Raw genomic sequence first — 56468 nt, forward strand, 5'->3', positions numbered from 1 at the left:
CAGCGGCAGCCAGAACGTAGCCCAACTGCAGACGGCGCTCGGCAATGCGATGAAGACGAGCTGATGCCGGCCGAGTTGCGGGCCGTGGCCGGGTCGGAGGTCTGAGCCATGCACGGAAGAATCCGCACCTGGGGCCCGGGCGCCCTGGTGCTGCTGCCGACGGTGCTGCTGCTCGGGTACTTCGTCTACGGGCTGATCGCCTGGACGTTCAACACCTCGCTGACCGACCGGCACACCGCCCGCAGGGGCGGCTCGGCCAACTATGTCGGGTTCGAGAACTACGCGAACCTGTTCGGCGAGGAGCGGTTCCTCAACTCGCTGAAGAACCTCGGCGTGCTCACGGTGGCGTTCATCGTGGGCACGCTGATCTTCGGCGTGCTCTGGGCGCTGCTGCTGGAGAAGGGGGTCACCGGCGAGGGCGTGTTCCGGTCCATCTTCCTGTTCCCGATGGCGGTCTCGATGATCGCCTCCGGCGTCGTCTGGGGCTGGCTGCTGAACCCGTCCCAGGGCGAGGACGCGCGCGGCCTGAACCGGCTGTTCTCGATCCTCCAGCTCGATTTCCTGGAGAATCCGTGGTGGACCGCGGGGAGCAGATGGACGACCATGATGGCCATCGCGCTGCCCGCGGTCTGGCAGCTGTCCGGCTACATCATGGCGCTGTTTCTGGCCGGTTTCCGGGGCATCCCGCCGGAGCTGCGGGAAGCCGCCCGCGTCGACGGCGCGAGCGAGTTCAAGCTCTACCGGCACGTGCTGTTCCCGCAGCTGTCGCCGATCGCCTTGTCGGCGCTGATCATCCTCGGTCACATGTCGCTGAAGCTGTTCGACCTGATCTACGCGATCACCGGGCCGAACCAGTTCCGCACCGAGGTGCCTTCCATCTACATGTGGAACACCTTGCTCCGCGGTGACATGGCCAAGGCGGCCGCGATCGCCATCGTGATGCTCGCGGTGGTCGCCGTACTCGTCATCCCGTACGTCGCGTACACCGTCAAGCAGGAGAGTGAAGAATGACCGCCGCAGAGGCCGCGACCGGACAGGCCGCCGCGGCAATCCGCCGGAAGCCGCAGCGTTCGGTCATCTCCGACGGTTCGACCCGCCGCAGCCGGACGATTCGCTACCTCCTGCTGCTGTTTTTCCTGCTGTTCGTCCTGACGCCGGTGTACGTCGTCGTGATCGGCAGCTTCAAGACGTCCGGCGACACCACCGCCGCCGCGCAGTGGTCGTTGCCGGAGACGTGGACGCTGGAGCCGTGGCGGAAGGCCTGGGACACGCTGCAGCCGTACATGGTCCGGTCGCTCTCGCTGGCGATCCCGGCCGCGATCATCTCGTCGGTGATCGGGTCCGCGAACGGGTTCGTGCTGGCCCGCTGGCGGTTCCCGGGTGCGAACCTGGTGTTCGCGTTCATCCTGTTCGGGATGTTCATCCCCTACCAGGCCGTGATGCTGCCGCTGCGGACCACGTTCACCGAGCTGGACGTCACCCGCGGCGTGCCGACGCTGATCATCGCGCACGTCATCTACGGCATCCCGATCTGCACGCTGATCTTCCGGAACTACTACGCCACCATCGTGCCGAACGAGATCATCGAGTCGGCCCGGGTGGACGGTGCCGGGCTGGTCCAGACCTACGCCCGGATCATCCTGCCGATCTCGATCTCCGGGTTCGTGGTGACGCTGATCTGGCAGTTCACCTCGGTGTGGAACGACTTCCTGTTCGCGCTGTTCCTCACGCAGCAGCAGAACGGCCCGATCACGCTGGGCCTGGCTGCGCTGGCCGGCGGGCAGAAGGTCGACTACGCGGCCAGCATGGCGGGCGCGCTGATCGCGTCGTTCCCGACCCTGCTGGTCTACATCCTGCTCGGCCGCTGGTTCATCGGCGGTTTGATGGCAGGCGCCCTCAAGGGCTGAGGTACGGCGACCGCGGCCCGTGCTACTCGATGCACGGGCCGCAGTCGTACGGTGACGGCGTGTCGACATAGTTATCCACAGGACGCGCGCAGGGGCCTGCGGCGGACTGGGGCTGGGCGGTAATGTCGCGGACGTGACCAAGTCACCACGAGGCCGGAACGGACGACCAAGCCACCTGCGGCTGGTCGGTTCCACCCCGGCACCGCCCCCAGGACCCACAGCGGGTGTCGACATCGACACCACGCCGAGTGTCGCCGTGCTGGAAACCCTGCTGGAAACGCTGTCCCTCGACCTGGCCGCCGCGCCGCGCGCGTTGCACCCGGTGATCGCGGAGGCCTCGGTGGCGCGGTCCGCCGCCATGCTCGCCGACCAGCTGTGGCCGGCCGGGCGGCCGGACGAGATCGGTGAGGTGGAGCGGTTCTTCTGGGCCGACGCCGCCCGCGTGCTCGGTGAGCGCCGCGACCCGGAATCCTTTGTCCTGTTGACGAGTCTGGCCCGCACGGTCGGTCCGGCCGGGCGGCTGCCGCTGCAGCGCGCCCACCTGTCCCGGCTGCGGACCGAGCCCTGGGTGTCCGAGTGGGTGACCCGGATCGCCGGGTTCCGGCTGACCAGCGCGATCGTCTCCGAGGACATCACCGGCGACGGGCTCAGCGTCGTGCTGGACTACGACGACGAGCAGCACCCGCACACCGTGGTGGTGTTCATCGACAACAACCTCGGCGCGATCGTCAAGGACGTGTTCGTCGGCCCGCCGGTGGACCGGGTGCTCGAGGCCTACCAGCGCGGTGGCCGGGTGACGATCCGGACGGTCCGGCCGCCGACCGCGGCCGGCATCATCCTGCAGGCGCTCGGCGAGACCAACGACTACGACGACCCGCCGGTGACCGAGGACTTCGAGTTCTTCTCCGGTCTGCTGGTGAACCGGCTGACCCAGTTGCCGGAGCGCCCGATCCGCCCGCCGATCCGGCCGTTGCTGTCGCCGAAGCAGCGCGAGCAGCTGGTCGACGAGTTCCTCGTGTCCTCGTACGCCGTGGGCCTGCCCGACGACGCCGCGGACATCGCGCGGCTGTGGATCGACCACGCGGTGGACCACACGGTCGGCGGTCCGCTGCGGGTCAGCGCCGTACTGGTGGAGCTGTTCCTGGCGCACTGGCTGCCGCGCAAGGTGCTTGCCGACAGCACCTACTTCGAGGCGGTGCCGGTGGTGGTGAAGGCGTGGCTGGAGTTCGCGGGGGACCGCACCCAGCTGGCGCTGGACGCCATCGACGAGGCCGTCGACGCGGTGGATGTGTGGACGCCGGCTTTGGAGGCCGCGGCGATGATCGACCCGATCGGTTCCACGCCGGGCGAGCGGGTCTTCCTCGACGACTCCTCCAACGACCTCGAGGACGCTTACCGGGCGCTGTCCGGCCTCGGCACCCCGCCCCAACCGGACCTGCGCGGCCTCGACAAGTCCCAGGCCGCGACGCTGTCCGTCCTCGCCCCGCACGCCTGGCTGATGGCCGGCGAAACCCTCGGTACGACGTACGCCCCCGACGCCTTCGACATCGCCGAACGCCTCGTCCGCGACGCCCCCGACCTGCTCGCCAAAGCCCGCCTCTCCACCTGGCCCCGAGCCATCGTCTGGCTCCTCGCCCACCGCCACCGCCTGGTAGGCCCCGGCGAACCCCTCACCCCCTCCACCCTCGCCACCGACCTCTCCTCGTCCCCCGCCACCCTCCGCAAAACCGCCAAACTCCTCACCGACACCCTGATCCTCCCGCGCTGACCCCGGCCCCGGGCCCGATTGAAACCCGGCGGACAATGGGGGCATGCATGTGCGTGCGCCGGAGCTCAAGGGTCGTGGGTGGTTGAACACGGGTGGGCGGGAGTTGTCGCTCTCGGACTTCCGGGGACGCTTCCTGTTGCTCGATTTTTGGGCGTTTTGTTGTGTCAACTGTCTGCATGTGCTGGACGAGTTGCGGCCGTTGGAGGAGAAGTACGGGGATGCGTTGGTGATTGTGGGGGTGCATTCGCCGAAGTTCGCGCATGAGGGGGAGGAGGCGGCGGTTCGGGCCGCGGTGGAGCGGTACGAGGTGGGGCATCCGGTGCTGGACGACCCGGAGCTGATCACCTGGCAGAACTACACCGCGCGGGCCTGGCCGACACTGGTGCTGGTGGATCCGAACGGCTACATCGTCGCGCAGTACTCCGGTGAGGGCCACGCGCACGCGTTGGACGCCCAACTGGCTGAGCTGATCGCCGAGCACGAGCAGGCGGGCACGCTGACACGTGGCAAGTCGCCGTACGTCGCTCCGGCGCCCGAGCCCACCGACCTCCGCTTCCCGGCGAAGGTGATTGCTCTGGACAACGGGTTCCTGGTCGCCGACGCCGGCAACCACAGCATCGTCGAGCTCGCCGCCGACGCGACCACAGTGGTACGCCGGTTCGGCGCCGGCCACCGTGGATTCGCCGACGGCCCCGCCGACCAGGCGACCTTCTCCGAGCCGAACGGCCTCACCCGCCTGCCGGCCGACGTCGCCGCCGAACTCGGGTACGACGTAGTCGTCGCCGACACCGTGAACCACGCGCTCCGCGGCCTCGACCTGGAGACCGGCCACGTCACCACCCTGGTCGGCACCGGCAAGCAGTGGATGGACGGCGACAGCACCGGCGTCCTGAGCTCACCGTGGGATGTCGCCTGGTGGCAGGACAAGGTGTGGATCGCGATGGCCGGCGTACACCAGCTCTGGACCTTCGACCCGTTCACCAGGGTCACCGAAGTCGCCGCCGGCACCACCAACGAAGGCCTGAAGGACGGCGCGCTCGACCAGGCCTGGTTCGCGCAGACCAGCGGCCTTGCCGTCGACGGCGATCGGCTCTGGCTGGCCGACTCGGAGATCTCCGCGCTGCGCTGGATCGACACCGAGGTGCACACGGCCGTCGGCACCGGCCTGTTCGACTTCGGCCTGCGCGACGGCAAGGCAAGTGAGGCCCTGCTGCAGCACCCGCTCGGCGTCACCGTCCTTCCCGACGGCTCGATCGCGATCGCCGACACCTACAACGGCGCCGTACGGCGGTACGACCCGCGCACCGAGGTGGTCGACACGATGGCGACCGGCCTGGCCGAGCCCAGCGGTGCTGTTGTCGTGGGCAACGAACTCCTGGTGGTCGAGTCCGCCGCGCACCGGCTGACCCGGATCCCGCTCGGCGCCTCGGCGACCGCGGACGAGTTCAGCACCCGGACACAGCGTCCACCGATGGACGTCGCGGCCGGCGAGGTGACGCTCGAGGTCGTGTTCACGCCGCCGCCCGGGCAGAAGCTGGATGACCGCTACGGCCCGTCGACCCGGCTGCTGGTGTCGTCGACCCCGGAGAGCCTGCTACGGGAAGGCGCCGGCGACTCGACGGACCTGACCCGCAAGCTCGTGATCGACGAGCGGGTCGGCGACGGGGTGCTGCACGTCGCCGTACAAGCCGCATCGTGTGACGACTCCGCGGAGGTCGAGTTCCCCGCGTGTCACATGCACCGGCAGGACTGGGGAGTCCCGGTCCGCGTGACCCCGGACGGCGCCACGCGGCTCGAACTGGTGCTGTCGGGAGCGACTACTCCTTGATGTCGCGGTGGTGCTCCTCGACCACCCGGTACTCCTCCTCGATCGCCGGATCGATCGCGTCGGTCTCGACCCGGCGGCGCCGGTTGGTGATGTAGAAGGAGAGCACGATCCCGGCCAGTCCGGCGAGGATCAGGATGTAGCCCACCACGGTCAGGTTGACAGCGTCCCACGAGTCCTGGACGGCGAAGGCGAAGATGCCGCCCACCACCATCAGAAAGATCCCCACACCGATGCTCATCCGAGCCTCCTAGTGAAGTGTTCCTCACCTTCGAAACTACTCTGATCGCACGGTGTAATCCATCCACGACGCATGTCTGTTACACCACGAACGACAACTCGGTACCCCGGCGTAAACGCCTGAAAGGCCTGTCTGCTGATCCCCCGCCTACTGCGCGGGATCAGCAGACAGGCCTAGTTGGTCTTGAGCTCGATGTCGCCGCTGGTCGTGGTGGCGGTGATGGTGTGGGAGCCGTTCGGGTCGTCGCCGAGGCTGTTGTCGACGTCGCCGCTGCGGGTCTCGGTGCTGACGTTCCAGCCGCCCGCCGGCGCGATCACCTCGATGTCGCTGCTGGTGCCCTTCGCGCGGACGTCGTTCGCCTCGGCCAGCTGGAGCTCGAGGTCGCCGGACGTGGTCTCGGCGGTGACCGGACCGCCCTTCAGCCCGGACGCCTCGATGTCGCCCGACGTGGCGGTCACGTCCAGCTTCCCGGCCAGGTCCTTGACGACCACGTCGCCCGAGGTCAGGTCAAGCTTCACGTCGCCGGTGACGGCGCTGATCTCGATCGTCCCGGACCGTGACTGCGCGTCCACCCCGCTGACCCCGGTGATCGAGACGTCGCCGCTGCCGTTCTCGCCGGTGACCTTCGTCCCGCGCGGAACGGTGACCACGAAGTCGGCACTGCACTGCCAGCCGCAGTCGCCGTCGAGCTTCAGGACGCCGTCGTCGACCGAGTAGGCGTCACCGTGCTTCCACAGCCAGAAGTGGCGCTTCTCCTGGACGGTGGTCTTGTCGTCGTCGGAGACCTTGATGGTGACGTCGGAGCTCTTCGCGGCCAGCTGGACCGTGGTGATCCGGTCGCCGAGCTCGTGGTCGTCGGTCGAGTCCCGGTCCCCGAACTGCCAGAACGCCAACGCCGCCCCGGCCACCAGAAGCACCGCCCCGAGCTGCTTGGTCTCCGCCATCATCCGCCCCTTCGTGTCCCATCCTGTCCGCTCGACACTAGGCGCGGGGCAGGTGGCGCAGGATCCGGCAGATCCCCCGAGGCGTCCCTGAACCAGACCTCAGGGACGCCGGAGGTCAGACCGGTACTCGCCCCGGGACACCGCGGCCGCGAGGTCGTCGTGGATGCTTCCGAAGAAGGTCCGCGCCCACAGGTCGTCGCCGTGCCAGTAGGGACCGTCGTCACCGGGCAGCGAGTCCGGCGCCTTGCCCTGCTTCAGCGCTCGCCGGCACTCGCCGCACAGGGGCAGCGTCAACGTAGTCCCGTTGGCCTCCACCTGCGTTGGCCGCCCCGCCGACCTCCCGTGCAGCGGGTTGAACGCACACAGCTCCGGTACGGCGTCCTGCCTCCGCCCAGCCGCCACCGCCACGGCCGCGTCGTACTCCCGCCGCGCCTTGTCCAGCAGCACCATCGCACCGACCACGTCGACGAGATCCTCCGACGAGTCGAGCACCTTCCCAGCGGCCTGATGCGCGTCGAGCGCTGCCTGCTGATGCCTCAGCCCGTCGCCCGTAGCCGCCGGCAACGCGGCCAGCTCCGACCCCAGCCTGGTCAGCTCCAGCCCGGTCTCGCGAGTCAGCCGACGCCGTCTCTCCAACGCAACGGTCGCAGCCACATGCGGCGGAATGCTGAACGGCTTCTCCCGCCTCGGCCGGTCGACGCCCGGCCGGCGAAGGCCGATGATCAGCCCGAGCCCGACCAGCGCGGCGATCCCGAGCCCGACGATGAGCGCGATCAACCCGGCCGACGACTCTTCCTCAGAGTCGTCCGAGTCCGCCGGACGAGTGCTCGACGTGGGGTTGGCCGCCGGCAGTTCCGGAGCGGCCAGCAGGGCGTACATCCGCGACAGAACCTCGGCCGGGCCCGCGTCGTACTCGGTGTCGTCGAGCGCCCGCTCCCGGGCCGCCTGCAGCTTGTCCTCGTCCACCTGCGGCAGCGAGTGCACCTCGTACCACGGGAAGTGGCCGCCGCCGTCGACCACGACGTACAGCCCGGGCTTGCCGAGGGCATCGATCACCAGGGTGAGCACATTGCGCTCCTCACCCCGGAACGGGTCGCTCGCCGACAGCGGCAGCACGATCGAGTAGACCGGATACCCGAGCGCCTTCGCCTTGGCGCGCACGTCGGCCAACTGGTTCGCCGGCAGCGCCGACCTGTACACCGAGTCGACGTACAGCGGATCCTTGGCCAGCGCCGTCGCGATCTCGCGGGCGCGCTCGGCCGGCGTCTGCGCCTGCGCTGGTACAGCGGTCAGCGACACGAGCAGCGTCAGCAGAACAGTCAGGGCGAGCCGCGTCTTCACTGAGTACCTCCACGTCGTCGGGCGACCAGGGCCGCCACTCCGAGCACGACCGCGGCGAGCGACGCGCCGCCCATCAGGCCGAGCACGCCGCCGCCGACCCCGTTGCCGATCGCCTTCCCGACCGTGAACGGCTCGTCGGACGAGGTCGTCTCCGGCCTCGGCGGAGTCGGCTCGGTCCGGGCCGGTTTCGCGTCGTACCGGTCGTCCACCTTGACGTCCTCGAGGTACTCCGCGAGCTGGCCGGGCACCGACTGCCTCGCTTCCGCCCAGGTGCTCTCCGGCGCCCACGCCGCGATCTCGTGCTCCACGCCGTGCGTCGTGTCACCGTCCATCACGACGTACAAGCCGGGCTTGCCGTTCGCGGCCGCGAGCCAGCCGGCCAGCAACGCGGTGTCGCCTCGCTCCTCGAACCATTCACCGGTCGGTACGACGGCCACGTAGACGGGAAGTGGAGCCGCGTTGATCTCGCGGAGCAGCTCGGCGGACTGGGTCTCGCCGACCACGGCCGCGTAGTCCGGGTCGACGTACAGCGGCGACGTCGCCCAGGCGGCCTTGGCGGCAGTGACCCGCGGATCGGCCGGAGCCGCCGCCCGCGCAACCCCGGGCACCAGGAACATAGTTGCCACAAGCAACAGGAGAAGCCGCTTCACCGGACCTCGTCCTGCAGCTCGGCCACCCGTTCGGGCAGGTCGTCGGAGAGCGCGCCGAAGCCGGTCGCCACCATCAGGTTGTCCTCCGGATCCAGCGTCCAGTACGGCACCTGCTCACGCCCGATCAGGCCGGACCGCTTCCACACCTGCAGCCCGTACGGCGTCTGGCCCTTGCCGAGGGTCCGCGCACACTGCTTGCAGGCCGACACCTCGATGCCGTCCGACCAGGCGACCATCGCCGTCCCGGACCGGTGGGTCGGATCGAAGAAGCAGGGCCGCTGCACACCGCCGCCGCTGGCGCCCCGCTGGGCCTGCCAGGCGAGGACCCACGCGCCGGTCATGGTGAGCAGGTCGTCCGGATCCTCGGCGCGCAGCTTGCGGGCCGCGTCCAGGCGGCGGTAGGCGTCGTCCCGCTGGTCGAGCAGCCGCACCGACTTCCGGCGCCGCTTGTCCAGCCGGTCGAGCGCCACCTGCGCCCGCTCGATCCAGTCGTCCGCCCGGCTGCGCATGTCCGGCACCGCGATCGGCGGCGGCTCGGCGGAGAAGCGCTTCTTGGGCCGGGCCTTCCGCCACAAGGCGATCCAGAGCGTCACCGCGAATCCGGCCAGCACCCCGATGCCCAGGCCGACGAACGCGGACTGGTCCTCGCGGTCCGTGGTCGACGGCCCGCTCCGGACCGACGGCGGGTCCAGGTCGCCGGCCGGGATCGCCGGCAGCGGCCGTCCGTCGTACGCCGTGGCCGCGTGCTGGATCGTCCGCACGATCTGCGGCGCCGGCTGATCGTTGACGATGTCGTAGTACTGCTCGTCGTCGAACCGGACGCTGGTGAGGTTGCGCCCCTTCAGCCCGGCCGGCCGGAACAGCTCCTCCGTCACGGACCAGTAGTCGTCGGCGACCACGGCCACGACGTACAGCCCCGGCTGCCCGACCCGCGCCTGCAGCAGCGTCGGCAGGTCGCTCCGGCTCTCCCGGGTGTACGGCGACTGTGGCACCAGCGCGACGTACACCGGGAAGTCGACGGTCCCGGTCTCGGCGCGGATCCGGTCCAGCCCGGGGATCGGGCGCAGCCGCTCGTCGACGTAGACCTTGTCGGTCCGCCAGGCGGCCGCGACCCGGTCCGGCAGCTGCGGCGTCGCGGCCTGCGCAGGCAGCACCGGAAGGAACGCCAGCACGGCGATCAGGAGGGCGAGGCGGCGCAGACGGGCGAACATCCGGACAAGAGTACGAAATGGCACGGCCCTGGCTCGGACAGGGGAAGCCGAGCCAGGGTCGCTGGGTGCCACGGGCAGAAACGTTCCTCTATGCAGCGCTTCTTCACCAGGGCAGATCGCGGGGCAACCCGGGGCAGATCGATCTGCCCCGGATCTTCCCGGCCTCCGGCTCGATCCGCGCAAGTGATCGAGCCGGAGGAGCCGGGAAACTCAGAAGGCGGACTCCGGCAGGTCCATCACGTCGAGGTCGGTGAGCTCGGCCTTGACCCGCTCGGCGCGGACCGACGGCATCGTGGTCCGGACGAACCACTGGGCCGCGGCCACCTTGCCGGTGTAGAAGTCCTGCTCGGCCGGGGACAGCTTGCCGCCGAGCTTGTTCAGCGCGACCTCGGCCTGCCGCAGCATCAGCCAGGAGCAGACCACGTCACCCAGCACGTACAGCAGCCGCGAGGTGTTCAGGCCGACCTTGTAGATGTTGCGCGGGTCGCCGTTCTCCGCCTGCGGGTTGCTCGCCATCAGCGCCTGGCCCATCACCCCGAGGATCTTCTGGGTGTCCTCCAGGCCCTTCGCCAGCAGCCCGCGCTCCTCCTTCAGCCGGCCGTTGCCGGCCTCGGAGGCGACGAAGCCCTGGATCTGCTCGGCCAGATGGCCGAGCGCCTTGCCCTGGTCCTTGATGATCTTGCGGAAGAACAGGTCCTGGCCCTGGATGGCGGTGGTGCCCTCGTACAGGGTGTCGATCTTGGCGTCCCGGACGTACTGCTCGATCGGGTAGTCCTGCAGGAAGCCGGAGCCGCCGAAGGTCTGCAGCGACTCGGTGCCGAGCAGCGTCCACGACTTCTCCGAGCCGTAGCCCTTGACCAGCGGCAGCAGCAGGTCGTTTACACCCTCGGCGACGACGTCGTGCTCACCCGCGTACCGGGCCTGCTCGGCGCGGTCCTGGTACGTCGCCGTGAACAGCACCAGCGCCCGCAGCGCCTCGGCGTACGCCTTCTGCGTCAGCAGCGAGCGGCGGACGTCCGGGTGGTGGGTGATGGTGACCCGCGGCGCGTCCTTGGCCGGCTGGGTCAGGTCGGCGCCCTGGACCCGCTCCTTGGCGTACTCGAGCGCGTTCAGGTACCCGGTGGACAGGGTCGCGATCGCCTTGGTGCCGACCATCATCCGCGCGTACTCGATCACCTGGAACATCTGCGCGATGCCGTCGTGCACCTCGCCGAGCAGCCAGCCCTTGGCCGGGATCCCGTCGCCGAAGGTGACCTCGCAGGTGGTGGACACCTTGATGCCCATCTTCTTCTCGACGTTCGTGACGAAGGCGCCGTTGCGCTCCCCGGTCAGCTCGCCGGTCTCCAGGTCGAAGTGGTGCTTCGGCACGACGAACAGGCTCAGGCCCTTCGTCCCCGGGCCGCCGACGCCCTCGATGCCCTGCGGCCGGGCCAGCACCAGGTGCACGATGTTCTCGGTCAGGTCGTGCTCACCGGAGGTGATGAACCGCTTGACGCCCTCGATGTGCCAGCTGCCGTCGTCCTGCAGGGTGGCCTTGGTTCGGCCGGCGCCCACGTCGGAACCGGCGTCCGGCTCGGTCAGCACCATGGTGGCGCCCCAGCCGCGCTCGATGATGTGGTGCGCGATCTTCTTGTCGCGATCGACGCCGTTGCGCCAGAGCACGTGCGCGAAGTTGGGGCCGGCGGCGTACATGTGCACCGCCGGGTTGGCGCCCAGCACCAGCTCGGCGGCGGCCCAGCGCAGCGACGGCGGGGTCGGCTGGCCGCCCAGCTCGGCCGGCAGCTCCAGCTTGAACCACTCGGCGTCCATGTAGGCGTGGTAGCTCTTCTTGAACGCCTCCGGCATCCGCACCTCGTGCGCCTCCGCGTCGAAGACCGGCGGGTTGCGGTCGGCCTCGGCGAACGACTCGGCCAGCTCGTGCTTGGCCAGCCGGTCGATCTCGGCCAGCACCTCACGGGCGGTGTCGACGTCCATCTCGGCGTACGGGCCCTGCCCGAGCACCTCGTCCCGGCCCAGAACCTCGAGCAGGTTGAACTCGATGTCCCGCAGATTCGACTTGTAGTGGCTCACAGGGGTCCCCTACCTCTTAGCAGCATTATACTCACGAGTAACTTAAGTATATACCCGCGGGTAACGAAGACAAAGGACTTTGTCCGGGACGTGATCCAGGAGACTTGTCCCGTGAAGCTGAGGCTGGTCTACGAGACGCACTCGACGACGCTCGACAACGAGCAGGGAATCGCCACCGGCTGGCTGCCCGGCGAGCTCTCCGCGGCCGGGCGCAGGGAGGCGGCCGAGCTGGGTGCGCGCCGCAAGGACGTCGACGTCGTGTTCAGCTCGGACCTGCGCCGGGCCGTGCAGACGGTCGAGGCGTCCGGCCTGACGGTGCCGCACTTCCAGGACTGGCGCCTGCGCGAGTGCAACTACGGCTCGCTGAACGGCGCGCCGCGGGGCGCGCTCGAGCCGCGGATGAATCGGGTGCACACCCCGTTTCCGGGTGGGCAGAGCTACTGGGAGGTGATGGAGCTGACCCGGTCCTTCCTCGAGGACCTCAAGCGCTGGTACGACGGCCAGGTCGTGCTGATCGTCGCGCACTCCGCGAACCGCTGGTCGCTCGACCACCTGCTCGGCAGCCGGGCGTCACTCGAAGACCTGGTCGCCACTCCGTTCGAGTGGCGACCAGGCTGGGAGTACGTGCTCTAAGGGGTGTAGATGGCGGAGCTGCCGTAGAGCTTGTTGGTGAACGCCGAGATGTAGCTCGCGGGGGTCGTCGAGGTGAGGTTGTAGGTGAGGAAGACGCCGTACCTCTCGTCGACCGTGCGCTGGGCGAGGCTTGCCGCCGTGGCCGAGCTGGTCGCGGTGATCGACACCGCGGCGGGGGAGAGCCGGGCCTTGTCGCTCGGGCCGCTCGGGACCATCCAGGTGCCGTACCACGGGTTCCAGGCGTAGTCGAAGGTGTTCGCGATGCTCACGCCGTTGTAGCTCAGCCGGTCGGAGGCCGGGCCGATGTCGTACAGCGTGATGAGCTTGTTCGGGAGCTTCTGGCGCAGCGCCTGGACCAGGTAGACGAACGAGAAGTCGTTCGGCTGGCCGGTGCCGTTGGTGCCGTACTCGACGTACTCGTCGTCGAAGTCGATGCCGTCGAGGCCGTACTGGTTCACCGCGTCGGCAAGCTCCTGGGCGAACGCGTCGGCGGCCTGCTGGGAAGGGAAGTTCGCGAAGCCGGCGCCCTGGTGGTTGCCGAGGATCGACAGCAGGACCTTGATGCCCTTCTGCTGCAGCGGCCGGACCTGGGTCGCCACGTTGTCGAGCACGTTCTGGACGTTCTCGTTGAAGTGCAGGTAGGCGTTGGTGCCGTCGTAGTTGATGTTGGCCGCGAAGATGACCGCGACGTCGAACACCTGGGCGCCGCCCTTGCTGAGCGTGTACTTGGCGGCGTTCGTCATGCTCTCGTTGTTGACCTCGATGTAGACCACCGAGATCGGTCCGGTCTTCGCGCGCGGCCGTGGCCTGGCGTAGGCGGTGCCGGCGGCCGGTACGGCGACTCCGGCGGCGGTGGTCGCGGCCAGGGCTGACAACAGGGTCCTTCTGCGCATGAGCGGTGCACTCATCGATCGACTCCTCGTGATCGGGGCGGGATCCGCTATATCGGTTAAGTCGCTCTCGCCGCCTGGTGGAATGTCCAGGCGGCGAGAGGAGATAAACCGGTATAGCAGGCAAGATCATCGATCGGCGGGAACCCGCTGTCAAGAGCTCGTCAGCGCAGCGTGACCACCTCGGTCAGACCACTCGCCTCGACCCGCACCTCGGCCTTGTCCCCGGCGGGCACCAGGACCGCGTTCGTCCGCGGTGTGCTCCAGGCGCCGCCGTCGTGCCGGTAGGAGAGTTTCGCGTCCTTGCGGGCGACCGCCCAGCCCTGGCCGGCGGGCAGCCTGATCGACACCGGCAGCGCGGAGGTCCCGTCCGGGACGCCGCCGGGGACGATGGTGCGCTTGCCGGTCCTGGGCTCGAGTACGGCGTACACGCGCGTCGGGTCTCTGTCGATCTGCTGCTCGCCCATGTACACCGCCGAGCCGTTCTCGGTCACGCCGTGCGCGGTCCAGAACGAGTGTCTGAGGGCGTAGTAGTTCTTGTCCGTGACGGCGTCGAGGGCGCTCTCGAACCGGTTCGTCGCGACCGTGCTGAGCGTGTCCGCGCCGGCGGTCATCGGCCAGGTCTCCAGGTCGGTGAAGTCGGGCCCCGGCTGCGCCACCGGTTCGCCGCGAGGTTGGCGAGCGTCTTGCGGGCGTAGGCCTCGGGTGCGCTGTGGATCCGCCGCCAGCGCACGTACACCCGCTCGTACGTCTCCTGGACGAGGTCCTCGGCCGCCGCGCGGTCGCCGGTGAGCAGTACGGCGGTCCGGAGCAGCCGCGTCGAGCTGCCGGACGAAATCGTCGAAATCGTCACCGCGGGTGACCATCCGCCCCTCCTCGGTCATCTGGTCTGGCACTACGTAGACACCGGCGGCACCCGGAAGGTTGCAGGCGGGTCGCGCGACTGGGAAGTTATAGACGAAGATGAGTAGGGGGGTGGGAAAAACTTACGGGGGCCCTTGTCCTAGGAGGACCCGATGAGCGCAGCACCCGGTCAGACGATGGCCGGCCCGCGGACCCGACGGTCCTTGGTCGCCGGCACGGTCGGCAACTTCGTCGAGTGGTACGAGTTCGGCGCCTACGGCTTCTTCGCGACCGTGATCGCGGCGAACTTCTTCAGCAGCACGTCGACCAGCGACGCCGAGAGCCTGATCAAGACCTACGCCTCGTTCGCGCTGGCCTTCTTCTTCCGGCCGATCGGCGCCGCCGTGTTCGGCCGGGTCGGCGACCGGATCGGCCGGCGTCCGACGCTGATCCTGGTGCTGCTGCTGATGACGCTGTCGACCACGCTGATCGGCCTGCTGCCGACGTACGCGACCGTCGGCGCCGCGGCGCCCTGGTTGCTGACGCTGGTCCGGGCCCTGCAGGGGTTGTCGGCCGGTGGTGAGTTCGGTGGCGCGGTGTCGATCATGACCGAGTTCGCGCCCAAGACGAAGCGCGGCCTGTACGGCGCTTGGCAGTCGTTCACCGTCGCGCTCGGACTGCTCGCCGGTGCGGGGCTGGCGGCGGTCCTGGCGACCGTGCTCAGCAAGGAGGCGCTGACCGACTGGGGCTGGCGGGTGCCGTTCCTGCTCGCGTTGCCGCTCGGCCTGGTCGCGTTGTGGCTGCGGCTCCGGCTCGACGAGACGCCGAACTTCTCCCGGGTCCAGCGGGAGGAGCCGCGTCCGGCCGGCACCGGTGAGGTCACGAAGGCGATCGCGCTCGGCATCGGCCGGCTGATGGGCTGGTCGGCCGCCGGATACACGTTCCTCGTGGTGATGCCGTCGTACCTGCAGGCCACGCTGAACGCGACGTTCCAGCAGGCGCTGGTCGCGACCGTGCTGGCGAACGCCGGGTTCGCCGCGGCGATCCTGCCCGCCGGCTGGCTCAGCGATCGGATCGGTCGGCGGCCGGTCATGGTGGCCGGCGCGGCGCTGGTCGTCGTGCTCGCGTTCCCGCTGATGAACCTGCTGCAGGACAAGGAGTCGGCGACCGCAGCCAAGGGCGCGGCCGTGTTCGTCGCCGGTCTGGTGGTCGGGCTGATGGCCGGTCCGGGGCCGGCGATGCTGGCGGAGATGTTCCCGACCCGGGCCCGCTACACCGGCCTCGGGCTGGCGTACTCGCTGTCCAACGCGGTGTTCTCCGGGTCGGCCGGGCTGATCATCACCGAGTTGATCAAGCGGACCAAGAACATCGACATCCCCGCGTACTACGTGGCCGTGACCTGCGCGGTGAGCGTGGTCGCGTTGCTCACGTTGCGCGGTGACGACCATCGACGGGAGTTGCGGGACTGACATGCGAGTCATCGGCCTGATGTCCGGGACGTCGTACGACGCGATCGACGCGGCCGCCGCGGACCTGCGGCTGGACGGGGACCGGTTGGTGCTCACGCCGCTCGGTCTGCTCAGCCAGCCGTATCCCGCGGAGTTGCGGGCCGCGATCGCCGAGTCGTTGCCACCGGCAAGTACGTCGATGGAGCAGGTGTGCCGGCTGGACACCGGGATCGGGCAGGCGTTCGCGGAGGTCGCTCGGCAGGCGGTGGAGCAGCTGTGCGGCGGGTCCACGGACCTGATCGTGTCGCACGGCCAGACGGTGTTCCACTGGGTCGACGGCGATGCGGTGCGGGGCACGCTGCAGTTGGGCCAGCCGGCGTGGATCGCGGAGGCGACTGGGACCACGGTCGTGTCGGACCTGCGGGCCCGCGACGTCGCCGCCGGTGGGCAGGGTGCGCCGCTGGTGAGCATCATCGACGTGCTCTGGTTGCGTGGGCGGACCGGCGTACCGATCGCGCTGAACCTCGGCGGGATCGCGAACATCACCGTGGTGCACGGCGAGCCGGTCGCGTTCGACACCGGGCCGGCCAACGCGCTGATCGACGCGGTCGTGACCGAGCTGACCGGCCGGCCGTTCGACGCGGACGGCGCGATGGCCGGGCGCGGGCGGGTGCACGAGGAGCTGCTCAAGCGGTTGCTGGCCGAGCCGTACTACGCCCGGTCGGCGCCGAAGAGCACGGGCAAGGAGCTGTTCAACCTCGCCTACGTGGCTCGGGCGCTCGACGGTCTGTCGTCGGAGCTCCCGGCGGACGACCTGGTCGCGACGCTGACGCTTCTGACCGCGCGGACCGTCGCGGACGCCGTACGGCGGTATGGCGGGACCGAGGTGGTCGCGTCCGGGGGAGGGATCCAGAACCCGGTGCTGATGCACATGCTGGCGTCGGAGCTCGGGCCGGTGGCGGTGCGCAGCACCGACGAGCTGGGGTTGCCGTCGGCGGCGAAGGAGGCTTACGCGTTCGCCGTACTGGGGTTCCTGACCGTGAACGGGCTGGGCGGGACGGTCCCGAGCTGCACGGGGGCGCGGCATGCGAGCGTGCTGGGGTCGATCACTCCGGGAGCGCGCGGCCTGCCGGTTGTCGCCGGAGACGCGCGACCCCCGGTGAGTCTCACGATCGAGTGACTCACACTGGTCTCGTGACGAGGCTCTTCGTGGTGACGGGTGCGCCCGGTTCCGGGAAGTCGACGGTGGTGCCGGAACTGGTGCGGTTGAGTCCAGGGAACATGGTCGTGATGGACATGGACGAGTTGCTGGACGATCACGGACGGTTGCTCGGGATCGACATCGCGAGTCCGACCGCGGCGCCGATCTGGCCGGCGTACAACGCGCTGTGGCTGCGGATCACCGAGCTGATCCGCCGGTCCGGGATCCCGGTGCTGCTGCTCACACCGGGGCTGCCGACGGAGCTGCCGGAGGGCCGGTGGCTGCATCTGGACTGCCCGGACGCCGTACGGCGGAAACGGCTGGCCAAGCGTGGCTGGCCGGAGGCGCAGATCGAGGAGGCGCTCGCGGACGCGGCGGAGATGCGCAAGCTCGTGCCGCGCTCGGTCCGCGGCGACGTGTCACCGGAGCGGTCGGCGAAGGGCATCCTGGACTGGATCCGCGGCGAGCGGCTGGGGAAGACGCTGGGGTTGTGGGGACGGCTGCGGAGTTGACCTTCGAGTTGGTACAGGGCTGAGGGTCACGGCATGAGGTTGACGATCAGTGAGTTCTCCCGGCTGGTGGGCCTGGCGCCGAGCGCGCTGCGCTTCTACGACGACTGCGACGTGCTCCCGCCCGCAGCCGTCGACGAAACCAATGGCTACCGCTACTACACCCCGTCCCAAGCTCCCCGGGCCCGCCTCCTCCGCAGCCTCCGCGAAATAGGCCTCCCGCTCCCCGAAGTCCGCACCGCCCTGGACGCCGATCCCGCTGCTCTGGCTGCCCAGATCCAAACCCACCTGCGCACCGTCGAAGCCAAGACCACCGCCACCCGAACCGCAGCCGACCACCTCCTCGCCACCCTCCTCTCCACCCGAACCACCGCCACCCTCGGCGGCCCCGAACTGGCCAGCGCCCTCCGCCAGGTAACCCCCACCGCAGCCACCCCCACCCCCACCCCCGGGCCGGAGGCGGAGTTGGGTGCGTTGTTGGAGTGTGTGTTGATCGAGCTGGCGCCCGACGAGGTGAGCTTCGTGGCGACCGATCGGTATCGGTTGGCGGTGCGGACGGTTCAGCCTGTCGAGTTCAGCGGGGCATCGGCGCGGGTGCTGGTGCCGGCGACGGAGCTGGCCGGGTTGACCCGGTGGGTTGCCGCGAGCGAGGTCGTGCGGCTCGAGACCCGAGCGGACGGAGCCGTGCTCACGCGGGACCGGGAAGCGCGCGGGCTCACGGTGGTCTCCGGCGAGTATCCGGCGTACCAAGGGATTCTCGACGGGTTGACGCCGCCGACGTGCCGGGTCGTCGTGGATCGGGCCGAGCTGCGTACGGCGCTGGAGGGGCGCGATGTTGTTGCCTTTGACATCGACCCGGTGGAGTTGCGGATCGACGGTGAGGTCAAGCTCGACGTGATCGGCTCCGGGTCGGCGCGGATCGGGTTCACCGCGGGCCTGCTCGCGGCCGCGTTGGAGGCGAGCGTCGGGCCGGACGTGCTGCTCGAGATCGGGGCCTCGGACCGGCCGGTCGTCGTACGCTCGGCCGACCAAGGCACGTTCACCACCCTGGTGATGCCTGCCCGGCTGGACGGGTGAACCGGTCGTACTACGGCTGGCTGGCAGGGTCCACACTCTCGGCGTTCGGCGACAGCGCGCTGTTCTTCGCGCTCGGCTGGGCGGCGACCGGGATCGCCCCGCACGTCGCGGGGCTGGTGCTGACCGCGTTCACCCTGCCGCGCGCCGTACTCCTGCTGCTCGGCGGCGTCCTCGGCGACCGCTGGGGTCCCCGCCGCGTCCTCAGTTGCTGCTCGGCCATCGTCGGCGCCTGCTGCTTCGGCCTGGCCGCTTCCGTAGCGCTCGCCGGCACCTCAGCCACCCTGCTGATCCTGACCGCAGCCGTCATCGGCACCGTCGACGCCTTCGCCCTACCGGCGGCCGGCGCCCTACCGCGCCTCTTCGTCACCGACGACGAACTGCCGAAGGCGATGGCCATGAGTACGTCGGCCAACCAGATCGTCAGGCTCGCCGGCGGGCCCGTCGGCGGACTGTTCGTCGCCTCCCTCGGCCTGGCCGGCGCCCTCACGATCGACGCCGCGACCTTCGCCCTACTCTTCTGCGTCCTGCTCGCGATCAAACCGCCGTACGACGTGCAGCGGCCACCGGACCGCAAGTCGGTGGCCCGCGACGCCCTCGACGGAATCCGCGTCGCCTGGTCGGACCCGACCCTGCGAACCATCCTGCTCGTGGTCGCCGTCGTCGCCGCCTTCGTCCTGCCGGTCACCTCGCTCTGCATCCCGCTACTGGCACGAGCTCACGCCTGGTCCGCCACCCAAACCGGCCTGATCGTCGCCGCCACCGTTACCGGCGGCCTCCTCATCACCCTCCTGGTGGCCCGCCGCGGCACCTCCGCTCGCCCCAACCTCACCGCCGGCCTCGGCTGCCTCCTCGCCGCCGCCGGCATCGCCGCCCTAGCTCTCTCCCCGTCCCCCTGGCCCGCCATCGCCGCGGCTCTCCTCCAGGGTCTAGGCGTAGGCCTCTTCACCTCCCACCTCGCCCCCGTCTTCGTCCGCGCCACTCCCCGGTCCCACCTGACCCGACTCCAGTCCCTGCTGTCCTTGGCCCAGACCATCCCGCTGATCGCCTCGACCAACGTCCTGGCGGCCCTGAACATCCACCACGCCCTGACCCTCAGCGCCGCCACCACCGCCGTAGCCGGCCTGATCCTCATCCGCCTTCGGGCAGAAGCGCGAACATCTATTGACAACACGTTGTCGTCATGACAGCATGTTGTCTATGACGAAGACAGCTTATGTGGGTGTTTACGAGACGTGGGCGGACTGGGAGATCGGGCATCTTCTGGTGGAGCTGCGGACCGGGCGGTTCACCGGGGAGCAGTGGGAGATCGTGACGGTGGGGGAGACGACGGAGTCGGTCACCACGATGGGTGGGTTGCGGGTTGTGCCGGACGTGGTGGTGGGTGACGTCGAGCCTTCCGATGGCGATCTGCTGGTGCTGGCCGGGTCGGCTTTGTGGGATGAGGGGCAGGGGGACGTGTTCGCGAAGTTGGCGCGGCGATTCCTCGAGGCGGGGGTTCCGGTGGCGGCGATCTGTGGAGCGACGGCCGGGCTGGCGCGTGAGGGTCTGCTCGACGAGCGCAAGCACACGAGCGCCGTGAAGGAGTACCTGCTGGCCGCCGGCTACCGAGGTGGTGACAACTACGTGGACGAGCGGGCGGTCGTCGACGGCGACCTGATCACGGCTGGTCCGGACTCGCCGGTGCAGTTCGCGCGGGCAGCGCTCGACCGGCTGGGCCTGGCGGACGAGAAGAAGCTGGACGCGTACGAAGGCGTCTTCCACCGCGCCGACCCGTCGTCGTACCCGGCTCTGGTCGGCTGATGACTGTTCCGCCACGCGAGGACTGGCCGACGCCGGATCCGCAGTCGGAAGGTGGTGCGCTGTTGACCGACGTCATCCTCGCCACCTTCCGGCTGAACGCGCGGCTGATGGAAGCCGCCCAGGACCTCGCCGCGCACGGCGGGCTGACCGCCGCGTGGTGGCAGGTCCTCGGCGGCGTCCTGGACGAGCCGCGATCCGTCGCCGAGGTCGGCCGGATCATGGGCGTCAGCCGGCAGGGCGTCCAGCGCATCGCCGACCTGCTGGTCGAGCGCGGCCTGGCCGAGTACCGCCCGAACCCGGCCCACCGCCGCGCCAAGCTGCTCGCCTGCACCGAGGCCGGCTACTGGGCGATCCGGCAGATCTCGATCGCCCAGCACCCCTGGGCCGACAAGCTCGGCGCCACGGTCGACCTCGACGAGCTCCGTACGACGCTCGCCACCATGCAGACCCTGATCACCAAGCTGGAAGAAGCTTGACCGCCAGGCTCCGCCCGTACGTGTGACGCGTGGTGAAGGTCAGCCGCGTCCCGGTCACCGTCCGAACCACCTGAACGCCGGGAACCGGGGAGGCGGCCCGCAGGTACTGCGCCCACAGGTTCACCGTGATCGTGTCGCGCGCCGTGGTCGGGTCGGACGCGGCGACCGTGATCGTGGGGTCCGAGTGTCGCTGCAGCAGCACCGACGCCGGCCCGTCGATGGTCAGCCCGGGCAGGTTGTGCCGACCGGGGCCGAAGGTGTTCGCGCCGGTCAATCGCAGCCCGAGATGCGTGATCGCCTGCACCCGTGGAGTGTTCGACAGCACGACCAGACGTCCGTGCTGGTACGAGCGCAGCCCGGATTCCGTTGCATTCGGCACCAAAGCGTAGGCCAGTGACCGTTTGGATCCGGCCGGCTGCGCGACCGTCAGCCCGAAGACCTGCTTGGTCACCGCGGTGTCCGGGTTCGACGTCCGCACCACTCGCCGGCTCCGCGTCACCTGCTCCAGACCCACCGACACCTGGCTCGGCTGCAGGAAGTAGTACCCGATCGACGTTCCGCCGTTCGCGTACCGCAGCCACCGCGGGTCCGTTGTCCCCGTCCCGCTCCAGGCTGTTCCATCCCGCCGTACGCCGGTGATCGTCACGGCATCCCCTGGAGCCGCAATACGGGTGTCGAGCGTCGTCGTCACCGCGCGGGTGTCGTCGGTGACACCGGCGGCCAGAACGACGATCTCGTCGTCGAGCATGAACCACGACTTGGTCGCCTCGGCGTTGCGGTAGACCACGAAGTCCTCGGGCAGTTCGTCCCGCGACGCGTAGGCGAAGTCGCTCGACTGCACCCACCCGACCGCGCTGTAGGCGTCGAGGGTCGCGCCGCCGGAGTGCGCGTTCGTCCCGACCGGGAAGTACACGTACTTGTTCTGCGACTCGCTCGACGGCGTGAAGTTCAGCGGGTGGTCCGGGTTGTCGTAGTACGGCGTCCCGTAGAGCTCCGGGATCGTCTTGCGCACCTCGACCGGCGCAGTCACCCCACCGAGCGCGTACGGCGAGACCGTCGTGAAGTAGTCGATGCCGAACGACTGGGTCTGGTCCTGGCCGGCCAGGTACAAGTAGTGCGCGCCGTCGCCCTGGAACCACGGCAGCAGGTTCTCGCCGCTCATGTACTCGTACTTGCTGATCCGGTCCGAGTTCCGGGCCAGCGCGAACGCGTACCCGGGCCGCCGGTGCACGGTCCGGTCCATCGCGTTGAACGCCGTGCTGCTCGCCGCCGGGTTGAGGTCGGCCGGCACGACCGCCGGGTCCCCCTTGAGGTCCGCGAACCGGGCGATGCTGACCGGCGAGACGAAGCTCACCGGGTTGATCGTCGGTTGCGCGGTGAACTTCGCGAACGCCTTGAGCCGGGCCGCGTCCTCGCCGGTCGCGTAGTCGGCCAGGTCGACGATCGCCTCCACCACGACCGCCACGTCGGAGTACCCGGTGGCGGTCCGGGAGACCGCGCGGCCCTTGACGATCTCCATCATCCAGCCCTCGAAGATGAGCGGCGCGAACCCGTGCTCGACCCACCCCTGCACCACGCCGACCAGGTCGTCGCCCTGGGCGTACTCGGTGCCGGCCAGCACCTTGATGGTCTGCACGACCCGGCTGAGCAGGCCCTTCCCATAGGAGCCGGTGTACGCGACCGACGAGTGCTGGATGAACGAGCCGTCCGCGTAGTAGCCGTCGGTCACGCCGTGCTGGAGGTTGTACGGGTCGATCGTCGCGAACACGGTGAACTGGTCCTGCAGCGCCTTCCGGATCCGGGCGTCGTCACCCATCAGCGCGCCCTGGAGGACCCGGTTGGCGGTGATGTCGACAAGGTTCGCGCCGGTGTGGAACCGCGAGTCGAGGTCGACGTCGCCGTCCTTGCCGTTGCGCAGGTAGGCGTCCATCGAGGGGACGTACCGCGCGACCAGCGCAGCCGGAGCGTCGAGCAGGGCAAGCGTCTTCGAAACGTGCGTGGAGATGCCGATCTCCCACGTGAACCAGTTGCCGTAGTACCCCTTCGACTGGTCGCCGTAGTAGTTCTCGTGTAGCCAGACCAGCTTCTCGGCGACCCGCGCGCGCACCTGCTCGTTGCCCTGCAGGTCGGACGCCGGGCCGGGGCGCTTGGTCGCGAGCGCGATCTCGTAGAGGTGCTGGTACGACGCATTCAGATTCGGATCGCTGGTCCCGAGCGGGAGGCCGGCGAAGAGCTCGTTCGCCTGCGCTCCGTCCATCGCGGCCAGCCAGGTCCGCGCGGTCGCGTCGAGGTTGGCGAGCTTGGCCGCGACCTCGGGCCGGGCGTTCGACTCCGGCGTACCGGCGTAGATCGCGACCGCGTTGGCGAGCAGCTGGCTCGCGTCGGCCTCCATGGCAGCCATCGTCGCGCCCGCGGTGGCGCGGGCGGCCGGGGCAGGGTTGACGGCGGTCAGCAGCGCGGTGGCGGGCACGAACGACAGCAGGCGGCGACGGGTGATGTCCACTGATACTCCCGGGCGGATGGGAAAAACCTCACCCCGGGAGTCAATCAGCCGGAACTATCCTTCGGCAAGCGCTTGCATGCTGATGATTCAGGAACCTCCGGCGCCCACCAGCTGGCCGTCGATGGAGAGGATGCGGATCGGGGTGCCCGCGGACTTGGTGGGGATGACCAGGGCGGCCTGGTAGAGGTAGTCCTGGTGGATGGTCTGGGTGTACTTGACCATGCTGCTGAAGGCGGTCGCCTCGCCGCTGGTCCAGTAGGCGTTCGAGCCGGGCTCGACGCGCTGCAGGTACTGCTCGGTGAGGGACAGGAAGACCAGGGCCTCGCCGGTCGAGGTGATGAAGGTGAGCGGCTCACCGGACGCCGCGAAGGTGTCGGTGACGCTCGCGATGTAGCTCTCGTTCGTGTCCGCCACCTTCGACTTCGCGCGCCGCTCGAGGAGGGAGGTCGTCCCCGGAGACGGGGTGAACAGCTTCGACTTCCCGCCGGTCGAGAGGTACGACGCGAGCGCGGCGCCGACCGTGGACAGCTGGGCGGCGAGCTTGTCGAGGTCGGCCTGGGCCGGCGTCCGCAGGCCCTCCATCGACGGGAGCTTCACCGACTTGAGCGGGTAGACCGAGTTCGTCAGCAGCCACGGCGCGCCCGCGCTCTGCCGCTGCCAGACGCCGAGCTGGCGGCTGCCGGGGGCGGTCGAGACGCCGGAGCTGACCACGAACCGCATCGGGTACGACCCGAACTCGGGCGCGCCGATCTGCGGCTCGGTGTACGTGAACGGCTTGTTCTTGTCCTTGCCGGACGGGTCGAGCTTGCGGCCGATCAGGTAGCCGGCCCGGGTCTGGGCCAGCGTCGGGTTCGCCTCGATCGTCTCGGCGAGCTTGGCGTCGCGGGCCTGGTTCGCCTGGTTGTTGACCTGGTTGTACTTCGCGACCACGGCCTGCGCGTCGGCGAGCGTGACGGCCGGGCGGGTCGCCGGCGCGGCGGCGCTGTTCTTGGCCGGCAGCAGGCCGCAACTCGTTGTCGTGAGCAACAACGCGCCGCTGGCCAGCAGGGCGGCGGTCTTCCGCACCGCCTCGTCGCTGCGCTCGAACTCCGGCGACTCCTCGAGCCGCACGGTCGCCGGCTCCTCGTCGCACTCGGTGATCTCGTACGTCGGCTCGTAGGTCGTCTCGAGGGTTGTCTCACAGGCGGCCTCGTACGGCGTCTCGTCGTATCCAGGATCGTCGTACCGCGGCTCGTCGTACCCGGGCTCGTCGTCGTCGCGCACCGCGCCGACCGCGACCAGGAACGCCGGCGACTTCGCCTTCGCCACCGCCGACGGCGTCATCAACATCGGCGCCGCGGTGATCGGCTCCGGCAGCACCGGCTCCGGCTTCCGCACGACCGGACTGGAGACGGGCTGAGGTGTGGGGACTACTGGCAGAGGCGCCGGCGCAGGTAGCGCGATGGGCGTCGGAGCCTGCAAGGAAGCCGGCTTGCGGCCGCGGAAGGTCAGCACCAGGCCGAGGGCGAGCACCAGGATGCCGGCGCCCAGCGCCAGCAGGCAGACCCCGAACGCGCGGTCCACCTCGACGCCGAACCGGACGTCGGCGCCCACGGCCGGTGTCCCGTCCGCGTTCATCACGACCACGTCGTACCGGCCGTCCTGGATCGGCCACGCGACCGACTGCCGGCCGGACCCGCTGGACTCCGCGACCCACCAGTCGAGCTGGGCGGGCGGCGTCAGCCGGGCGGTGCGGCCGCGCATCTCCTGCGTGCCGAAGGTGGCCGGCGGGTCGAACCGGATCAGCCGGGTGTGGGACGCGCCGGCCAGGTAGTCGGCGACGTCCAGGTCCCGCCCGACGCCGACGAAGACCGGTTGGTCGCCGGCCGCGGTGACGTGCAGGGTCGGTCCGTGCCGGTCGAGGAGGTCGGGCGCGGTGATGACGGCCAGGCCCTGGCTGGTGAACTGCCGGCTGCCGGTGGTGACCGTGTTGTCCGGGCCGACCAGCCAGAAGGCGGCGACTGCTCCGGCGATGGTGACCATCAGGCCGGTCAAGGTCAGCAGCAGGCCCAAGGCGGTGCGGGCGAAACGCATGAAGAGGCTCCCGTTGGTACGACGAGCCCGGCCCGCGGCGGGTGGACCGGGCAACGGGCTCCCGGGACGGGCCCTCTTCGGGTCCCGTCGTTCACCCGTTGCCCTGGATAACTGACCGAGCAAGGTTCTGTTACTGTTCCATGAATTAACGAATGGCGATTCATAAACCCGGAGGTGCTGGAGTGGCCCGGCCGCGGCTGGTCAGTGACGACGCGATCCTGGACGCGACTCACCAGGTGCTGGCCGAGCTTGGGCCGGTGAAACTGACCCTGGCCGCGGTCGGCGAGCGGGTCGGGCTGGCCCCGCCGACGCTGCTGCAGCGGTTCGGCTCCAAGCGCGGCCTGTTGCTCGCCTCGGCGGCCCGGTCGCCGCTCATGGTGCTCCGGGCGGTCGAGGAGGCGGCGGCCCGGAACACCTCTCCGCTCGCGACCCTGCGGGACTTCGCGCTCACGGCGGTTGCCCACATCAAGCACCGCGAGGAACTCGGCAACGGCCTCGGCTTCGTCCAGCTCGACGTGGCCGACCCGGAGTTCAGGGCGCACGCGCTGGCGCACTCGGCGGCGATCGTCGACAGCTGCGCCCGCCTCTACCTGGCCGCCCGGGAGGCCGGCGAGCTGCGGCCGGACACCGACGTACCAGCCCTGGCTCGCCACACCCTTGTCTGCTTCAACGGCGCCCTCCAGGTCTGGGCGGTGACCGGCTGGGGCTCCCTGCCCGACTTCCTGACCGAGCAGCTGGACCTGATGATCGCGCCCTATCTCTCTCGAGAGTGAGTGCGGGTGGTGGGGTGCTTCAGGCAACAACCTGACGATCGTCAGGGGGCGAGCAGGACTTTGGGTCACTGTGGCGGCTTGTCGTCGCGCCTAGTGTCGAAGTCGTGACGTGGAGGTACGACGGAGTTCGTCGGGTACTGGGTTCGCTGGGTGTGCTGCTGCTGGGGACGGTCGCCGTCGTACTGCTCTATCCGGGCGGTTTGGGGACGACCGTGCCGGTGCGGGTGGCGACCGGCGACTCCGCGTCGGCGTTCCGGGCGGTTAATGACGTGGTGGCGGATGCGCCGTCCTGGGTGGGGTCGCTGGTCGACCGCGCGGGCGACGGTCTGCTGGTCGCGCTGGGACTGCTTCTTCTCTGGGTGGCCTTCCACTATCGCGACGCCCGGACGCTGGCCGGCGTACTGCTGACCGGCGTCGGGACGGTCGCCGCCTACGGCTTGAGTGAGGCGTTGAAGTTGGTGGTCGACGAGGAGCGGCCGTGCCGTGTGGTCCCGGGCGCCGAGGTGATCGCGCACTGTCCTGCGATGGGTGACTGGTCCTTCCCGAGCAACCACGCCACCCTCGCCGCCGGCCTGGCCATCGGCATCGCCCTGCTGCGCCCCCGACTCGCCGCCCTCGCCTTGCCGCTCGCAGCCGGAGTAGCGCTGGCCCGAGTCGCGGCCGGCGTCCACTACCCCCACGACGTCGCAGCCGGCGCCGCCCTCGGCGCAACCCTCGTCGCCGCCCTCCTGCTTCTCGCCACACCACTCACCACGAGACTCATCACCTTGCTGCCCGGCCTTCGGCAGCCCGGACGATTGCCTGGGTCAACCGTTTGATCAAGCCGAAAAGGCGGATTGTCGGAAGTAGGGGGTCAAGGCAACCAATCGACGACGAACGAAGAGCCCGGGCCCGGAGGACCTGGGCTCGACTTTGTCCTGACAAATGGAGCGGGTGACGGGAATCGAACCCGCACTGTCAGCTTGGGAACAGAGTTGTCTGCCCGTACTGCTGGAGGCTCGCTCTCGCGGACACAGCCTTCAGGGCGCGGATGACCGTTGTTGACCGAGGCTGCGCGCCCGTCGCCATCCAATCGGGCACGGATCGGGCACGGGCAGAACATCTCCGAGGTCACCCGACGGAGTCGCTCTGCGGCTCCGGAGCTCGGCCGCGTCACGCTCGCATGTTGGAGCAGGTGCAGTACGCGTTGCTGACCCACACCAAGTTCCGGACGACACGCCCACCGCGCCGAACTTCTCGGATTTTGTCGCTGACTTCTGGCGAACGGTAGGTAATGCAGCAAGACGCAGAATGACGCAACATAACGCAACCCAACGCAGAATAGCGGTTTGTTGAGTCAGTGGCTTGTCGCTGTAGGTGACCACACTCAGCGACGCGGTGAAAGGCTGCCGTCTACTGCTCCACCGCTTTGTCTAGTTCCGTCGGTAGGCTCTTGCTGCTGGTTGTAGAGCGAAACTCATTGAGCTCACCAGCCGACAGGAAGGAGTCACCATATGGCCGCGCCAACTGGTCGGCACCCACCCCCGGGCGGCAAGCGGAAACGCAAGGCCCGGAAGAAACGGAAGAACCGAACCTATCTGCTCCAACGGTTGGCCCTGGCGGCGCAGATTGGCTCGGTCCTCGCAACCTTCATCAGGTTGTTCCGCAACTTGCTGTGACAAGGCCACGGGGCCTGCTCTCGTTTGCTGCGGGAGTGGGCCCCTTGGTCCGTCGGGTCCAAGTTAACAACCCTCTCACCCTCACATTAACCGAGATGAGCCCGACTGGCACGGATTGAACCCATATGAGCCGTCCTGATCTGCTTGCCGGTGGCCCGCCGTGCCAGAACTCTTCAGCGGTACCGGAACCCGCCTTGACCAGCAGCCCGCCGAGGACGAATGGCCGGCCGTTGGCTGAACGCCTCGAGTTGCGCGGCGGTCACAGCCGCGCGCTCACCCGGATCCCATCTCGGTGATAAGAGTCAGGTCGTAGGCTGAGTTCGGCAGCGCAACCGAGTTGAGGAGCGGCGTGGCACAGGTTTCGGTCGTGGTTCCCACGATGGGTAGATCCGATTTGCGCGGAGTGCTGGACGCGCTAGCGGGTCAGGAACGGCCGCCGTCGTTCGAAGTCATCGTCTGTGTCGATGGCGCGAGTGAGCCCGACTTTGCCGGTGCGGCATCGCATCCGCAGTGCTCCAGGCTGGTCCTCGTGCAGCTCGGGACGTCGCAAGGCGTGAGTGTTGCTCGGAATCGCGCTGTGGAGCAGGCGAGTGGTGAGCTCATCGGTTTCCTCGATGACGACACTGTGCCCAAGGCGGACTGGCTGCGGAGGCTAGCGGCCGACCTGTCTGGTGACGATGCTGCGGTCGCGGGCCGCATCTCCGAGGATGCGGGCACTGCCGTCTTGAGTCGGCTCCGTTCGAGCGCCTTTGCGTATCGGCATGTTCACAACACTGCTCGCGCTGGGGAACGCCCGGTGCGCGTTGACTACGTGAACGGTGGCAACTGCGGGTTCCGGGCTGAGGTCTTCCGGGAGCTCGGTGGGTTCGATCCGGCGTTTCGGAAGTCGCAGGATCGGGACCTTGCGCGGCGGCTGGTCTTGGCTGGACACACGATCGTTTACGACCCGGAGCTGGTGATCACGCACGCCGGCCACTACACGGTCAAGGGCTTCTGGCGCGGCCGGTTCCGCGCGGGTCGGGCCGCTCAGACGATGAAGCGACTCAGCGGTGATGTGTCCGTCGGACCAACTCGCATGCGAACGACGTACGGCGGTGGTCTGCTCGAGCTCACCCGGACGCATGGCGTCCGGCTGGCAATCGCTGCGGTGGTGTCGCTGATCGCCCACCGCGCTGGATGGATCACAGGCTTGTGGTTTGGTCCCGAGGACAACGGCAAAGGGCCGGGTCCGATGGACCCGGCCCCGCCGACCGTGCGCCAGATTGAGCTTCCCGTCAGGGGCTGAGCTCGAGCTGTCAGGCCGGGTGTTTGTAGACCGGCGAGACTCTATAGGCCCTGGTGACCTCCATCGTTTCTGGGTCGAACTCGCTCTCGATGAGAACGCTGAAACGCTTGTCGCGGACCTCGCCGTACAGCTCAGCCAGCGCGGTTTCGAGGTAGGTGACGCCGCCCTGAGTCCCTGTTGGGTGAATGCCGGCAGAGACCAGGAACGTGCCCTTGCCGTCCGGCCTCGGTAGACGCGCGAGGTAGGCGAGATCACGGTTTTCGCCGCTGGCACGGGGCGAGAAGTGGCGTTCGCCGGTCTGGGTATCGAGCACCGACCAGACGTCGCTTTCGTCTACTTCGAACCGGAAGGCAGGGTCGCCCTCCTGCATCTGCGCGACCATCGGGAACAGGCGGGGGCCACCGAGAACGAAGAGGTTGTCTCGGTTCAGGTTGGCCAGACCGGGCGGTGGGACCGCCTCCATCGTGGCGCTCAAGGAGTAGGCCGCGGCCAAGGCGTGTAGACGGCTGTAGGCGGTCACGGTCTCCGTGGCAATCACCGGACGGCCCTGCCCCTCTTCCTTCTTCTGGCCGACGATGACGATCAGGTCGTCGTCGCCGAAGAAGGCCCGCTCAGGCGCCGGGCCAGAGGTGGCGAGCTGGCCGATTCGACCCCGGGACAATCCAATGCCGTCCGCTATCTGGGTTTGGCTGTAGCCCTGCTTCTTCAGTTCCTCCAGTGTCTCGCGACGAATGCGGGACAACTCGGTTACCGAGGCCTGGTAATCGCGCAGTAGGCCGGTGGCCCGCTTACCTCTGTCGAAGAGGTCCGGGATCTCGCGGACCTTGCGTACTTCCTCCTGCATGTCACTCCTCAGTCCGGGTGCTTAGGTGGCTTGCACCTGAGCTTACTGCTTAGGGGGCTTGCGGTCGAGCCAGGGAAGGGCTTATGGTCTCTGCCATGCCCCCTAAGCAACTGGGAGTAGTGACCCCTAAGCAGGCTGTCATTCGCATTCCTGCTGACGTAAGTGACGCCCCGGCGGTGGCCGCCGCCGAGGCGTCTGGGTCGCCCCAGTCCCTTCACGAACAGGAGCAGAACCCAATGAGCATCATCCGCTTTCAGGCTGCCGACAGCGAGGGGCCGACCCTCGCCGAGTTGGCCGCGATCGAGACCGAATGGCCGCTGGTTGCGGCCGAGCTGGACCTTCTGGACGCGCAGATCGCGTTCATCAACGCGGGCCCGTACGCGTCGGAGCTGGAGACGCGCCGGATCCGGCGTGCGGCGCGTCGGGTCCTGGAGGTTGGCCGCGAGCTGGCCGGCCACGAGATCGCCACGGACGGTGCCGCATGAGCCGCCGCCGCACGATGACTCTGGAACAGATCTGGTCTGACCGGCTCGGGACCGAGGCCGTGAGCGACGAGCTGGCCGCGCGGTTCGAGTTTCTGTCGCGGTTTGTGCTGGGCGGGGAGATGCCCCCGGCCGGTCGGCTGGAGTCGGCGGAGGCCGCGACGGCCTACGGAGACCTGTGCGTGCTGTCGCGATTTCTGACCGACGCCCGCCGCACGCTGACCCGCGAGGGGGTGGAGTGGTGAGCACGCCGCTGCGCACGACCTACCCGGTTCCGGTGGAGGACCTGATCCCGGCCGCCCGCAAGCTCGCTGACGACCTGGGTTCGGTGCCGTCGCGGAACCGGATCATGAAGGAGTTCCGGATCGGCGCGGACAAGGCCCGCTCGCTTCTGGACGCCCTGACCGAGCCGACGCCCGAGCCCGCTGAAGCACCGGCTGAGCCGCACCTGCACTCGGTCCCGAGTCCGGACACGGCGGACCACGGCGGCATGGACGACATGACCCCGGCGCCGGAGGAGGGGGCATCTCCGCAGGTCACACCGCACACAGACCCGGTTCCGACCGCCGAGGTCGCGCAGGCTGACGTGGCTCGCGCGGCCGAGGCCGAGGAGGACAAGCCGATCGCGTCGTGGCCGGTGTGGCTGCTGGCGCTGCCCGCGTTTGTCGCGGTCTGGTCCGGCTGGGTCGGGCTCGGTGAGATGACCGGGTTCGGGGTGGTTCACCCGCTGCCCGGTATCGCGGACGGCTTCACGCTCAACACCGCGATCACGCTGCCGATCGGGGTCGAGACCTACGCCGCGTTCGCGCTGCACGTCTGGCTGTCCGGGCGACGGGTGGCGGCCCACGCTCGCCGGTTCGCGATGGTCTCCGCCCTGTCCGCGCTCGGTCTGGGCGCGCTGGGTCAGGTCGCCTATCACCTGCTGGACGCGGCCGGGGTCACGGTCGCTCCGTGGCCGATCACTACCGCCGTTGCCTGTCTGCCTGTCGCTGTGCTCGGCATGGGCGCTGCGCTGGCCCACCTGATCCACACCCGCCCCACCACGAACGGGGAGAACTGATGACTGAGCCGATGAACAGCCAGCTGGCGCACGACCTCGCACAGCCGATCGACCTGGAGGCGCGCCGCGCCCGCCGCGACGACTCCACTCCTGACGCTGGTGCCGGCGCGTTGGTGCCGGTGCCGGTCGACGCCGCTGAGGTCGAGCGGATGGACACCGCCTACGAGATCGCGCTGGATGAGGAGACCGCGACTGGCAAGGTGCTGGTGCCGGTGGACACGCCGGGTCTGTCGGTGCCGGTCTTGGACGGCGCGCGGCTGCCGATCATCCCGACCCACCTGCGCCCGGAGAACCTGCAGGCGACGATCACCCGCGCGCTAGCTCGAGCTGGCCACGTCGGCGCGTACCACGCTGTGCGCTCGCCGTGGTACGCGACCAAGCTCGGTTGGTTCGCGACCCGGGGTCTGTCGCGGCTGGTGGGCAACCAGTTGCGGTGGTGGTGGGTGCCGAACTCGGTCGCGCTGGAGCAGAAGGCCGCCGACGCGGGTGAGCTGAAGGAGTGGGAGAAGATCCACCGCCAACTCAAGGCCACCCGACTGTGGCGCGGTGGCGTGCTGGCGCTGCAGAACCTGGGTCTGCTGATCGGTGCGCCGATCGCGTGGAACGCGGCCCCGGCCGCCGGTCTCGCGGCTGTGGGGGCGGCTGCGGTAGCGGGTCTGGCGCACTACGGCCGTCCGGCCGGTCAGACGCTGGTGGGTACGGCGGTGGTCGCGCCCCGGTTCCGCAAGCTCAACTCCGACATCGTGCTGCGCGCCTACTACGCCGCCGGACTCGGCCGCCCGGACCGCACGGACCAGGAGGTCCGGTTCGGGTCGCCGATGTCGCGGGACGCACGTAACACCGGGTCTCAGGTGGTCGTGGATCTCCCGTACGGCAAGGGCTGGTCCGACGTGGCCGGTGCCCGGGAGAAGATCGCCTCCGGTCTCGACGTGCACGCCAACCAGGTGTTCCTGACCCCAGACAAGACCAGCTCCCGGCGGCACACGCTGTTCGTCGCGGACCGGGATCCGCTGGCGGTTCCGGTGGGCCGCTCGAACATGCTGGACGGCAAGCCGCGCAGCGTGTGGCGGCCGGTGCGGTTCGGCAAGGACGAGCGCGACGCGCTGGTGAAGCTGCCGCTGATGTGGAGCTCGCTGCTCGTGGGTGCGCAGCCGCGCAAGGGCAAGACGTTCGCAGCGCGCCTGGTCGCCCTGCACGCCGCGCTGGACCCGTGGACGAAGCTCATCGTTGCTGACGGCAAGAACTCCCCGGACTGGCTGGGCTTCAAGAAGATCGCGCACCGGACCGTGTTCGGCACCCACCCGAACCCGAACGACGACAACCCGATCGAGCACCTGCAGGCCATCCTGGACGAGGTACTCGCCCACATCGACCGCGTGAACTCCGTGCTCACGTCGTTGCCGGTCAGTGCGTGCCCGGACGGCAAGCTCACCGAGGAGCTGGCCCGGGACCGTCGCTACCCGGATCTGCGGGTGCTGGTGATGGTGATGGAGGAGTTTCAGGTCTACTTCGAGACCGAGGACCAGGCGGTCAACAAGGAGATCGCGGCCAAGCTGTCCCGGATCCAAGCCGTAGGCCCGTCGGCCGGCGTGGTAATCGTGTCCAGCTCGCAGAAGCCGTCCGGTGTCGGCGCGGGTGACGTGGGCCGGTTGTTCAACCGGTACCGCGACAACCACTCCCACCGGTTCGCGCTCAAGTGCGGCAACCGGATCGTGTCCGAGGCCGTGCTCGGTGGCGACGCCTACGCCGAAGGGTTCGACGCCAGCTCGCTCCCGGTCGGGGACGAGTACCGGGGCGTGGGCTACCTGTACGGGGTCACCGACGCCACCCCCACCGTGCGGACGTTCCTCGCGGATGCGGCCGACGCGGACAAGATCCTCACCGCCGCCCGCAAGCACCGCGAGCAGCTCGGCACCCTGACCGGCGAAGCAGCCGGTGAGGAGCTGGAGCGCGCCACCCGCGACGTGCTGGCCGACGTGCTGACCGTGATCGGGCCGGACAGCTCGGCGCACTGGGACACCATCGCCGGACGACTCGCGGGCCAGATGCCCGAGCAGTACGACGGCACCACCCCCGAGGCGATCTCCGCGCAGGCCCGCGCGCTGGGCGTCCCGAGCGTGAACGTGAAGCGCGACGGCGTGGTCCGCAAGGGCGTCAAGACCGACGACCTGCGCGCCGCGATGGCCCGCCGCGACACCACAACCTGATCTACAGAGCGTAATCACAACAGGCAGGGTGCGGGACGGCTGAAGTAGCGGCCACCACGCTACCGGTAGCGGCTGCGCTACCCGTCCCGCTACCCCGCAACCCATACCTGACCAGGTCGTTCACTCGCGCGTAGCGAGTAGCGGCCCCCGCTCCGCACGCCCAAAAACAGGCCCTCGGAGGCATCCCGTGTCCACTCACGCCGCTACCGCTATCCCCACCGCCGCTACCCACGGTAGCGCCCTCACCGCCGCCGCACAGACGGCTGGCCAGGTCGCCACGGTGGCACTCATCGTGACCATCGCCGTCGCCCTGTACCTGCTGAGCTGCCTGATCTGGCCGTTCGGCAAGTGCCGCCGCTGCCAGGGCGAAGGCAAGTTCAAGTCCCCGTTCGGCCGCGCCTACCGGCACTGCGGCAAGTGCCAAGGCTCCGGGCTGCGGATCCGGCTCGGCCGCCACGTCATCAACCACCTGCGGGCCGTTCGAGGCGCGGGCGAGAACACGACCACCGGCAAGGGCAAGCGCTGATGCCCGCGCCGATCGACCGCGCCAGCTTGCACCCGGCCGCGTCGCGCTGGATCGAGCTGTGGAACGGCCAACAGGCTTTGGGGTGGGACTACTACGGGACGCGCCGGTGTTTCGGTTCCGGTGGGCACCCGCAGGTCTCGCCACTCGCCGCCAGCTCCGCGCCATGCGCATGTGTCCCGGCGGACAGGAGCCGTACGCGCTGCTGGTGTGGCGAGGCGGCAAACGCTGGGCGTGGCTGTACCGGCTCGACCTCGCTAGGCCGTCCCGCACCGCGTCACCCGCGCAGCTCAACGCCCTGGACAAGGCGATGGAAGCCCGCCGGACCTGCCAGCAATGCGGACGCATCGAGATGTACTGCATTCCCACCTCGGACGGCCGCTGCAACGACTGCATGACAGCACCCCGAGCACCCATCTCCTGGCCTTCCCCTCCCGGGGCCAGGAGACAGGGCCGATGTGGCACACCTGCGGCCGTCCCTACCTGCCGACGCGGCTTGACCGGCTCTGCAACTGGATGACCAGTCGCCACGGAGAGCGTCGGTGCGCTGACTGCTTAAGCACCGACGCCTGGCGACTGAGGCTCCTGCAGTAACACCGGCCGCTTACGACGGACTGTACGCCCTATATCCGCCACCGCATACCCATGACCGACGCTGGAGAGGCATCGCCCGTGAACGACCTGCTTGCCGCCGCCCTGGGCCGGGCCAACTTCTACCCGGCCGCGTCCCGTCACTCGCTCAGCTCAGCGCCCTGGACAAGGCCATGCGAGCCCGCCGCACCTGCCAGCAGCGTGGGACGTCGAGACCTACTGCATTCCACGTCAGACGCGGCCAATGCCCGCCCCGCATCGGCGCTGCCAACGACGCGCACGCCGCCTGATCCACCCACCAACGACAGACCGGCCTCCGCCCGGGGGGGTGAGGGCGAAGACCGGCTGTGGAGGGCCACTGAATGACTTACCAAGACCGTAATCCAGCCTCGCTCGAGTTTTCGACCATGACTTTCAGCGCAAGGAGGAACCAACCGATGAACGACCTCCTGAGTGCCGCCTTGGACGCCGCCGAACGCGGCTGGCCGGTGTTCATGCTCGGCCGCTCCAAGCGGCCGGTCGCCAACTGCCCCGACTGCCCAAAAGACGCCCACGACCCGGCGAGCTGCCGACACCTGACCTGCCACGGGTTCTACGCCGCCAGCACCGACCCGGCCCGGGTCGCCGCGATCATCGCGGCCGTACCGGGCGGGCAGCTCGCCGTCCGCACCGGCGCGAGCTCCGAGCTGCTGGTGGTCGACGTCGACCCCGCGCACGGCGGCGACGCCAACCTGTCCGAGCTGATGAGGAGCGAGCTGGTGCCGCGCACGCTGTGGGTCCGCTCCGGATCCGGTGGCGTGCACCTGTACTACCGCCACCCCGGCCACGAGATGCAGTCGCGGCCGATGCCCGAGCGGGCCGGGATCGACATCAAGGCCGACGGCGGATACGTCGTCTTGCCGCCGTCGATCCACCACCGCACTCGCCAGCCGTACCGGTGGGGGACGGGTCCGGCCGAACCGGTGGAGATGCCCCCCGCGCTCGTGACGGCGTGCCTGCCACCACCGGAACCCGAGGCCACGTGCGCCGGCCAAATCACCACCACCGAGGCGGGGGGCATCTCCCACCCGGACCGGCTGCTCACCGCGCACCTGAACGCCGTCCGGCACGCCCCCGAAGGACGCCGCCGAACCACGCTCTACGGCGCCGCCCGAGGCGTAGCGCGGATGGTCGCGGCCGGTGCGATCAAGCACGCCGACGCCATCGCCGCACTGACCGACGTGGGGCAGCAAGTCGAGCAAACCGCCCGCGACATCAGGGCCGCCATCGCTGGTGGCTTCCGTGACGAAGGGATCGCAGCCTGATGACCACCCCGACTGACACCGCACCCGAGCTGGTCGACGGTGCCGAGCTGCTGGACGAAGTGGCCGCGACCATCACGCGCTACGTCGTGCTGCCCAGCGAGGCCGCGCTGACTGCGGTGGTGCTGTGGATCGCCGCCACCCACGCGGTCCCGGCCTGGAACTGCGCGCCCCGGCTGGTGATCCGGGCACCGGAGAAGCGGTGCGGGAAGTCGCGGCTGCTGGACATGGCCGACGGCATGGTGCACCGGCCGCTGATGACCACCAACGCCTCCCCGTCGGCGGTTTACCGGTCCATCGGCATGGCACCGTCTGATCCGCCCACGCTGCTGATCGATGAGGCCGACACGATCTTTGGCCCGAAGGCGGGCGACAACGAAGACCTGCGCGGCCTGCTCAACGCCGGACACCAGCGGGGCCGCCCGACGCTGCGGTACGACGCCGGTAGCCGCAACGTGGAGCGGATCGAGACGTTCGCCATGGCCGCACTCGCCGGGATCGGGACCATGCCCGACACGATCGAGGATCGGGCCGCCGTGATCCGGATGCGCCGCCGCGCGGCCGGTGAGACCGTCCAGCCCTACCGGGTGCGCCGGGACGGTCCGGTGCTGGCCGACCTGCGCGACCGGCTCCACGCGTGGGTCACGGCGCACCTGGACGAGCTGACCAACGCGGCCCCGGCGATGCCGTTGGAAGACCGCGCGGCCGACACCTGGGAACCTCTGATCGCTCTGGCCGATCTGGCCGGTGGTCGCTGGCCGGCCGACGCCCGTCAGGCCGCGCTGTTGCTGCTGGCCGAGCTGCAGGACTCCACCGAGGTATCCCAGTCGGTGCGGCTGCTGATCGACTGCCGGACCGCGTTCGGGGAGGCCCTCGCGCTGCCGTCGACCGTGATCGTGCAGCGGCTGCGGGCAGACGACGAGTCGCCCTGGCAGGAGGCCCCTGCTCCCGGTGGCCTCACGGTGCGGCGGTTGGCTGCGCTGCTGCGCGAGTACGACATCACTCCCAAGAATCGGCGCTGGCAAGACGGCACCCAGTCCAAGGGGTACGCCCGCGACGACTTCGCCGACGCCTGGTCAAGGTACTGCCCCGAACCGGCCGAAAACGGCTCTGAGGCGGGAACCGTCACGAACCGTCCCAACCGTCCCATCGCAGGTCACGCCGGGGACGGATCGGTCCCGTGGGACGGATCGAACCGTCCCAACGATCCATCCGTCCCCGCTCTGACCTGGGCAGGGACGGTTGGGACGGTTGGGACGGATCACCCCCACAAACTCCAACACGCCACCTGCATCCGTTGCCGACAGCCCCTGTCCCACGACGACGGAACCCGGACCCACCCCCATTGCGCATGACCCCGACTGACAGCTCCAACACCCTCAAGGAGACGACGTTGACCACCCCGACGAGTGACACCGACCGGCTGCTCGACGTAGAGGAGGCAGCGGTCATGCTCGGCACCTTCAAGACCAGCGGAGTCCGATTCCCGCGTCGTCTGATCTCCGAGCGCCGAATCCGATTCGTGCGCGTCGGCCGCATGGTGCGCATCCCAGAGTCTGCGATCCGCGAGCTGATCGAACAGAACACCGTCGAACCCATTCGCGTAGCTGTCGAAAGGAACGCCGCCTGATGGCGAAGAGACGATTTGGTCGTGTCCGCAAGCTGCCGTCCGGCCGGTTCCAGGCGCGGTACCCCGGCCCTGATGGAATCGACCGGCCTGCCCCGAACACATTCGCGAGCAAGACGGACGCTGCGCGCTGGCTGACGCTGAAGGAAGCCGAGCTGGCCCGGGATGAGTGGATCGATCCGGCTGCAGGTGAGGTACCGCTGGGGGACTATGCACAGAAGTGGATCCGCGAGCGCCCCGGCCTCCGGTCCAAGACGCTGGTTCTGTACGGCGGCCTGCTGCGGAACCACATCGCCCCCACGCTGGGTGCCAAGCCGCTCACTGAACTCAGTGCGCCGATGCTGCGCGGCTGGAGGCAATCTCTGCTCGATGGCGGCCTGGGTCCCGTGACAGCGGCCAAGGCGTACCGCCTGCTGCGATCGATTCTCTCGACGGCAGTCGAGGACCGACTGATCAAGACCAACCCGTGCTACATCAAAGGAGCTGCTGTGGAGCGCAGTCCGGAACGACCGGTGCTGACCGTTGCCGAGGTCTACAAGCTGGCCAATGCGATGAACCCGAGATTCCGCGCCCTGATCCTGGTAGCAGCCTTGGGCAGCCTCCGCTGGGGCGAGCTGGCAGCGCTGCAGCGGCGACACGTCGACCTGGTCAGCGGAGTGGTCCGGATCCGACAGGCCGCAGTCGAGCTGCCCACCGGCGAGTTGCAGATCAGCCCGCCCAAGACAGCCGCCGGCCGCCGAACCGTGTACCTCCCGGAGATCGTCATGCAGGACCTGCGGGTGCACTTCGACATCTACGTCAAACGGACGCCTGAAGCATTCGTTTTCACCGGAGCCAAGGGAGCACAGTTGCGTCGGTCAACGTTCCAGCGGAACTGGCGGAAGGGACTCACGGGAGCAGGACTGACCGGCCGCGTCCACTTCCACGACCTGCGGCACACCGGCAACACCTGGGCAGCCGAGTCCGGCGCGACCCTCCGGGAGCTGATGGACCGCATGGGTCACGCCAGCAGCAGGGCAGCGCTCATCTACCTCCACACCAGCGACCGACGGCACCAGGGGGTCGCCCAGGCGATGTCAGAACTTGTCGAAGAAGGTTTGCGAGACGACCCGGGCGACGGTCTCCCGGTGGCATCGGGCACGTAACGGGCACGCGGCCGGTATCGGGTCACTGAGATGACAAAACCCCAGGTCAGAAACTTGCCTCTGACCTGGGGTTTTGTTCTAGAGCGGGTGACGGGAATCGAACCCGCACTGTCAGCTTGGGAAGCTGATGTTCTGCCATTGAACTACACCCGCATGCCGGTGGGACCGGCAGGCGGAGACGAGCATAGCTGATGGGTGGGGTCCGGGCCACGCTGGGTCCGGCGCGCCGCGGTCAGGTCGGCCGCCTGGTGGCGATCCGGTGGCGGTCCGGTGGTTCGTGGGGGTCGGGGCCGCGGTCGGTGGGTGGCGTCGCCGTACCTGAGAACTGATGCCGAATGCATCGAAAATGCGCTGCCGGGCGGTTTGCGGGATGGGTTCCTGGGCAGTTTTCCACAAAGGGCACGCCCAGGACTGGGCAGGTCCGGCATCTTCTGGCAGATTAGAACGCGTTGCCGGGGGCAACATTTCGACGCAACGTGAGGATGCGGTCCGCACCGGGACCGGACAAGATGGTTGCGGGGCAACTGGATGAAGGGGTGAATGGTGGCAACAGACACGAGTGACGCGCTGGACAACCTGGAGAAGGAGCTCGTCACGTTGGGACGGCGGCTGCGTGGTCTGCAGCGGAGGCTGTCCGACGACGCGCACCCGGACCTGGAGCCGGCGCAGTACGCGTTGCTGAACCACGTCGAGGAGCTGGCGCCGGTTCGGATGGCCGACCTGGTGGCTGCGCTCGAGGTGGACAAGGGCCCGGTCAGCCGGGCTTGCGCGCGACTGGAGGAAGAGGGTCTGCTGAAGCGTGCGGCCGACAAGTCGGACGCCCGGGCGACGCTGCTGACGCTGACCGCGGCCGGCAAGCGCAAGCTCGCGGCGGCCCGGAAGAAGCGGCACAAGGTGATCGAGGACCTGCTCAAGGACTGGTCGCCGGCACAGGTGAAGACGTTCGCGACCCAGGTGTCGCGCTTCAACAAGCTGTCCGGCTGAGCGGTCGCTGCCGAGGTACTTTGGTTGCCTCAGGCCCCGAGATGGGGGATGCGGGAAGGCCCGGAGGAGTGGTGACGCCGGGGAGCTGAGGGCTCCGGACAGCCGCCACCGGGCACCGCGATCCGATCGTGGGCCGGTTGAAAGCTACGAAATTTCCGGGGTGGTCGCCAGTCGGCGGCCACACCTGGGCCAGAATCCGAGGGCTGGCGCTGGGCTGAGGGCTGGGGCGCTGCTAACGTGCGGTCGTGCTGCTCTCCGACCGCGACATCTTGGCCGAGCTCGACGGGAAACGGGTTCAGCTGGACCCGTTCGACGCTGCGATGGTGCAGCCGTCGAGTGTCGACGTCCGCCTGGACCGGTTCTTCCGGGTGTTCGAGAACCACAAGTACCCGCACATCGACCCGGCCGAGGAACAGCCCGACCTGACCCGGATGGTCGAGCCGGAGGGGGACGAGCCGTTCATCCTGCACCCCGGTGAGTTCGTGCTGGGGTCGACGTACGAGCTGGTGACGCTGCCCGACGACGTGGCGGCGCGGCTGGAGGGCAAGTCCTCGCTGGGCCGGCTCGGGCTGCTCACCCACTCCACCGCCGGGTTCATCGACCCCGGGTTCTCCGGGCACGTGACGCTGGAGCTGTCGAACGTGGCGACGCTGCCGATCAAGCTCTGGCCCGGGATGAAGATCGGTCAGCTGTGCTTCTTCCGGCTGTCCTCCCCGGCCGAGCACCCGTACGGCTCGGCGAAGTACGGCTCCCGCTACCAGGGCCAGCGCGGGCCGACCCCTTCCCGCTCCTTCAAGAACTTCCACCGCACGGACATCTAGGCCCTGTCCGGCGGACAACGCGAAAGGCCCCGGTCACCGACCGGGGCCTTCGACGTCGGCCGAGTGATCAGGCCGTGGGCGCCAATGCGATCAGGACGGCGATGTAACTGCTCTGCCCGGTGCTCGTCAGGTACGCGCCGCCGTACTGGCTGACGGCGTCCGGCGACTGCGGCTTGCCGGTGTACAGCGACATGTCGGACCCGTTGGCGCTGCCCGGGTCCGCGCCCTGCGAACTGGGGTTGCCGGTCGGCGTGGAGCCCTCGCTCGGCGACGAACCGTCCGTCGGGGTCGTGCCGTCCGTCGGAGTCGGCGCGTTGGTCTTCACGTCCTCACCGGTGACAGCGTCCATCAGCACCGGCTGGGCCTCGGTCTGCGCGTAGACGATGCCGTGGAAGGCCGCGGTGACCTCGGGGATGACCCGGCTCGCCGAGTCGCTGGTGTAACCCCAGGTCTTCTTACCGGTCGTGTCGTCCAGGCCGAGGATCTCGAGCTTCTTGTTGTTGTCCGAACCGGTGCAGACCGCTGCGTTGGCCTTGTCGCCGAAGCACTTGAAGCTCATCGAGTCCTCGGTGTACGCCGCCTTCTGCGGTACGACGGCGCCGGTTGCGATGTCGACCGAGTAGAGGACGTTGTCGTAGACGTCCTCCAGCGTGCCCTTCTTCGACGACACGTAGGAGTTGCCGGCCAGGTAGGCGCGCTTGGTGCCGTTGCCGACCGGCCACAGGTAGTTCTGCTTGGTCGGGAACTGCTTGGTGATCTTGCCGGTGGCGCCGTCCGCGAGCACGATCGTGCCGTCGGCCGCCCCCTCCTGGTTGCGGCCTTTCGCGCCGGCGACCACGCCGTTCAGTACGCCGGCCGCCGAGACGAACGGGATCACGGACGACTTCTGCGTCTTCGGGTCGGCGTAGACGGTGAAGGTGCCGGCCTTCTTGGCGGCTGCCTCGGAACCCGGGGAGACACCGATCGCGACCTGCCCGGTCGCGGCGTCGTACGCCTGGCTGACCACGTCGTCGCCACCCTCACCGGGGCCGAGGAGAGGGGTGAGGTCGACCGCCACCTCGGCGACCTTCTTGCCGTCGGTCGCGTCGAGCCACTGGACCAGGACCTGGCCCTTGGCCTTCTGGGTGCCGTTGCCCTTGTCCTTCTGGACGTAGCCGATCGCGACGACGTCCTTGCCGTCGACCTGAACGCCCATCGGGGTGGTCAGGTCGAGGGTCTCGGTGGTGCTCGCCTCCGCCGACGGGACCGTCCACTGCTCGCCCTGGGCGGCGATGTTGCGGCCGGTGACGCCGGTCAGCCCGGCGAGCAGCGAGGTCTGGCCGACCATGCCGGCCGACAAGGTGAAGTCGTTGTCCTTGGGAGTGCGCTCGACGCCGAAAGCAGAGACGGGGACGAAGGCCTTGGGCGGGTCGAAGGACGGGACCTTGGGGGTGGACGGCGTACTCGCCGGAGTCTCGCCGCCGTCTCCGGACTTGGCGTCGGTCTTGTCGTCGCTCCCGCCGCACGCGGTCAGCAGGATGAGGGTGGTGGCGGCGGTGGCGACTGCTTTGGCGGCCGTCGGACGCAGCATCGTTGGTTTACTCCCCAGGTCGACCGAGAATGATCGACTGAACGCTAGCAGTGCCCGCGGTTCGCCTCGGCAACTTATCCACAGCCCTTGCAGCAACCTGCAGACCTACCTACCAGAACCGGGTCGGCCAAGGAGACCTAGTCGTTGCAGCAAGTGCCAGAGGGCGGCGGAGTTGGCCGGTGGTGTCATCGGACGACCGACAATCCGGGCCGGTGGGTCCGTGGCTGCGGCTCGAGGCGGTCGGCCAGGCGGCGCAGTACGGCGGCCAGCTCGTGCCGCGGACCGCTGACCCGGCCGGCCTTCGCGGCCGCTCGCAGTTCGTTGCGCCGGGCCCGCAGCTCGGCGGTGTGGATCCGGTCCTCGACCCGGTAACGCGCGACCTCTTGGTACTCGGTGAACATCGTCCCTCTCCCCTCACGTCGTCCCCGTACGCGGTTTCGGCAGTGCTTCACCCAGGTCCCGCCGGACCCCAGTGCCGGCGGAACCTCCTGGGTGTGGTTCAACAGATGTGCGTCAGGCCTTGACGACGCTGATGTCGCCGGAGACTGTGCGCGCCCGCAGCATCAGCGAGCGCTCGCCCTCGGCCGGCTGCTCGCCGGGCTCCAGGTCGCACCGGATCCGGCCGGTGACGGTCTTCAGGTCCAGGTACGCCGGGACGCCGTCGGGGACCCCGATCCGGACGTCGCCGCGCGCGGTCTCGGCCTGGACGCTCGGTCCGTCGGCGACCTCGACCGTGACGTCGCCGGAACCGGAGGTGGCGACCGAGTGGTCCCGGATCCGCTCGATGGTGATGTCACCCGAGCCGACCTTGACGGTGGTCCGCCCAGCCGCGTCGCCGACCCGGACGTCACCGGAACCGGTGCTCAGCCCGAGGGCGTCGCCGGCCTCGTCGATGTCGATCGACCCCGAGCCGGTGCCGGCCCGGACCGCGCCCACGGCGTGCCCGATTCGAACGTCACCGCTGCCGGTGCTGACGCCGAGATCGCCCTCGACCCGGTCGAGCGTGATGTTGCCGGAGCCGGTGCCCAGCCGGGCGGTGCCCAGTGGCATCCGGGAGGCGATGCTGCCGGAACCGGTCTTGACCCGGGCGTCGAGAGTCGCCGGGGTGGCGATCCGGACGTGGATCTCGGGGCCGCGGCGGACGTCGCGCGGTCCCTCGACGATCAGCTCGCCGTCGCGAACCTCGAAGACGACGTCGTTCTCGTCGCCGTCGCTGACCTCCAGGTCGACGGTCGTCTGGTCGCCGTCGGCCGGCCGGATGTCGACCAGGCCGGAGCCGATCTCGATCCGGACCCGGTCGATCTTGCTCGCGTCCTCGGTCAGTTGCGATGTGAAGCTCACTGGACCCACCCCGTCATCCGCTGGCCCGGCCCGCGACGCCCGCGGTCCCGGTCTCGTCGGCCACGGTCCCGATCCCGGTCCCGGCCACGCCGGCCGCGCTCGGGTCCGAAGACGCCCTCGTCGCCGAACGGGCCGTCGGGGCCGAACACACCGTCCGGTCCGAAGACGCCGTCCGGTCCGAGCGGGCCGTTCGGTCCAAGTGGGCCCTCGGGCCCGAAGAAGCCGCCGCGCGGAGCCCGCGGGGGCCGCGGCGGACGCGGGCCGCGGACACCCCGGCCCCGGTCGCTCAGCGCGGTCATCACGGTGCGCATCAGCCACGCGTTCGAGGAGATGCCCTCGGCGGCGGCGGCCTCGTCCACCTTGTTCTTCACCGACATCGGCAGCCGCAGCGTGATCCGCGCGGTCGGCTCGTCCGCGTCCGGCGCGATCGCCTCGGCGGGCTCGTCGGTCTCTTCCTCGTCGATGTCGTCGTGGTCGTCGGGTCCGGTCAGCTGGCTCGGGGCCGGCGTGACGACGAACTCGGGACGGCCGCCGGCCATCCGGAGCTCGACGGAACCGGGGGACAGCTCACGGCTGATCTCCCCGGCGGCGTCGGACAGGGCTGAGATGAGGGCCAGCCGGCCCGCGTCATCCAGCGTGGCTCCGAGGCGCTGCGCCACGGAGCGAGTCTGATCGTCGGCCAGAGCGGTGGCGTTCTCCACGCTCCGCCGGACCGATTCGAGATAGTGGTCGAGTTCCATGACTGCAACTATGACGTCATAGTGACGTCACTGTCAACCCATTCTGATGTCATGACGCCGCCACGGCAGAATGGAGGACAGTCGACGACAGGGAGAGAGCGTGTCCAGAGGGGTACTCGTCACAGGTGCGTCCAGGGGTGTCGGAGCCGCGGTCGCGAGGGTGTTCGCGCAGGCCGGCGACCGGGTCGTGGTGCACTGCCGCGGAGCGGTCGACCGGGCCGAGGAGGTGCGCGCCGGACTGCCCGGAGACGGTCACGCGGTGATCGCGGCCGACCTCGGTGATGCGGCCGCAATCCCTGCCCTGGTTGAGGAATCGGCGGCTGTGCTCGGCCGGATCGACGTACTTGTGAACAATGCCGCACTGTTCGTCGACGAGCCGGTCTCGGGGTCCCGGCGGATCGGGCATCCGCTGGCCGAGGCGTCGTACGACGAGTGGGTGTCGGCATGGCGCCGTACGCTCGCGGTGAATCTGGAAGGGGCGGCGCACGTGACCTGGTGCGTGGCCCGGCAGATGCTGGACAAGGATCCGGCTGACGGCGTACGGCGGGGCGCGATCGTCAACGTGGGGTCGCGAGGGGCCTACCGCGGCGAGCCTGACGTGCCCGCGTACGGCGCCTCCAAGGCCGGACTGCACTCGCTTGGGCAGTCCTTGGCGGTGTCGCTGGCACCACATGACATCACGGTGACGTCAATCGCGCCCGGATTCATCGCCACCGACATGGCTGATTCCGTTCTCAGCGGCCCCGGCGGTGACGCGATCCGGGCGCAGAGCCCGTTCAACCGCACCGCCACCGCCGAGGAGGTCGCCGACGCCGTCTACTGGCTGGCGTCGCCCAAGGCCGGTTGGTCGAGTGGCGCCGTCCTGGACTTCAACGGCGCCTCCTACCTGCACTAAGAGCCGTACACCTCGAGCTCGACGATGCGGGAGTAGGTGTTGCCATTCCCGGCCAGGCAGAGGATACGGACTGCGGTGGCTTGGGTCGGGGCGAAGGTCGACGTGACGTGGCCGGCCGTGTTCCCGCGGACCTGGGCCACGGTCTGCCAGTCGCCGGTGCCATTGCGGACCTGGACGTCCCAGTCGCGGAGGCCGTTGGCCGGAGCTGGGTACTTCACCGAGTCGAGGGTGTAGAGCTCGACGCGGTTGATCGTGCTCGGCTCGGCCAGGGCGACGTCGTACGTGTCTGGGAAGGCCGCGCGGGTGCCGTCGTTCCAGCCGGTCAGGGTGTCCCAGTGCTCGGAGTCGCTGTCGCCGTCGACCGCGCCGCAGAGGGCGAAGTTGCCGTGCGTCGACGAGGCGGACGCCTGCTCGCCGAGGGCGAGATTGTCGCCGGGGCCCTTGGGTGGCAGCGGATTCACCGTCACCGGGACGGTCAGCTCGGACCGGTCGACCTCGAGGTCGAGGGAGTACTGCCCGGGCTGCGTGTCCCGCGGGACCCGCACCTCGACCGGCGCGCTGACCGGCTGGTCGGGGTCGATCGCAGGCAGCCAGGACGAGAACACTTCCCGCGAGAGCTGCAGCGGACCGCTCGGGTCCAAGGTCAGGTCGGCGTACCTGGCCTCGCTGCCGGTGTTGGTCATCGTGAGGTTGAGCGTGCCCGGGAAGCAGGGCAGGCCCACGACGCTCAGCTGCTGCGGAGCGACGGAGATCTGTACGTCGGTGCGGGGTGTGCCACCGGTCGTCGAGGCGACCACACCCGTCGCGACCGCGGCGCCGAGGGCGAGCGCCGACTGCCATCGAATCGTCATCGGTCTCTCCTCAGAGGGTCTGGATTCCCGGGCGCCCGTCCTCGACGAGGAGCCGGGTGCGGGTGCTGACGGCGCCGTTCGGGACGCTGACCTTGTCGACCACGCGGTAGTCGGAGATCCACCGCTGCGGCGTGATGCTGCAGCTCACGTAACCGCGCTGGAAGTTGCCGAACTTGATGTGCGGGTTCTCCTTGAGCAGCGTCGCGCCGCCCGGATCGAGGTCCATCCCGTCGATACCGGACGTGATCGACGTGCCGACGAACTCGGTGCCGACGGTCGGCGAGTCCGGGTTGCCGAAGTCGATCTTGAGGTCGGAGGCGACACTGCGGTGCAGGTCGCCGGCGATCGAGACCAGGTTGCGGACGTTGCGCTGGACGGCTCCGCCGAGCACCCGGTCGCGGGACGCCTCGTACCCGTCCCAGGTGTCCATCGGGACCAGCACGTCGGGACCTTCCTTGGTGTCCAGCCGGGCGATCGCGGTCTGGTGCGCGAGCACGTTCCAGCGCGAGCTGGACGCGGACCAGCCGTCGAGCAGCCACTTCTCCTGCGCGTCGCCGGTGATCGTCCGCGCCGGGTCCTTCGTCTCGGGACCGGGCGCCTTGGTGCCGTCGCCGTACGCCTGGTCCGAGCGGTACTGGCGCGTGTCGAGCACGCTGAACTCGGCCAGCCGGCCGTATTTGATCCGCCGGTAGAGCTGCATGTCCGGGCCCTTCGGCAGCTGGGTCAGCCGCAGCGGCATGTGTTCCCAGTACGCGCGGAAGGCGTTGGCTCGCCGTACCAGGAACTGGGCGGGCGGCGCGCTCGGGTGCGCTTCGTCGGCCCAGTTGTCGACCACCTCGTGGTCGTCGAGCGTGACCACCCAGGGCGCGGACGCGTGCGCGGCCTGCAGGTCCGGGTCCATCTTGTAAGACGCGTACCGGACGCGGTACTCGTCCAGCGTCACGGTCTGCTGGGTCATCCAGGGCTCGTTCGAGTTCGGCCGGATGCCGCGGTCGATGCCGAACTCGTAGATGTAGTCGCCGAGGAAGAACACCACGTCGTGGTCGCGCTTGGCCATGTCGGCGTAAGCGGTGTACCAGCCTTCCCACCAGGCCTGGCAGGACGCGAACGCCAGCGACACCTCCGGGACGTACGCATCGACCGGCGGCGCGGTCCGGGTCCGGCCGACCGGGCTGAGCTTCCCGTTCACGCGGAAGCGATACCAGTAGTGCCGCCACGGGCGCAGACCGCGTACGTCGACGTGCACCGAGTGACTCGCCTCGGGCCGGGCCTGGGTCGTGCCCTGGCGGACGATCCGGTGGAACCGCTCGTCCTCGGCGACCTGCCACTCCACCTCGACCGGCCGGCGGTCCATCCCGCCGAACGGCGCGAGCGGCTCCGGGGCCAGCCGGGTCCAGATCACCACCGCGTCCGGCAACGGATCGCCGGACGCGACCCCGAGCGTGTACGGATCCCGCCGGTCGCGGCCGCCGGTCGCGCCGGCCAGCGCCTGCCCGACCTCGGGCAGGTTGCCGGTCAGCGCCAGCGCGGCGGCCGCTCCGGTGACGGTCAGGAAGTTTCGTCGAGTACTTCGCATCGGCACCAGCCCACCCGATCATTCGAGGTGATCACTTCTCCGACAGGTAAGTTGCTACCTGCCTAACGTCACGTTACGAGAAGTTCTCACAAAGGGCTGTGATTTGACCGAATCCGGCCTTACCGACGGACGATGTCCTTCGCGGCCGGCGCCTTGATGCTGACCGGCTTGCCCCAGTCGGACGCCGTCATCGTCGCGCTGGCGCCCATCAGGTTGAACGACACCTTGTACATCAGGTGGTCGGCCTGGCCCATCCAGATCGTGTAGACGATCGACTTCGGCGCCCCGGCCGGCGCCTTCTGGCCCTGGGCCTTCATCGCCGCGGCCAGGTTCACGGTGACCTCGTAGCGGTCGACCTTGCGGCGCTGGAGCGCCTCGGTCTTGATGTACTCGACCTTCGTCAGGCCGGCGTCGAACGCGTCGAAGGTCTTGGTCGGGCTCAGCTCCGCCACCATCGAGGCAACCTCGGCCGCCATCGGGTCGTCGGAGTTGGGGTCGATCTTGAGGTACTTGCCCTTCGGCAGGTCACTCGTCTGCAGGTACGCGATGTCGTTGACCAGGATCAGCTTCATCCGGCCACCGAACGCGGCGCCCTTCATGTCGATCTTCGCCTTGACCGGATTCATCGACTGCTCGCCGGTGACGGTCATCTTCTGACCCCCGGTCTCCATCGTCATCGAGACCTTCACGGTGTCCTTGCCGATCATCCCCTTCTTCATGGCCGGCATGAAGCTGGTCGAGTCGAGGTGCGCAGCCGGGACGACCTTCTGCGGCTCAGCGGTGGTGGTGGCCGGCGCCGACGCCGGTGCGGACGGCGTGTAGCCGGTCGCGGCGGGCTCGCCGCCGCAGGCAGCCAGGCCGAGGACGAGTGGCACTGTCGCGGCCGCGGACAGCGCAAAGCGGAACTTCATGGCGGTGGATTCCTCCCCAGATGATGCAGACGCCGGATCTTATGGTCTGGACCACCTGAGGAGGAAGGGGTTTTGCCGGTTCTTGCAGTCAGCTTTCGCCGCGTTTGACCGAGGTGAGGAGGAGCTGGGCGACGTCGGCGACCTCGACGGACTCGCGGGCCGAGCCGTCGGCCTGCTTGGCGGTGAGCCCGTCGGACAGCATCACCCGGCAGAACGGGCAGCCGGTGGCGATCTTGTCCGCGCCGGTCTCGACCGCCTCGGTGGTCCGGTTCAGGTTGATCCGGCTGCCGATCTTCTCCTCCATCCACATCCGGGCGCCGCCGGCGCCGCAGCAGAAGGACTTGGTCTGGTTCCGCGGCATCTCGGCGTACTCGGCGCCCGGGATGATGTCGAGCAGCTCGCGCGGGGCGTCGTACACCTGGTTGTGGCGGCCGAGGTAGCACGGGTCGTGGTAGGTGATCTTCTGGCCGTTGAGCGAGCTGTCGGCGGGGGCGACCGGGGTCAGCTTGCCGTCGCGGACCAGACGGTTCAGCAGCTGGGTGTGGTGGATGACGTCGAGCTCGACGCCGAGCTGGGAGTACTCGTTCTTCAGCGTGTTGAAGCAGTGCGCGCAGGTGGAGACGACCTTGCGGACGTTGGTCTCCTTGAAGACCTCGGCGTTCTGCATCGCCAGCTGCTGGAAGACGAACTCGTTGCCGGACCGCCGGGCCGGGTCGCCGGTGCAGGTCTCGCCGTCACCCAGTACGGCGAAGCTGACGCCGGCGATGTTGAGCAGCTCGGCCACCGCCTGCGTGGTCTTCTTGGCACGGTCCTCGAAGGCGCCGGCGCAGCCGACCCAGAACAGGTACTCGACCTCGTCCAGCGACTCGACGTCCGCGCCGACCTGCTTGACCTCGAACGGCAGGTCCTTGGCCCAGTCCATCCGGCCGGACGGGTTCATGTTCCACGGGTTGCCCTTGTTCTCCAGGCCCTTGAACAGCCCGTTGAGCTCGGACGGGAACGAGGACTCGATCAGCACCTGGTAGCGCCGCATGTCCATGATCGCGTCGACGTGCTCGATGTCGACCGGGCACTGCTGCACGCAGGCGCCGCACGACGTGCACGCCCACAGGGCTTCCTCGTCGATCACCGCGACGTCGGCCGGGCCGACCAGCGGCTTGTCCTGCTCGGCGAGCACCAGCTCGGGCAGCGACTTGCGGGTGTCGTCGTCACTGGCGAGCAGGTACGGCGCCTTGGCGTACGCGTGCTCGCGCAGGTTCATCATCACCAGCTTGGGCGACAACGGCTTCTCGGTGTTCCAGGCCGGGCACTGCGACTGGCAGCGGCCGCACTCGGTGCAGGTGGTGAAGTCGAGCAGGCCCTTCCAGGTGAAGTCCTCGACCTTGCCGACCCCGAGGGCGGCGTCCTCGTCCAGCTCGTCGATGTTCTCGAAGTCGATCGGCGCGCCGTTGACCATGATCGGCTGCAGGGCGCCGAGCGCCGTACCGCCGTCGGCCTCGCGCTTGAACCAGATGTTCGGCCAGGCGGTGAACCGGTGCCAGGCCACACCCATGGTCGCGTTCAGCGAGATGGTGATCATCCAGGCGAACGAGATCAGGATCTTGACCATCGCGACCAGGTAGACCGCGTTCTCCAGCCCCTGCTCGCTCAGGCCGCCGAACAGGGTCTCCCCGATGAAGAACGTGCCCGGGAAGTGGAACTTGTCGCCGGCGCCGAGCTGGTACTCGAGGCCGCGGAGCAGCAGGATGCAGACCAGCACGCCGAGGATCGTGTACTCGACGTAGTACGCCTGCCAGGCGCGGGAGCCGAAGAACCGGCTGTACCGGGCCAGGTGGCCCTTCGGCAGGTTGAGCAGCCGGATCACGATCAGCCCGATGATCGACACCAGGCCGGTCCAGGTCAGGAACTCGGTGACCCACTCGAACACGAACCAGTGCCCGATGATCGGCAGCGCGTAGTGCGCGTCGAAGAGCTGGCCGAACGCCGTCACCAGGCTGAGGAACAGCCCGATGAACCCGAACGCGACGAACCAGTGCAGGATGCCGATGTGGCTCCACTGCAGCATCCGGGTGTGGCCCAGCGTCTCCTTGGCCAGCGTGACGGTACGCTGCCCCGGGTTGCCGGTCCGGCCCGAGGTGGGCTGGCCGAGCCTGATGACGGACACCATGTGCCCGATCGTCTTGCCGAACAACGCGACGCCGACAGCGGTGATCGCGAGCGAGACGACGATGGCGAGGATCTGCATACCAGCGATGTTATTGGTTGGTTACTCGTCAGTCATGTCGATGCGGCACTGATCACGCCTCGCGTGTTCCGTCTCACTTACTCCGCGAGCCGGTGCAGGCGGGCGGTGACGGCCGGACGGCGGTGGTCGGTGGCCGGGAGCGTGGCGTCGAGGGACTCGAAGATCTCCAGGTCCTCGGCGCCGGTCGGGGTCTGGGCGAAGCGCCACAGCAGGTCGGCGTCGCCGGCGTCGAGGACGGCACGGCGGAGGGTCGCGTCCAGCTCCTCGCGTTCGGCGCGGAGGGCCGGGGCGTCGGAGCGTGCGAGCAGCGCGCCGGGGTAGAGGTCGAGCGCGCTGCCGAGCTCGCCGGTGCGGAGAGCGTTCAGTACGTCGGTGACGTCGCCGGAGACGTCGGCGATGATCCGGTACGGCTTGGTGTCCAGGACTCCGGCGCCGAGCAGGTTCCGCAGCCGGTGCATCTCGGCGCGGACCGTGGTCGGGTTGCCCTCGTCGCCGTACAGCTGGAGCATCAGCTGCTCGGCGGTGAGGCCGGCCGGGTGCAGCAGGAGCAGTGCGAGTACTTCGGCTCGCCGTAGCGTCAGCGCGATCTCACGGTCGCCGACGACCGCGATCGGCTGACCGGCGCCGAGGAGCTTGAGCCGCAACGACGGCCGGGACCGACGGGCCGGCGTGCCGGGGAGGCGCAGCAGGAAGCCTTCGTCGAGCTGCTCGATCACGCCTTCGCGGCCGTCGCCGAGGTCGATCCGGTCCGCGCCGTCGGGAACGTCGAGCCGGTCGGGCAACCATTCGAGCGGCTGGACCGCGAGCACACGGCCGGTCGGGGTCAGCAAGGCGCCGGGTTCGTCGCCCAAGGCGTGCAGATGCCGCATGTTGCGGGCGCGGAGGAGTTCGTCGGCCGCGGCCATCCGGACGCGGAGCTGTCCTTCGGCCAGCTGGGCCGCGGCGGTGACGAGGGCGACCATCGCCGGGTGGACCGTGCGCAGCGGGCCCGAGACGTCGACGGCGCCGAGCAGCTTGCCGGTGTCCGGGTCGTGCACGGGGGCGGCGGCACAGGTCCATTCGTGGATCCGGCGGACCAGGTGCTCGGCCGAGTGGATCTGCACCGGCTGCCCGACGGCGAGCGACGTACCCATGCCGTTGGTGCCGATCTGGTCCTCCGACCACACTGCGCCCTCCGACAACGCGATCCGGTCGGCCTGGCGCCGTACGTCGGCCGCGCCTTCGCGCCACAGGATCAGGCCCCGGGAGTCGGTGATGATCATGATGTGCGACGCCTCGTCGGCGATCGACGTCAGCGTCTGGCGAAGCACCGGCAGTACGGCGCGCAGCGGATGGTTCTCCCGGAGACCCTCGAGCAGGTCCGCGTCGACGACCACCGGGGGAGCGTCCAGCTCGGGATCGACGGCGGCGGCGAGAGACCGCTCCCACGAAGCGGCGACCAGCGGGCGTGGTGCGCCAGGCGCCCGGCCGCCGCCGAGCACCTCGTCGTACTGCCTGCTCAACCGGCGTGCCTGCTCCGGTGCGTCCATCCAGCCTCACTCCGGGTTGCAACGTCCGTGCAACGTCCCGCCACCTACGTTCGGTCCACCGTCAGGTTCCGACGACGTGAAGGAGGACCGATGACGATTTTCGCAGCTCCCGGGTCGGATGGCAGCCCGGTCGCGTACAAATCGCGCTACGAGCACTACATCGGCGGCGAATGGGTGCCGCCGGTCAAGGGCGGGTACTTCGAGAATCCGACGCCCGTCACCGGCGCGGTGTTCACCGAGATCGCCCGCGGTACGGCGGACGACGTCGAGCGCGCCCTCGACGCCGCCCACGGTGCCGCACCGGGGTGGGGCCGCACCTCGCCGGCCGAGCGGGCCACCATCCTGAACAAGATCGCCGACCGGATCGAGGCCAACCTCGAGGCGCTGGCGGTCGCCGAGACCTGGGACAACGGCAAGGCGGTGCGGGAGACGCTCGCCGCCGACCTGCCGCTGGCGGTCGACCACTTCCGCTACTTCGCCGGCGCGCTGCGGGCCCAGGAGGGCTCGGTCTCGGTCATCGACGACGACACCATCGCGTACCACTTCCACGAGCCGCTCGGCGTGGTCGGGCAGATCATCCCGTGGAACTTCCCGATCCTGATGGCGACCTGGAAGCTGGCTCCGGCGCTCGCGGCCGGCAACGCCGTCGTGCTGAAGCCGGCCGAGCAGACCCCGGCGTCGATCCACGTGCTGCTCGAGCTGATCCACGACCTGCTGCCGCCCGGGGTCCTCAACGTGGTCAACGGGTTCGGCGTCGAGGCCGGCAAACCGCTTGCCTCAAGCAACAGAGTCGCCAAGGTCGCGTTCACTGGTGAGACCACGACCGGCCGGCTGATCATGCAGTACGCGTCGGAGAACATCATCCCGGTCACGCTCGAGCTCGGCGGCAAGAGCCCGAACATCTTCTTCGAGGACGTCGCGTCCGCGCGCGACGACTTCTACGACAAGGCGCTGGAGGGCTTCACGCTGTTCGCGCTGAACCAGGGCGAGGTCTGCACCTGCCCGTCCCGGGCGCTGATCCAGTCGTCGATCTACGACGGCTTCCTGGCCGACGCGGTCGGCCGGACCCAGGCGATCAAGCAGGGCCACCCGCTCGACACCGACACGATGATGGGCGCGCAGGCCAGCAACGACCAGTTCGAGAAGATCCTCGCCTACATCGAGATCGGCAAGCAGGAGGGCGCCCGGGTCGTCACCGGCGGCGGCCGGGCCGAGCTGGACGGCGACCTGGCCGGCGGGTACTACATCCAGCCGACCGTGTTCGAGGGCGACAACAAGATGCGGATCTTCCAGGAGGAGATCTTCGGGCCGGTCGTCGCGGTGACGAAGTTCGACGACTACGCCGACGCCATGAAGATCGCCAACGACACGCTCTACGGCCTGGGCGCCGGCGTCTGGTCGCGGGACATCAACACGGCGTACCGGGCCGGTCGCGAGATCCAGGCCGGCCGGGTCTGGACGAACTGCTACCACGCCTACCCGGCGCACGCGGCGTTCGGCGGGTACAAGAGCTCGGGCATCGGCCGCGAGAACCACAAGATGATGCTCGACCACTACCAGCAGACGAAGAACCTGCTGGTCAGCTACAGCCCCAGCAAGCTGGGGTTCTTCTGACCATGACGGTCGAGAAGGTGCTGCTCACGGACGAGGCGGCGGAGCTGCTCCGCCGTCTCACCGGGATGCACGGTCCGCTGATGTTCCACCAGTCCGGTGGGTGCTGCGACGGCAGTTCGCCGATGTGCTACCCGGACGGGGAATTTCGCACGGGGTCGGCGGACGTGCATCTCGGCGACCTGGTGGTGCCCGGCCTGGACCGGCCGGTCCCGTTCTGGATGTCCGCCGCCCAGTACCAGTACTGGAAGCACACCCAGCTCACCGTCGACGTGGTGAAGGGCCGCGGCAGCGGCTTCTCGGTGGAGGCCCCGGAAGGCGTCCGCTTCCTGATCCGCTCCCGCCTCTTCACCGACCAGGAGTCCGCAGCCCTAGGACTCCCCTGAAGCGAGTGCCGACCGTCCGGTGGCGTTGCCGGACGGCCGGCACTCTTCACTTCCCGAGTACGGCGTCGTAGATGCCGGAGCTGCCGAGGTCCGGGCCGGCTGCCTTCAACCTCAGGATCATGAGCCGCTTGTCGGCCGGCGCGTCCCGCAGTCGCAGGGCGTCCGCGACGTGGGGGCGGTCGACGACGTGCAGCCAGAAGGTGAGGTCGATCTTCCAGGTGTCTGTGCGCAGGACGGCGTAGAAGCGTTCGTCGGTGATCGCCGGGGTCGGGCGCCGGTCGCCGCGCTCGTCCTGGAAGTCGACACTGCGGAGGTCGACGCGCCGGGCCAGCGTTGCCAAGCCTTCCAGGACCGTGGCCGCGGTGGCGTCCGGAGCGTCGAACATCACGTCGAGGTCGCGCACGACCATCAGCCCCGACAGCGCGCTCCCGATCACCACCGGCGGCCAGGGAAACGCAGTCTCGAGCTGCAGCCGGTCCGCCAGCTGCCGAGCCTCGTCCTGCAGAGCCTGTGCACGTTCGACGAGCGACATGGTGTCGACGGTAGAGGTCAGGTCCGGGGGATCACCAACGGTTTTCCGGGGACGACGACGGCTTCGGCGGCCGGAAGTGCGGTCCCGTCGACGTGCACTGTGTCCACGTTCAGGTGGCCGGCGTGGCAGGTCAGGGTGATGGAGTCGGGGGTGCTGGTGGCGACGCCCCAGCCGGTGCCGGCGACGAAGGGGAGTTGCCAGATGTCGGCGGAGCGGGCGATGTCGAGTGGGGCGAAGGTGAGGGCGCCGGACAGGGCGTCGTACCGGAAGCCGGCCAGGGCTTCGAGGACGGTCCAGCCGGCGGCGTTGCGGATGTAGTGGTCGCCGCACTCGATCGGGTTGAAGGGATTGCGGCGGCTGCCGTCGTACCGGTCCCAGAGGCCCTGGAGGATCTGGAAGGCTTCGTCGACGAGGCCTTCGTAGAGGCAGTGGGCAGCGACCTGGTACTCGGATCCGGTCCACACCTCGTCGCAGTACCGGGTCGGGACGTCGGGACGGCCTCCGTACGGCCAGGTGCACATGAGGAGGCCGGTGTCGTTGCCGTCGGCAAAGACGCGGTAGGGGTGGTCGAAGCCCTCGAAGTTCGTGCGGAGATTGTGTCGGACCACGTTGCGCAGGGCGGTTTTCACGTGGTCAGCGGGGAGCATGTAACCCAGGTCGAGTTGGTGCGCCCACCACTGACCGACTAGTTGGTCCGCGAGACAGCCGTCGCCCCACTGGAAGTCCGGCTTCTCCTCTGGTGACAGCACTTGCTTGTAGTACTCGCCGGTGAACAGCAGCTTGTCGTACGCCTTGCTGCCTGCTTCGAAGAGCATGCGGTAGTCCTTGCCGTCCGCACCCAGCAGTTGGGCCATCTCCTCGGCAGCACGGAGTGCAGCGAGCCAGAGTGTGCCCATGAAGGTGTTGACGCCACATAGGTCGATGTCGTGCGTGCTGGGCTGGACGCCACGCAGTACGCCGGTCGCGGCCGGGTCCCACTTGGTGCGGATGTGGGTGAGCAGTCGCTCGACGTTCGGCCACCGCTCGGCGAGCCAGTCGAGTCCTGCGCCCTGCCGCACCTCTCTGTAGGTCTTGAGGACGTTGCCGAGCATGCCGTCGAGTGCCGGCTCTTCCGGGCCACCGATGGCCACGTCCCACAGTTGCCGGTGGTACGTCGGTGCGATCACCCGGTGTGGGATGTAGCCCTCGGGTGCCTGCATCACGTCGTACTCCGTGTCGCGCATGTTGCGTTCGAGCGCGGGGAAGAGGCGGGACAGGGTCTGCTCGTAGTTCCAGACGTGAGTGCAGTTGAGTGGGCAGGAGCCGCCGTACCGGCCGCCCCACATGCCGGTGGACGCGCCGAGCACTCCCTCGAAGCCGAACACCGTGCCGTCGTCCGTCTGGAAGACAGTTGGGCTGCGTACGTCGGCAACGAGAGCGGCGAGTCGTGGTCCGGTCTCACCGGGCAGAGTGCTCGACGCGAACGCGTCTGCCCAGGCTGCGGTGCGTGCCTCGAGCTCAAGCCACTCCGTGATGAAGGAGTCGGCCACTGCGACGGCATCGGGCGTACGGCGGGTGTACGCGTTGCCGA

Annotated in this window: 54 protein-coding genes and 1 tRNA gene (2 of these 55 cut by a window edge); 31 read left to right on the forward strand and 24 right to left on the reverse strand. The window is 69.1% G+C overall.

Going from position 1 to position 56468, the window contains the following annotated elements; translation table 11 throughout:
* The 5 genes from ACWCOV_RS11915 to ACWCOV_RS11935 form a co-directional block, all read left to right on the forward strand.
* A protein-coding gene (locus ACWCOV_RS11915; protein WP_449829247.1) for an ABC transporter substrate-binding protein crosses the window boundary here: on the forward strand, positions 1-64 show its final stretch. It extends 1217 nt beyond the left edge of the window; 64 of the gene's 1281 nt are visible here — the last part of the coding sequence; the start codon falls outside the window, past its left edge; it ends in the stop codon at positions 62-64.
* Positions 65-108: 44 nt separating this feature from the next.
* Positions 109-1011, forward strand: a complete 903-nt coding sequence (locus ACWCOV_RS11920) for a carbohydrate ABC transporter permease (protein WP_449829248.1) — start codon at positions 109-111, stop codon at positions 1009-1011.
* A complete protein-coding gene (locus ACWCOV_RS11925) occupies positions 1008-1907 on the forward strand; it encodes a carbohydrate ABC transporter permease (RefSeq protein ID WP_449829249.1) in 900 nt (299 codons plus the stop codon). The genes ACWCOV_RS11920 and ACWCOV_RS11925 overlap by 4 nt, the downstream gene beginning before the upstream one ends.
* A 133-nt stretch (positions 1908-2040) precedes the next feature.
* A complete protein-coding gene (locus ACWCOV_RS11930) occupies positions 2041-3675 on the forward strand; it encodes a hypothetical protein (protein ID WP_449829250.1) in 1635 nt (544 codons plus the stop codon).
* 43 nt (positions 3676-3718) lie between these two features.
* Positions 3719-5503 carry an NHL domain-containing thioredoxin family protein gene (locus ACWCOV_RS11935; protein WP_449829251.1) on the forward strand — a complete coding sequence of 595 codons (1785 nt, stop codon included), beginning with the start codon at positions 3719-3721 and terminating at the stop codon, positions 5501-5503.
* Here ACWCOV_RS11935 and ACWCOV_RS11940 read toward each other — a convergent pair.
* The 6 genes from ACWCOV_RS11940 to ACWCOV_RS11965 all read right to left on the reverse strand — a co-directional run bounded on the left by ACWCOV_RS11940 (position 5493) and on the right by ACWCOV_RS11965 (position 11957).
* The gene (locus ACWCOV_RS11940; protein ID WP_449829252.1) at positions 5493-5741 is read right to left on the reverse strand and encodes a DUF6458 family protein; all 249 of its coding nucleotides are present in this window, start codon (positions 5739-5741) and stop codon (positions 5493-5495) included. The two genes, ACWCOV_RS11935 and ACWCOV_RS11940, sit on opposite strands and share 11 nt — an antisense overlap.
* Positions 5742-5914: 173 nt before the next feature.
* Positions 5915-6685: a DUF4097 family beta strand repeat-containing protein gene (locus ACWCOV_RS11945; RefSeq protein WP_449829253.1), complete on the reverse strand. Its 771-nt coding sequence runs from the start codon at positions 6683-6685 to the stop codon at positions 5915-5917.
* A gap of 99 nt (positions 6686-6784) precedes the next feature.
* Entirely contained in the window at positions 6785-8026 is a 1242-nt protein-coding gene (locus ACWCOV_RS11950; protein ID WP_449829254.1) for a hypothetical protein, read from the reverse strand.
* Positions 8023-8676: a hypothetical protein gene (locus tag ACWCOV_RS11955; protein WP_449829255.1), complete on the reverse strand. Its 654-nt coding sequence runs from the start codon at positions 8674-8676 to the stop codon at positions 8023-8025. The genes ACWCOV_RS11950 and ACWCOV_RS11955 overlap by 4 nt, the downstream gene beginning before the upstream one ends.
* The gene (locus ACWCOV_RS11960) at positions 8673-9887 is read right to left on the reverse strand and encodes a hypothetical protein (protein WP_449829256.1); all 1215 of its coding nucleotides are present in this window, start codon (positions 9885-9887) and stop codon (positions 8673-8675) included. The genes ACWCOV_RS11955 and ACWCOV_RS11960 overlap by 4 nt, the downstream gene beginning before the upstream one ends.
* Before the next feature lie 210 nt (positions 9888-10097).
* On the reverse strand, positions 10098-11957 hold the full coding sequence (locus ACWCOV_RS11965) for an acyl-CoA dehydrogenase (RefSeq protein ID WP_449829257.1): 1860 nt from the start codon (positions 11955-11957) through the stop codon (positions 10098-10100).
* Positions 11958-12068: 111 nt separating this feature from the next.
* Here ACWCOV_RS11965 and ACWCOV_RS11970 point away from each other — a divergent pair, with 111 nt between their 5' ends.
* Complete coding sequence (locus ACWCOV_RS11970; RefSeq protein ID WP_449829258.1) at positions 12069-12590, forward strand: histidine phosphatase family protein; 522 nt, start codon at positions 12069-12071, stop codon at positions 12588-12590.
* Here the strand turns inward: ACWCOV_RS11970 and ACWCOV_RS11975 are convergent.
* The 3 genes from ACWCOV_RS11975 to ACWCOV_RS11985 form a co-directional block, all read right to left on the reverse strand.
* Positions 12587-13498, reverse strand: a complete 912-nt coding sequence (locus tag ACWCOV_RS11975) for an endo-beta-N-acetylglucosaminidase H (protein ID WP_449829259.1) — start codon at positions 13496-13498, stop codon at positions 12587-12589. The two genes, ACWCOV_RS11970 and ACWCOV_RS11975, sit on opposite strands and share 4 nt — an antisense overlap.
* 146 nt (positions 13499-13644) lie before the next feature.
* Positions 13645-14139 carry a hypothetical protein gene (locus ACWCOV_RS11980; protein ID WP_449829260.1) on the reverse strand — a complete coding sequence of 165 codons (495 nt, stop codon included), beginning with the start codon at positions 14137-14139 and terminating at the stop codon, positions 13645-13647.
* On the reverse strand, positions 14091-14333 hold the full coding sequence (locus tag ACWCOV_RS11985; protein ID WP_449829261.1) for a sigma factor: 243 nt from the start codon (positions 14331-14333) through the stop codon (positions 14091-14093). The genes ACWCOV_RS11980 and ACWCOV_RS11985 overlap by 49 nt, the downstream gene beginning before the upstream one ends.
* Before the next feature lie 163 nt (positions 14334-14496).
* On the opposite strand from ACWCOV_RS11985, the gene ACWCOV_RS11990 reads away from it, so the two are divergent.
* The 7 genes from ACWCOV_RS11990 to ACWCOV_RS12020 are packed head-to-tail and all read left to right on the forward strand — an operon-like array spanning position 14497 to position 20834.
* Positions 14497-15792: an MFS transporter gene (locus ACWCOV_RS11990; RefSeq protein WP_449829262.1), complete on the forward strand. Its 1296-nt coding sequence runs from the start codon at positions 14497-14499 to the stop codon at positions 15790-15792.
* Position 15793: 1 nt separating this feature from the next.
* Entirely contained in the window at positions 15794-16951 is a 1158-nt protein-coding gene (locus tag ACWCOV_RS11995; RefSeq protein ID WP_449829263.1) for an anhydro-N-acetylmuramic acid kinase, read from the forward strand.
* Positions 16952-16965: 14 nt separating this feature from the next.
* The gene (locus ACWCOV_RS12000) at positions 16966-17484 is read left to right on the forward strand and encodes an AAA family ATPase (RefSeq protein ID WP_449829264.1); all 519 of its coding nucleotides are present in this window, start codon (positions 16966-16968) and stop codon (positions 17482-17484) included.
* Positions 17485-17517: 33 nt separating this feature from the next.
* Complete coding sequence (locus ACWCOV_RS12005) at positions 17518-18558, forward strand: DNA polymerase III subunit beta family protein (RefSeq protein ID WP_449829265.1); 1041 nt, start codon at positions 17518-17520, stop codon at positions 18556-18558.
* Entirely contained in the window at positions 18555-19742 is a 1188-nt protein-coding gene (locus tag ACWCOV_RS12010) for an MFS transporter (RefSeq protein ID WP_449829266.1), read from the forward strand. The genes ACWCOV_RS12005 and ACWCOV_RS12010 overlap by 4 nt, the downstream gene beginning before the upstream one ends.
* Before the next feature lie 13 nt (positions 19743-19755).
* Positions 19756-20358 carry a DJ-1/PfpI family protein gene (locus ACWCOV_RS12015; RefSeq protein WP_449829267.1) on the forward strand — a complete coding sequence of 201 codons (603 nt, stop codon included), beginning with the start codon at positions 19756-19758 and terminating at the stop codon, positions 20356-20358.
* Positions 20358-20834: a MarR family winged helix-turn-helix transcriptional regulator gene (locus tag ACWCOV_RS12020; protein WP_449829268.1), complete on the forward strand. Its 477-nt coding sequence runs from the start codon at positions 20358-20360 to the stop codon at positions 20832-20834. The genes ACWCOV_RS12015 and ACWCOV_RS12020 overlap by 1 nt, the downstream gene beginning before the upstream one ends.
* Here ACWCOV_RS12020 and ACWCOV_RS12025 read toward each other — a convergent pair.
* Positions 20812-23337 carry a polysaccharide lyase family 8 super-sandwich domain-containing protein gene (locus ACWCOV_RS12025; RefSeq protein WP_449829269.1) on the reverse strand — a complete coding sequence of 842 codons (2526 nt, stop codon included), beginning with the start codon at positions 23335-23337 and terminating at the stop codon, positions 20812-20814. The genes ACWCOV_RS12020 and ACWCOV_RS12025 overlap by 23 nt on opposite strands.
* Before the next feature lie 87 nt (positions 23338-23424).
* Entirely contained in the window at positions 23425-25410 is a 1986-nt protein-coding gene (locus ACWCOV_RS12030) for a hypothetical protein (protein ID WP_449829270.1), read from the reverse strand.
* 182 nt (positions 25411-25592) lie between these two features.
* On the opposite strand from ACWCOV_RS12030, the gene ACWCOV_RS12035 reads away from it, so the two are divergent.
* From ACWCOV_RS12035 to ACWCOV_RS12045, 3 genes are all read left to right on the forward strand, one after another.
* Positions 25593-26183 (forward strand): TetR/AcrR family transcriptional regulator, encoded by a 591-nt coding sequence (locus ACWCOV_RS12035; RefSeq protein ID WP_449829271.1) that lies wholly within the window; start codon positions 25593-25595, stop codon positions 26181-26183.
* A gap of 104 nt (positions 26184-26287) precedes the next feature.
* Positions 26288-27001, forward strand: coding sequence for a phosphatase PAP2 family protein (locus ACWCOV_RS12040; protein ID WP_449829272.1), 714 nt, complete (start codon positions 26288-26290; stop codon positions 26999-27001).
* Between the two features lie 1189 nt (positions 27002-28190).
* Positions 28191-29126 carry a glycosyltransferase family 2 protein gene (locus ACWCOV_RS12045; RefSeq protein ID WP_449829273.1) on the forward strand — a complete coding sequence of 312 codons (936 nt, stop codon included), beginning with the start codon at positions 28191-28193 and terminating at the stop codon, positions 29124-29126.
* Positions 29127-29136: 10 nt separating this feature from the next.
* Here ACWCOV_RS12045 and ACWCOV_RS12050 read toward each other — a convergent pair whose 3' ends face one another.
* A complete protein-coding gene (locus ACWCOV_RS12050) occupies positions 29137-29970 on the reverse strand; it encodes a hypothetical protein (RefSeq protein ID WP_449829274.1) in 834 nt (277 codons plus the stop codon).
* Positions 29971-30206: 236 nt separating this feature from the next.
* On the opposite strand from ACWCOV_RS12050, the gene ACWCOV_RS12055 reads away from it, so the two are divergent.
* From ACWCOV_RS12055 to ACWCOV_RS12100, 10 genes are all read left to right on the forward strand, one after another.
* Positions 30207-30455 carry a DUF6284 family protein gene (locus ACWCOV_RS12055; RefSeq protein WP_449829275.1) on the forward strand — a complete coding sequence of 83 codons (249 nt, stop codon included), beginning with the start codon at positions 30207-30209 and terminating at the stop codon, positions 30453-30455.
* Positions 30452-30697 (forward strand): hypothetical protein, encoded by a 246-nt coding sequence (locus ACWCOV_RS12060; protein WP_449829276.1) that lies wholly within the window; start codon positions 30452-30454, stop codon positions 30695-30697. Before ACWCOV_RS12055 ends, ACWCOV_RS12060 begins: the two co-directional genes overlap by 4 nt.
* Positions 30694-31512, forward strand: coding sequence for an ABC transporter permease (locus ACWCOV_RS12065; RefSeq protein WP_449829277.1), 819 nt, complete (start codon positions 30694-30696; stop codon positions 31510-31512). Before ACWCOV_RS12060 ends, ACWCOV_RS12065 begins: the two co-directional genes overlap by 4 nt.
* Positions 31512-33719 carry a cell division protein FtsK gene (locus ACWCOV_RS12070; RefSeq protein ID WP_449829278.1) on the forward strand — a complete coding sequence of 736 codons (2208 nt, stop codon included), beginning with the start codon at positions 31512-31514 and terminating at the stop codon, positions 33717-33719. Before ACWCOV_RS12065 ends, ACWCOV_RS12070 begins: the two co-directional genes overlap by 1 nt.
* Before the next feature lie 280 nt (positions 33720-33999).
* Complete coding sequence (locus tag ACWCOV_RS12075) at positions 34000-34245, forward strand: hypothetical protein (RefSeq protein ID WP_449829279.1); 246 nt, start codon at positions 34000-34002, stop codon at positions 34243-34245.
* A gap of 163 nt (positions 34246-34408) precedes the next feature.
* Positions 34409-34762, forward strand: a complete 354-nt coding sequence (locus tag ACWCOV_RS12080; protein WP_449829280.1) for an RRQRL motif-containing zinc-binding protein — start codon at positions 34409-34411, stop codon at positions 34760-34762.
* A 508-nt stretch (positions 34763-35270) separates the two neighbouring features.
* Positions 35271-36137 carry a bifunctional DNA primase/polymerase gene (locus ACWCOV_RS12085; protein ID WP_449829281.1) on the forward strand — a complete coding sequence of 289 codons (867 nt, stop codon included), beginning with the start codon at positions 35271-35273 and terminating at the stop codon, positions 36135-36137.
* A complete protein-coding gene (locus ACWCOV_RS12090) occupies positions 36137-37489 on the forward strand; it encodes a DUF3631 domain-containing protein (protein WP_449829282.1) in 1353 nt (450 codons plus the stop codon). Before ACWCOV_RS12085 ends, ACWCOV_RS12090 begins: the two co-directional genes overlap by 1 nt.
* Positions 37490-37527: 38 nt before the next feature.
* On the forward strand, positions 37528-37764 hold the full coding sequence (locus ACWCOV_RS12095; RefSeq protein WP_449829283.1) for an excisionase family DNA-binding protein: 237 nt from the start codon (positions 37528-37530) through the stop codon (positions 37762-37764).
* A complete protein-coding gene (locus ACWCOV_RS12100) occupies positions 37764-38906 on the forward strand; it encodes a tyrosine-type recombinase/integrase (protein ID WP_449829284.1) in 1143 nt (380 codons plus the stop codon). The genes ACWCOV_RS12095 and ACWCOV_RS12100 overlap by 1 nt, the downstream gene beginning before the upstream one ends.
* An 82-nt stretch (positions 38907-38988) precedes the next feature.
* Here the strand turns inward: ACWCOV_RS12100 and ACWCOV_RS12105 are convergent.
* Positions 38989-39059 (reverse strand) — tRNA-Gly (locus ACWCOV_RS12105).
* Positions 39060-39446: 387 nt separating this feature from the next.
* Here ACWCOV_RS12105 and ACWCOV_RS12110 point away from each other — a divergent pair.
* Together ACWCOV_RS12110 and dcd are read left to right on the forward strand one after the other, a co-directional pair.
* A complete protein-coding gene (locus tag ACWCOV_RS12110; RefSeq protein ID WP_449829285.1) occupies positions 39447-39890 on the forward strand; it encodes a MarR family winged helix-turn-helix transcriptional regulator in 444 nt (147 codons plus the stop codon).
* A gap of 245 nt (positions 39891-40135) precedes the next feature.
* Positions 40136-40711: a dCTP deaminase gene (gene dcd, locus ACWCOV_RS12115; RefSeq protein WP_449829286.1), complete on the forward strand. Its 576-nt coding sequence runs from the start codon at positions 40136-40138 to the stop codon at positions 40709-40711.
* Positions 40712-40778: 67 nt separating this feature from the next.
* Here the strand turns inward: dcd and ACWCOV_RS12120 are convergent, their stop codons facing one another.
* The 4 genes from ACWCOV_RS12120 to ACWCOV_RS12135 form a co-directional block, all read right to left on the reverse strand.
* Entirely contained in the window at positions 40779-42281 is a 1503-nt protein-coding gene (locus ACWCOV_RS12120) for a hypothetical protein (protein WP_449829287.1), read from the reverse strand.
* 185 nt (positions 42282-42466) lie between these two features.
* Complete coding sequence (locus ACWCOV_RS12125; RefSeq protein WP_449829288.1) at positions 42467-42682, reverse strand: hypothetical protein; 216 nt, start codon at positions 42680-42682, stop codon at positions 42467-42469.
* A 112-nt stretch (positions 42683-42794) separates the two neighbouring features.
* Complete coding sequence (locus ACWCOV_RS12130) at positions 42795-43622, reverse strand: DUF4097 family beta strand repeat-containing protein (protein ID WP_449829289.1); 828 nt, start codon at positions 43620-43622, stop codon at positions 42795-42797.
* Positions 43619-44362 carry an Arc family DNA-binding protein gene (locus ACWCOV_RS12135; RefSeq protein WP_449829290.1) on the reverse strand — a complete coding sequence of 248 codons (744 nt, stop codon included), beginning with the start codon at positions 44360-44362 and terminating at the stop codon, positions 43619-43621. The genes ACWCOV_RS12130 and ACWCOV_RS12135 overlap by 4 nt, the downstream gene beginning before the upstream one ends.
* Before the next feature lie 100 nt (positions 44363-44462).
* On the opposite strand from ACWCOV_RS12135, the gene ACWCOV_RS12140 reads away from it, so the two are divergent.
* On the forward strand, positions 44463-45257 hold the full coding sequence (locus ACWCOV_RS12140) for an SDR family NAD(P)-dependent oxidoreductase (protein ID WP_449829291.1): 795 nt from the start codon (positions 44463-44465) through the stop codon (positions 45255-45257).
* On the opposite strand, the gene ACWCOV_RS12145 is transcribed toward ACWCOV_RS12140, so the two are convergent.
* From ACWCOV_RS12145 to ACWCOV_RS12165, 5 genes are all read right to left on the reverse strand, one after another.
* A complete protein-coding gene (locus tag ACWCOV_RS12145) occupies positions 45254-46108 on the reverse strand; it encodes a galactose-binding domain-containing protein (RefSeq protein ID WP_449829292.1) in 855 nt (284 codons plus the stop codon). The two genes, ACWCOV_RS12140 and ACWCOV_RS12145, sit on opposite strands and share 4 nt — an antisense overlap.
* Before the next feature lie 10 nt (positions 46109-46118).
* Entirely contained in the window at positions 46119-47684 is a 1566-nt protein-coding gene (locus tag ACWCOV_RS12150) for an alkaline phosphatase D family protein (RefSeq protein ID WP_449829293.1), read from the reverse strand.
* Between the two features lie 119 nt (positions 47685-47803).
* Positions 47804-48595: a hypothetical protein gene (locus ACWCOV_RS12155; protein ID WP_449829294.1), complete on the reverse strand. Its 792-nt coding sequence runs from the start codon at positions 48593-48595 to the stop codon at positions 47804-47806.
* 88 nt (positions 48596-48683) lie between these two features.
* Positions 48684-50840, reverse strand: coding sequence for a (Fe-S)-binding protein (locus ACWCOV_RS12160; RefSeq protein WP_449829295.1), 2157 nt, complete (start codon positions 50838-50840; stop codon positions 48684-48686).
* 77 nt (positions 50841-50917) lie between these two features.
* On the reverse strand, positions 50918-52369 hold the full coding sequence (locus ACWCOV_RS12165) for a GAF domain-containing protein (RefSeq protein ID WP_449829296.1): 1452 nt from the start codon (positions 52367-52369) through the stop codon (positions 50918-50920).
* 90 nt (positions 52370-52459) lie between these two features.
* Between ACWCOV_RS12165 and adh the strand changes: the two genes are divergently transcribed.
* Entirely contained in the window at positions 52460-53983 is a 1524-nt protein-coding gene (gene adh / locus ACWCOV_RS12170) for an aldehyde dehydrogenase (protein WP_449829297.1), read from the forward strand.
* 2 nt (positions 53984-53985) lie between these two features.
* Complete coding sequence (locus ACWCOV_RS12175; RefSeq protein WP_449829298.1) at positions 53986-54366, forward strand: DUF779 domain-containing protein; 381 nt, start codon at positions 53986-53988, stop codon at positions 54364-54366.
* Positions 54367-54412: 46 nt separating this feature from the next.
* Here the strand turns inward: ACWCOV_RS12175 and ACWCOV_RS12180 are convergent, their stop codons facing one another.
* Positions 54413-54898, reverse strand: a complete 486-nt coding sequence (locus ACWCOV_RS12180; RefSeq protein ID WP_449829299.1) for a hypothetical protein — start codon at positions 54896-54898, stop codon at positions 54413-54415.
* Positions 54899-54915: 17 nt separating this feature from the next.
* On the reverse strand, positions 54916-56468 hold the 3' portion of the coding sequence (locus ACWCOV_RS12185; RefSeq protein WP_449829300.1) for a GH116 family glycosyl-hydrolase. The gene runs 943 nt beyond the window's last position; only the last 1553 of its 2496 coding nucleotides appear in the window; the start codon falls outside the window, past its right edge; the stop codon is at positions 54916-54918.

It is taken from the genome of Kribbella sp. NPDC002412 (assembly GCF_053592935.1).

What these genes read in the sequence shown, in the direction of transcription:
- ACWCOV_RS11920 (WP_449829248.1), top strand. Translation starts at nt 109, where the DNA reads ATGCACGGAAGAATCCGCACCTGGGGCCCGGGCGCCCTGGTGCTGCTG.
- ACWCOV_RS11925 (WP_449829249.1), top strand. Translation starts at nt 1,008, where the DNA reads ATGACCGCCGCAGAGGCCGCGACCGGACAGGCCGCCGCGGCAATCCGC.
- ACWCOV_RS11935 (WP_449829251.1), top strand. Translation starts at nt 3,719, where the DNA reads ATGCATGTGCGTGCGCCGGAGCTCAAGGGTCGTGGGTGGTTGAACACG.
- ACWCOV_RS11940 (WP_449829252.1), bottom strand. Translation starts at nt 5,741, where the DNA reads ATGAGCATCGGTGTGGGGATCTTTCTGATGGTGGTGGGCGGCATCTTC.
- ACWCOV_RS11945 (WP_449829253.1), bottom strand. Translation starts at nt 6,685, where the DNA reads ATGGCGGAGACCAAGCAGCTCGGGGCGGTGCTTCTGGTGGCCGGGGCG.
- ACWCOV_RS11960 (WP_449829256.1), bottom strand. Translation starts at nt 9,887, where the DNA reads ATGTTCGCCCGTCTGCGCCGCCTCGCCCTCCTGATCGCCGTGCTGGCG.
- ACWCOV_RS11975 (WP_449829259.1), bottom strand. Translation starts at nt 13,498, where the DNA reads ATGAGTGCACCGCTCATGCGCAGAAGGACCCTGTTGTCAGCCCTGGCC.
- ACWCOV_RS11990 (WP_449829262.1), top strand. Translation starts at nt 14,497, where the DNA reads ATGAGCGCAGCACCCGGTCAGACGATGGCCGGCCCGCGGACCCGACGG.
- ACWCOV_RS11995 (WP_449829263.1), top strand. Translation starts at nt 15,794, where the DNA reads ATGCGAGTCATCGGCCTGATGTCCGGGACGTCGTACGACGCGATCGAC.
- ACWCOV_RS12005 (WP_449829265.1), top strand. Translation starts at nt 17,518, where the DNA reads ATGAGGTTGACGATCAGTGAGTTCTCCCGGCTGGTGGGCCTGGCGCCG.
- ACWCOV_RS12015 (WP_449829267.1), top strand. Translation starts at nt 19,756, where the DNA reads ATGACGAAGACAGCTTATGTGGGTGTTTACGAGACGTGGGCGGACTGG.
- ACWCOV_RS12020 (WP_449829268.1), top strand. Translation starts at nt 20,358, where the DNA reads ATGACTGTTCCGCCACGCGAGGACTGGCCGACGCCGGATCCGCAGTCG.
- ACWCOV_RS12030 (WP_449829270.1), bottom strand. Translation starts at nt 25,410, where the DNA reads ATGCGTTTCGCCCGCACCGCCTTGGGCCTGCTGCTGACCTTGACCGGC.
- ACWCOV_RS12050 (WP_449829274.1), bottom strand. Translation starts at nt 29,970, where the DNA reads ATGCAGGAGGAAGTACGCAAGGTCCGCGAGATCCCGGACCTCTTCGAC.
- ACWCOV_RS12055 (WP_449829275.1), top strand. Translation starts at nt 30,207, where the DNA reads ATGAGCATCATCCGCTTTCAGGCTGCCGACAGCGAGGGGCCGACCCTC.
- ACWCOV_RS12060 (WP_449829276.1), top strand. Translation starts at nt 30,452, where the DNA reads ATGAGCCGCCGCCGCACGATGACTCTGGAACAGATCTGGTCTGACCGG.
- ACWCOV_RS12070 (WP_449829278.1), top strand. Translation starts at nt 31,512, where the DNA reads ATGACTGAGCCGATGAACAGCCAGCTGGCGCACGACCTCGCACAGCCG.
- ACWCOV_RS12080 (WP_449829280.1), top strand. Translation starts at nt 34,409, where the DNA reads ATGCGCATGTGTCCCGGCGGACAGGAGCCGTACGCGCTGCTGGTGTGG.
- ACWCOV_RS12085 (WP_449829281.1), top strand. Translation starts at nt 35,271, where the DNA reads ATGAACGACCTCCTGAGTGCCGCCTTGGACGCCGCCGAACGCGGCTGG.
- ACWCOV_RS12090 (WP_449829282.1), top strand. Translation starts at nt 36,137, where the DNA reads ATGACCACCCCGACTGACACCGCACCCGAGCTGGTCGACGGTGCCGAG.
- ACWCOV_RS12100 (WP_449829284.1), top strand. Translation starts at nt 37,764, where the DNA reads ATGGCGAAGAGACGATTTGGTCGTGTCCGCAAGCTGCCGTCCGGCCGG.
- ACWCOV_RS12110 (WP_449829285.1), top strand. Translation starts at nt 39,447, where the DNA reads ATGGTGGCAACAGACACGAGTGACGCGCTGGACAACCTGGAGAAGGAG.
- ACWCOV_RS12120 (WP_449829287.1), bottom strand. Translation starts at nt 42,281, where the DNA reads ATGCTGCGTCCGACGGCCGCCAAAGCAGTCGCCACCGCCGCCACCACC.
- ACWCOV_RS12125 (WP_449829288.1), bottom strand. Translation starts at nt 42,682, where the DNA reads ATGTTCACCGAGTACCAAGAGGTCGCGCGTTACCGGGTCGAGGACCGG.
- ACWCOV_RS12135 (WP_449829290.1), bottom strand. Translation starts at nt 44,362, where the DNA reads ATGGAACTCGACCACTATCTCGAATCGGTCCGGCGGAGCGTGGAGAAC.
- ACWCOV_RS12145 (WP_449829292.1), bottom strand. Translation starts at nt 46,108, where the DNA reads ATGACGATTCGATGGCAGTCGGCGCTCGCCCTCGGCGCCGCGGTCGCG.
- ACWCOV_RS12150 (WP_449829293.1), bottom strand. Translation starts at nt 47,684, where the DNA reads ATGCGAAGTACTCGACGAAACTTCCTGACCGTCACCGGAGCGGCCGCC.
- ACWCOV_RS12155 (WP_449829294.1), bottom strand. Translation starts at nt 48,595, where the DNA reads ATGAAGTTCCGCTTTGCGCTGTCCGCGGCCGCGACAGTGCCACTCGTC.
- ACWCOV_RS12160 (WP_449829295.1), bottom strand. Translation starts at nt 50,840, where the DNA reads ATGCAGATCCTCGCCATCGTCGTCTCGCTCGCGATCACCGCTGTCGGC.
- ACWCOV_RS12165 (WP_449829296.1), bottom strand. Translation starts at nt 52,369, where the DNA reads ATGGACGCACCGGAGCAGGCACGCCGGTTGAGCAGGCAGTACGACGAG.
- adh (WP_449829297.1), top strand. Translation starts at nt 52,460, where the DNA reads ATGACGATTTTCGCAGCTCCCGGGTCGGATGGCAGCCCGGTCGCGTAC.
- ACWCOV_RS12175 (WP_449829298.1), top strand. Translation starts at nt 53,986, where the DNA reads ATGACGGTCGAGAAGGTGCTGCTCACGGACGAGGCGGCGGAGCTGCTC.
- ACWCOV_RS12180 (WP_449829299.1), bottom strand. Translation starts at nt 54,898, where the DNA reads ATGTCGCTCGTCGAACGTGCACAGGCTCTGCAGGACGAGGCTCGGCAG.